49 protein-coding genes (1 of these 49 cut by a window edge) are annotated in these 54,981 nt (G+C 27.3%); 39 read left to right on the top strand and 10 right to left on the bottom strand.

Annotation, left to right across the window (positions count from 1 at the left end; genetic code table 11):
• Positions 1–195: 195 nt before the first annotated feature.
• Together HRT41_12700 and HRT41_12695 are read right to left on the bottom strand one after the other, a co-directional pair.
• Entirely contained in the window at positions 196–1,086 is an 891-nt protein-coding gene (locus tag HRT41_12700) for a hypothetical protein (GenBank protein NQY24884.1), read from the bottom strand.
• 92 nt (positions 1,087–1,178) lie between these two features.
• Complete coding sequence (locus HRT41_12695; protein NQY24883.1) at positions 1,179–1,556, bottom strand: DUF302 domain-containing protein; 378 nt, start codon at positions 1,554–1,556, stop codon at positions 1,179–1,181.
• A gap of 81 nt (positions 1,557–1,637) precedes the next feature.
• Here HRT41_12695 and HRT41_12690 point away from each other — a divergent pair, with 81 nt between their 5' ends.
• The 3 genes from HRT41_12690 to HRT41_12680 all read left to right on the top strand — a co-directional run bounded on the left by HRT41_12690 (position 1,638) and on the right by HRT41_12680 (position 6,792).
• Positions 1,638–2,576, top strand: coding sequence for a methyltransferase domain-containing protein (locus HRT41_12690; protein NQY24882.1), 939 nt, complete (start codon positions 1,638–1,640; stop codon positions 2,574–2,576).
• 290 nt (positions 2,577–2,866) lie between these two features.
• Positions 2,867–5,377: a cache domain-containing protein gene (locus tag HRT41_12685; GenBank protein ID NQY24881.1), complete on the top strand. Its 2,511-nt coding sequence runs from the start codon at positions 2,867–2,869 to the stop codon at positions 5,375–5,377.
• Between the two features lie 278 nt (positions 5,378–5,655).
• A complete protein-coding gene (locus HRT41_12680) occupies positions 5,656–6,792 on the top strand; it encodes an FAD-dependent monooxygenase (protein NQY24880.1) in 1,137 nt (378 codons plus the stop codon).
• 153 nt (positions 6,793–6,945) lie between these two features.
• On the opposite strand, the gene HRT41_12675 is transcribed toward HRT41_12680, so the two are convergent.
• Complete coding sequence (locus HRT41_12675) at positions 6,946–8,172, bottom strand: HAMP domain-containing histidine kinase (GenBank protein NQY24879.1); 1,227 nt, start codon at positions 8,170–8,172, stop codon at positions 6,946–6,948.
• A 504-nt stretch (positions 8,173–8,676) separates the two neighbouring features.
• Here HRT41_12675 and HRT41_12670 point away from each other — a divergent pair.
• The 7 genes from HRT41_12670 (at position 8,677) to HRT41_12640 (ending at position 14,515) form a co-directional block, all read left to right on the top strand.
• Positions 8,677–9,672 carry a GGDEF domain-containing protein gene (locus tag HRT41_12670; protein ID NQY24878.1) on the top strand — a complete coding sequence of 332 codons (996 nt, stop codon included), beginning with the start codon at positions 8,677–8,679 and terminating at the stop codon, positions 9,670–9,672.
• 406 nt (positions 9,673–10,078) lie between these two features.
• Complete coding sequence (locus tag HRT41_12665; protein NQY24877.1) at positions 10,079–10,501, top strand: disulfide bond formation protein B; 423 nt, start codon at positions 10,079–10,081, stop codon at positions 10,499–10,501.
• On the top strand, positions 10,502–11,149 hold the full coding sequence (locus HRT41_12660) for a thioredoxin domain-containing protein (protein ID NQY24876.1): 648 nt from the start codon (positions 10,502–10,504) through the stop codon (positions 11,147–11,149). It abuts the gene before it with no gap.
• A 2-nt stretch (positions 11,150–11,151) separates the two neighbouring features.
• Positions 11,152–11,718, top strand: a complete 567-nt coding sequence (locus HRT41_12655) for a TlpA family protein disulfide reductase (protein NQY24875.1) — start codon at positions 11,152–11,154, stop codon at positions 11,716–11,718.
• A 122-nt stretch (positions 11,719–11,840) separates the two neighbouring features.
• A complete protein-coding gene (locus HRT41_12650; GenBank protein NQY24874.1) occupies positions 11,841–13,856 on the top strand; it encodes a PAS domain-containing protein in 2,016 nt (671 codons plus the stop codon).
• Positions 13,857–13,866: 10 nt separating this feature from the next.
• Entirely contained in the window at positions 13,867–14,139 is a 273-nt protein-coding gene (locus HRT41_12645; protein ID NQY24873.1) for a hypothetical protein, read from the top strand.
• 1 nt (position 14,140) lies between these two features.
• Positions 14,141–14,515 carry a S24 family peptidase gene (locus HRT41_12640; protein ID NQY24872.1) on the top strand — a complete coding sequence of 125 codons (375 nt, stop codon included), beginning with the start codon at positions 14,141–14,143 and terminating at the stop codon, positions 14,513–14,515.
• On the opposite strand, the gene HRT41_12635 is transcribed toward HRT41_12640, so the two are convergent.
• Entirely contained in the window at positions 14,512–15,372 is an 861-nt protein-coding gene (locus HRT41_12635; protein NQY24871.1) for a GyrI-like domain-containing protein, read from the bottom strand. The two genes, HRT41_12640 and HRT41_12635, sit on opposite strands and share 4 nt — an antisense overlap.
• A 107-nt stretch (positions 15,373–15,479) precedes the next feature.
• Between HRT41_12635 and HRT41_12630 the strand changes: the two genes are divergently transcribed.
• From HRT41_12630 to HRT41_12595, 8 genes are all read left to right on the top strand, one after another.
• A complete protein-coding gene (locus tag HRT41_12630; GenBank protein ID NQY24870.1) occupies positions 15,480–16,562 on the top strand; it encodes a PLP-dependent aminotransferase family protein in 1,083 nt (360 codons plus the stop codon).
• A gap of 182 nt (positions 16,563–16,744) precedes the next feature.
• Positions 16,745–18,043 carry an NCS2 family permease gene (locus HRT41_12625; GenBank protein ID NQY24869.1) on the top strand — a complete coding sequence of 433 codons (1,299 nt, stop codon included), beginning with the start codon at positions 16,745–16,747 and terminating at the stop codon, positions 18,041–18,043.
• Positions 18,044–18,052: 9 nt separating this feature from the next.
• On the top strand, positions 18,053–18,499 hold the full coding sequence (locus tag HRT41_12620) for a phosphoribosyltransferase (GenBank protein NQY24868.1): 447 nt from the start codon (positions 18,053–18,055) through the stop codon (positions 18,497–18,499).
• Between the two features lie 64 nt (positions 18,500–18,563).
• Positions 18,564–20,768 carry an MBL fold metallo-hydrolase gene (locus HRT41_12615; protein ID NQY24867.1) on the top strand — a complete coding sequence of 735 codons (2,205 nt, stop codon included), beginning with the start codon at positions 18,564–18,566 and terminating at the stop codon, positions 20,766–20,768.
• A gap of 86 nt (positions 20,769–20,854) precedes the next feature.
• On the top strand, positions 20,855–21,166 hold the full coding sequence (locus HRT41_12610; protein ID NQY24866.1) for a hypothetical protein: 312 nt from the start codon (positions 20,855–20,857) through the stop codon (positions 21,164–21,166).
• Positions 21,167–21,271: 105 nt separating this feature from the next.
• Positions 21,272–21,631 carry a DUF423 domain-containing protein gene (locus HRT41_12605; GenBank protein NQY24865.1) on the top strand — a complete coding sequence of 120 codons (360 nt, stop codon included), beginning with the start codon at positions 21,272–21,274 and terminating at the stop codon, positions 21,629–21,631.
• Complete coding sequence (locus HRT41_12600; GenBank protein ID NQY24864.1) at positions 21,615–22,415, top strand: ion transporter; 801 nt, start codon at positions 21,615–21,617, stop codon at positions 22,413–22,415. Before HRT41_12605 ends, HRT41_12600 begins: the two co-directional genes overlap by 17 nt.
• Positions 22,412–23,170 carry a hypothetical protein gene (locus HRT41_12595; protein ID NQY24863.1) on the top strand — a complete coding sequence of 253 codons (759 nt, stop codon included), beginning with the start codon at positions 22,412–22,414 and terminating at the stop codon, positions 23,168–23,170. The genes HRT41_12600 and HRT41_12595 overlap by 4 nt, the downstream gene beginning before the upstream one ends.
• Here HRT41_12595 and hemN read toward each other — a convergent pair.
• Together hemN and upp are read right to left on the bottom strand one after the other, a co-directional pair.
• The gene (hemN, locus tag HRT41_12590; protein ID NQY24862.1) at positions 23,167–24,531 is read right to left on the bottom strand and encodes an oxygen-independent coproporphyrinogen III oxidase; all 1,365 of its coding nucleotides are present in this window, start codon (positions 24,529–24,531) and stop codon (positions 23,167–23,169) included. The two genes, HRT41_12595 and hemN, sit on opposite strands and share 4 nt — an antisense overlap.
• A gap of 149 nt (positions 24,532–24,680) precedes the next feature.
• On the bottom strand, positions 24,681–25,304 hold the full coding sequence (gene upp, locus HRT41_12585) for a uracil phosphoribosyltransferase (protein NQY24861.1): 624 nt from the start codon (positions 25,302–25,304) through the stop codon (positions 24,681–24,683).
• 140 nt (positions 25,305–25,444) lie between these two features.
• On the opposite strand from upp, the gene HRT41_12580 reads away from it, so the two are divergent.
• From HRT41_12580 to HRT41_12560, 5 genes are all read left to right on the top strand, one after another.
• On the top strand, positions 25,445–26,683 hold the full coding sequence (locus HRT41_12580; GenBank protein ID NQY24860.1) for a uracil-xanthine permease: 1,239 nt from the start codon (positions 25,445–25,447) through the stop codon (positions 26,681–26,683).
• A 538-nt stretch (positions 26,684–27,221) separates the two neighbouring features.
• A complete protein-coding gene (locus HRT41_12575; protein ID NQY24859.1) occupies positions 27,222–27,503 on the top strand; it encodes a hypothetical protein in 282 nt (93 codons plus the stop codon).
• A gap of 13 nt (positions 27,504–27,516) precedes the next feature.
• Entirely contained in the window at positions 27,517–27,891 is a 375-nt protein-coding gene (locus tag HRT41_12570) for a hypothetical protein (protein ID NQY24858.1), read from the top strand.
• A 969-nt stretch (positions 27,892–28,860) separates the two neighbouring features.
• Positions 28,861–34,116 (top strand): hypothetical protein, encoded by a 5,256-nt coding sequence (locus HRT41_12565; protein ID NQY24857.1) that lies wholly within the window; start codon positions 28,861–28,863, stop codon positions 34,114–34,116.
• Complete coding sequence (locus tag HRT41_12560) at positions 34,117–35,142, top strand: hypothetical protein (GenBank protein ID NQY24856.1); 1,026 nt, start codon at positions 34,117–34,119, stop codon at positions 35,140–35,142.
• A 298-nt stretch (positions 35,143–35,440) separates the two neighbouring features.
• Here HRT41_12560 and HRT41_12555 read toward each other — a convergent pair whose 3' ends face one another.
• The gene (locus HRT41_12555; protein ID NQY24855.1) at positions 35,441–36,616 is read right to left on the bottom strand and encodes a PLP-dependent transferase; all 1,176 of its coding nucleotides are present in this window, start codon (positions 36,614–36,616) and stop codon (positions 35,441–35,443) included.
• Positions 36,617–37,207: 591 nt separating this feature from the next.
• Between HRT41_12555 and HRT41_12550 the strand changes: the two genes are divergently transcribed.
• The 5 genes from HRT41_12550 (at position 37,208) to HRT41_12530 (ending at position 42,534) form a co-directional block, all read left to right on the top strand.
• On the top strand, positions 37,208–37,576 hold the full coding sequence (locus tag HRT41_12550) for a VOC family protein (protein NQY24854.1): 369 nt from the start codon (positions 37,208–37,210) through the stop codon (positions 37,574–37,576).
• Positions 37,577–37,706: 130 nt separating this feature from the next.
• Complete coding sequence (locus HRT41_12545) at positions 37,707–38,729, top strand: aminotransferase class I/II-fold pyridoxal phosphate-dependent enzyme (GenBank protein NQY24853.1); 1,023 nt, start codon at positions 37,707–37,709, stop codon at positions 38,727–38,729.
• Positions 38,730–39,520: 791 nt separating this feature from the next.
• Positions 39,521–40,849, top strand: a complete 1,329-nt coding sequence (locus HRT41_12540) for a DUF1800 domain-containing protein (GenBank protein ID NQY24852.1) — start codon at positions 39,521–39,523, stop codon at positions 40,847–40,849.
• Positions 40,850–40,853: 4 nt separating this feature from the next.
• Complete coding sequence (locus tag HRT41_12535) at positions 40,854–42,005, top strand: DUF1501 domain-containing protein (GenBank protein NQY24851.1); 1,152 nt, start codon at positions 40,854–40,856, stop codon at positions 42,003–42,005.
• 28 nt (positions 42,006–42,033) lie between these two features.
• A complete protein-coding gene (locus tag HRT41_12530; protein NQY24850.1) occupies positions 42,034–42,534 on the top strand; it encodes a YajQ family cyclic di-GMP-binding protein in 501 nt (166 codons plus the stop codon).
• Between the two features lie 21 nt (positions 42,535–42,555).
• Here HRT41_12530 and HRT41_12525 read toward each other — a convergent pair whose 3' ends face one another.
• Positions 42,556–43,095 (bottom strand): cytochrome P460 family protein, encoded by a 540-nt coding sequence (locus HRT41_12525; protein NQY24849.1) that lies wholly within the window; start codon positions 43,093–43,095, stop codon positions 42,556–42,558.
• Positions 43,096–43,265: 170 nt separating this feature from the next.
• Between HRT41_12525 and bluB the strand changes: the two genes are divergently transcribed.
• The 5 genes from bluB (at position 43,266) to mtnK (ending at position 47,593) form a co-directional block, all read left to right on the top strand.
• Entirely contained in the window at positions 43,266–43,946 is a 681-nt protein-coding gene (gene bluB, locus HRT41_12520; protein NQY24848.1) for a 5,6-dimethylbenzimidazole synthase, read from the top strand.
• A gap of 21 nt (positions 43,947–43,967) precedes the next feature.
• On the top strand, positions 43,968–44,624 hold the full coding sequence (locus HRT41_12515) for a response regulator transcription factor (protein NQY24847.1): 657 nt from the start codon (positions 43,968–43,970) through the stop codon (positions 44,622–44,624).
• Entirely contained in the window at positions 44,617–45,798 is a 1,182-nt protein-coding gene (locus HRT41_12510; protein NQY24846.1) for a HAMP domain-containing histidine kinase, read from the top strand. The genes HRT41_12515 and HRT41_12510 overlap by 8 nt, the downstream gene beginning before the upstream one ends.
• A 98-nt stretch (positions 45,799–45,896) precedes the next feature.
• Positions 45,897–46,307 carry a response regulator gene (locus HRT41_12505; protein NQY24845.1) on the top strand — a complete coding sequence of 137 codons (411 nt, stop codon included), beginning with the start codon at positions 45,897–45,899 and terminating at the stop codon, positions 46,305–46,307.
• 53 nt (positions 46,308–46,360) lie between these two features.
• Positions 46,361–47,593, top strand: coding sequence for an S-methyl-5-thioribose kinase (mtnK, locus tag HRT41_12500; GenBank protein ID NQY24844.1), 1,233 nt, complete (start codon positions 46,361–46,363; stop codon positions 47,591–47,593).
• Positions 47,594–47,621: 28 nt separating this feature from the next.
• Here the strand turns inward: mtnK and HRT41_12495 are convergent, their stop codons facing one another.
• A complete protein-coding gene (locus tag HRT41_12495; GenBank protein ID NQY24843.1) occupies positions 47,622–48,401 on the bottom strand; it encodes a glycosyltransferase family 2 protein in 780 nt (259 codons plus the stop codon).
• Between HRT41_12495 and arsS the strand changes: the two genes are divergently transcribed.
• From arsS to HRT41_12470, 5 genes are all read left to right on the top strand, one after another.
• The gene (gene arsS / locus HRT41_12490; GenBank protein ID NQY24842.1) at positions 48,381–50,393 is read left to right on the top strand and encodes an arsenosugar biosynthesis radical SAM protein ArsS; all 2,013 of its coding nucleotides are present in this window, start codon (positions 48,381–48,383) and stop codon (positions 50,391–50,393) included. The genes HRT41_12495 and arsS overlap by 21 nt on opposite strands.
• A gap of 36 nt (positions 50,394–50,429) precedes the next feature.
• Complete coding sequence (locus HRT41_12485) at positions 50,430–51,092, top strand: glycosyltransferase (GenBank protein NQY24841.1); 663 nt, start codon at positions 50,430–50,432, stop codon at positions 51,090–51,092.
• The gene (locus HRT41_12480; protein ID NQY24840.1) at positions 51,074–52,516 is read left to right on the top strand and encodes an NAD(P)/FAD-dependent oxidoreductase; all 1,443 of its coding nucleotides are present in this window, start codon (positions 51,074–51,076) and stop codon (positions 52,514–52,516) included. The genes HRT41_12485 and HRT41_12480 overlap by 19 nt, the downstream gene beginning before the upstream one ends.
• On the top strand, positions 52,506–53,180 hold the full coding sequence (locus HRT41_12475; protein NQY24839.1) for a TVP38/TMEM64 family protein: 675 nt from the start codon (positions 52,506–52,508) through the stop codon (positions 53,178–53,180). The genes HRT41_12480 and HRT41_12475 overlap by 11 nt, the downstream gene beginning before the upstream one ends.
• A gap of 90 nt (positions 53,181–53,270) precedes the next feature.
• A complete protein-coding gene (locus HRT41_12470; protein NQY24838.1) occupies positions 53,271–53,849 on the top strand; it encodes an NUDIX hydrolase in 579 nt (192 codons plus the stop codon).
• Positions 53,850–53,887: 38 nt separating this feature from the next.
• Here the strand turns inward: HRT41_12470 and HRT41_12465 are convergent, their stop codons facing one another.
• On the bottom strand, positions 53,888–54,766 hold the full coding sequence (locus tag HRT41_12465; GenBank protein ID NQY24837.1) for a LysR family transcriptional regulator: 879 nt from the start codon (positions 54,764–54,766) through the stop codon (positions 53,888–53,890).
• Positions 54,767–54,873: 107 nt separating this feature from the next.
• On the opposite strand from HRT41_12465, the gene HRT41_12460 reads away from it, so the two are divergent.
• On the top strand, positions 54,874–54,981 hold the start of the coding sequence (locus tag HRT41_12460; GenBank protein NQY24836.1) for a YeiH family putative sulfate export transporter. The gene runs 933 nt beyond the window's last position; only the first 108 of its 1,041 coding nucleotides appear in the window; the start codon lies at positions 54,874–54,876; its stop codon lies beyond the right edge, outside the window.

The following is a 54,981-nucleotide window of genomic DNA, read 5'->3' as shown; positions in this document are numbered from 1 at the left end:
GAATAGAGCAGCACGGTAGCTCGACGGGCTCATAACCCGTAGGTCACAGGTTCAAATCCTGTTTCCGCAACCAAAAAATTTAATCTCCAATATATTCAAAACACAATCAATTTAATACTAAATATATTTTTAAAAGATCTACTCTTAAACAATTAATATGTTTATAGCAAGCTATAAATGCTTACTATAAGATTTTTATTGATAATTAATGTATGTGGGTTGTATTTGTATTTTTCTGCTTCCTATAGCTTCTAAACCAAGGATTTGTTTGGGAGTCATTAAGGGTTTGATATCTGCATTATAAAAGATCTTAAAACCACTACTTGCAACTAAAGAAGATGTTTCATTGAATAAACCATTATAGATTTTAATTTTTGAACCAGCTTGTCCATGTCCATCAATATTATAAATCAAATTAATCTTTTCATAATTTTTAACAGAGTCTTTTTCTCTTAACATTCTTTTATGAAACATATGTACAATAAGATTTCTTTTTTCTTGTATATTGTTTTTTTCTAAATAATCATTCATAACTTCTTGTGCAGCATTTAAATCTTTTCCAAAAATATGACCAATATAACGTCCTGGCGGATAACGTCTGTGAGTAGGTATTTTAAATTCTGGATCAATAGCTAAATGTACATTATCATACTTAAGATATTTAAGAACAGGAAGTACCGCTTCTAAAGGTGTTTGTGTTCCCAGTTGTAAATCTATTATTACTGCAAAACCTTCTTCTTTTGCAGCTTTTATATACTTCATTACTGTTTTCTCACCCAAATTCAAGATATAATCATTATCATTTCCTGGATCTTTTGTTGCCAGTGCATAAATTAAATGAAAAGCCATTTTTACATTAATACTATTGTTTAATTCCTCTGAATAGTATTTTGACTTGTTTTTCATTTTAACAACCAGTTCTTTAATACTACTTTGCCCAAGTATTCCAAGGGATGCTGTATTTGGACGACCATAATAACCTACTAATACTTCCTTTTTTTCAAGAAGAGTATTGGTATTATTTGCTAAAACATTTGGTAAATATAGTGCACTTAAACCAAGTGCAATGCATAAGATTTTTTTCAAGTAAATAACTCCTTTGTAATTTTTTTATTATACTAAAGTAATGTTGATATCTCACAAAATAATTAAATTTTATTTCTATGTTTTATTATTCTTTATTTTGACAAAGATATGATTTCTAAAAGTATTTTTTCTATTTCAAGTGCTTTTTCTTTTAAGTCTTTATTTAATAAAGGAATTAATTCAGATATTTTTAACATAGATATTTTTGTCGTATTTTCATCTTTGTAAATGGATATTTTACAAGGAAGTATCATGGATAGTTCCATATCTTGATCTAAAATTTCTTTTGCATAGTCTGGATTACAAATATCCAATACCAAACATTCTTTTTTAAAATCTTTTCCTTTACTTATCAGCGTTTCTTTTATATTATGTATGTGCAATACCCCAAATTTAAACTGTTTTACTGTTTCTTGGATGCTTAACGATACTTCTTCTACACTTTTCTCTGATTGGCTTGTATATTTCATTTTATGTCCTAATATTGTAATGGTCTTATCTTATACTACTTTTCATGTTGAATGGCTATAATTTCAAAAACAAAGTATGAAATGAAAAAATTTACCAATGAAAGTATGCAAGATATACTTATTTATTTAAAAGCTAACAATACGAGTTCTATTGAAGTATTAAATCCAGACGCAGCGCTTGATGCTCATGCAGGACAAATAATTATTAAAGAAGGTATTACTTATGTGTATAGATCTTATAAAGCATGGAATGATCTAGCGGAAGTACTGTTTTGTAAACTTCTTACACCTAAAATCATAAGTACATCTACAATTCTTTTGTCTTTTCACAAATTAGATCTTGAACAGTCTTTTCACAATGACAAAAATCTTAAACTAGAGAAATATGGAGAGTCTTCTTCTTTTTCTTTAATTAATAAAAATGAAGAACCTTCTTATATTAATACTTATGTGGAAGCCCTAAAAAATGTAAAAGTACATACACGAAAAAATATTTTAAATCTTGGGGTAAACAGAGCAGATGAATTTGAAGTTATTTCTAAATTATTAAACAAAGAAGATTTTGATAAATTAAAATTAGTGGGAGTTGATTTTTGTCCAAGTGCAATAAAGATTGCAAAAGATAGATTCCCTTCTAATGCTGTTTTTCATACTCATGATATAAATGATTTAAAAAGCTTAAACTTAGAAAGAACAGACTTACTTATTAGTATTGGCACTTTACAAAGTTCAAGTTTAAACTTTAAATTACTTTTTATGTCTTTGGTTCAAGAATATTTAAATAAAGATGGGGCCATAATACTTGGTTTCCCTAATTGCAGGTGGATGGGTGGAGAAATGATTTTTGGTGCAAAAGCAAAAAACTATTCTTACAGTGAGATGTCGGTTTTACATAAAGATATCTATTTTTGTAAAAAGTACTTACAGCAAAAAAAATTTAGAGTAACACTAACAGGCAAGAACTATATATTTTTAACTGCTACTAAAATAATTAAAACTCAAAATACTTCTTTAATTTAATTATTATTTGATGTAATTAAATATTATTTATTTAAGTTTATTGTTTTATAAGTGGTAGGATTGTTGTTCTTTAAATGTGATTAATAACTTAAATAAATGTTAAAAGTCATTCTCAAGTACTATAATCTGCATCTTCTTGATTGTTAATACTTACTTTAAATGTCATTATTAAAATAAGTATTGATAATTTTTACTAAAAATAATTTTTAATTTTAAATTAACAAAAATAATGTTTTAATTGTAAACAAATAGTAAACCAGAATCAACAGTGGCTTACTAAAGGATCAAAAATGTTCAAATCTGTCTCAATTAAAGCAAAATTACTTATTATTGTAATTTCTTCCATTGTTGTTGTTTCAACTATTACAATTATTCAATCTGTTATTTCTTTGCAAAATACATCTGAAATTGTAATTAAACAATTTGAAGAAGAAGCCTACAAAACAAAAAAAGAAGAATTACAAAATTATGTGTCTTTAGTAATGAAAACAATTGAATCTTATGAAAAACGTACTTCTAAAGAAAAAGTAAAAGAAGAAGTAGAACTGTATTTAAAAGACCAAACAAAATTTCTGTTGTCAATTATGGAAGGTGAATACAAAAAATATCACGGAACCATGGATGATGAAGAATTAAAAGAGATTATTAAAAGTGCAGTTGAAGCAACAAGATATGGAAAATCTGGATATTTTTGGATTAATGATTTGGATGCAAAAATGGTTATGCATCCAATTAAACCTTCTTTAAATGGTAAAGATCTTTCTGCTTTTAAAGATAAGGGTGGAAAAAGAATTTTTTGGGAATTTGCTCAAATTGGAAAAAATAAAGGTGAAGGTTTTGTAGATTATTTATGGTCTAAACCTGGTTTTGATGAACCCCAAGAAAAAGTATCCTTTGTAAAACTGTTTAAACCTTATAATTGGGTAATTGGTACAGGTGAATATGTTGATAATGTAACAGAGCGTCTTCAAAAAGAAGCCTTAGTAGCAATATCGAATATGAAATATGGAAAAACAGGTTATTTTTGGATAAATGATTCTAATCATGTAATGATTATGCATGCTGTTAAACCTTCTTTAAATGGTAAAAACTTAAAAGACTTAAAAGATCCTAATGGAATATATTTATTTCAAGAAATTGTAATAGCAGCCAATGCTAAAGTAGAAGGTGGAGTAGTAGCTTATTCTTGGCAAAAACCAAAAGAAGAAGAAGCAACTAAAAAATTATCGTACGTTCAGAAATTTGAAAAATGGGATTGGATAGTTGGAACGGGTGCTTATATTGATGATATTGAAGACAGAGTTACATTAATGAAAGAAAAAACTTTTATGGCCATAAAAGATACAATAATTACCAATATTATCATTATCTTTTTTATTATGATATTACTTGCTTTTATTATGGCAATGATTTCTAACAAAGTAATTTTTCAACCTCTTCAAAGATTCCAAGAGGGTTTATTAAACTTTTTTAAATACATTAACAAAGAAAATAAAGAAGTTTCTCATTTAGATGACAGTTCAAATGATGAGATAGGAACTATGGCTAAGATAATTAATGAAAATGTTGTAAAAACAAAATCTTTGATGGAACAAGACGCAGCATTAATCAATGATGTTAAACGAGTAGTTCAAAAAGTTAAAGAAGGTCATTTAACGTATAAAGTTGAAAAATCAACACAAAATGAAGCTTTACAAGAGTTAAAAGTAATTTTTAATGAAATGCTTGAAAATGTTGAAGAAAATGTTGATGGAGATATTAACAAAATAACAAGTTTATTGGAAAAATATACAAAATTAGACTTTACTTCCACCATTGATAATCCAAGTGGAAAAGTATCTAAAGGTTTAAATGATTTGTCTATTATTATCAACAAATTATTATTAGACAGTTTAAAAAATGGTTCAACGCTGGAAGAAAATGCAAGCAGATTATCTGCTAATGTTACTTCTTTAAGTACAAGTTCTAATGCCCAAGCAGCTTCTTTAGAAGAAACAGCAGCAGCACTAGAAGAAATTACAAGTACTATTATTCATACTACAGATAACATATCAAAAATGGCAGAATATTCAAATGAATTAAAAGAGTCTATTGATTCTGGGCAAAAACTTGCAAGTTCTACGGTTGATTCTATGGATGAAATTAATTCTCAAACGCAAGCTATTGCAGATGCGATTACTGTTATTGATCAAATTGCATTTCAAACAAATATCTTGTCTTTAAATGCAGCTGTTGAAGCAGCAACAGCAGGAGAAGCTGGAAAAGGATTTGCAGTGGTTGCTCAAGAAGTAAGAAATCTTGCAAGCAGATCAGCAGAAGCAGCAAAAGAAATAAAAGATTTAGTAGAAGCAGCAACTGTTAAAACCAATCTTGGAAAACAAAGTGCTGATAAAATGATAGAGGGTTACAATATTTTAAATACAAATATCAAAAAAACAACAGAAACGATTAATGATATTGCTTTATCTTCTAAAGAACAACAAACAGGTATTGAACAAATAAACGATGCTATTACTAGACTTGATCAAGGTACACAAGAAAATGCAGCAGTTGCTAGTGAAACAGCTCTAATTGCAGAATCTACAAGTTTAATGGCTAAAGGTATTGTTGATCAAGCAAATGAAGCTGATTTTATTGGAAAAGGCAGTGTTGAAGTACATACCGAAACTCTTGCTCCTAAAAAAGTCATAGAAGAAAGTTTACCTGTTAAAAAATCTCCTAAACCTTACAGAGTAAAAAAAGCAGAACCAAGAATTATTAAAGAAGAAAAATCGGATGCAGATGAATGGGAAAGTTTTTAAACTTTCCTTTTTAGTATAACAAATCATATAGATTCTCATTAAACCGCTATATTCCACTCTTTATAAATATATGCTAAAACCTTCTTCTTTAGTTCTTTTTACTAAATGAAGTTCTGGTATTAGTTCTAATACTTGAAAATCTATTGTTTTATTCATAACGCTATGCCTTCTTTGTTAAGTACCTGTTCTGTATCTTTTATTATCGATTTCATTTTTGATGTCTTTTATAATATTTTTAGTTATAATTTTCAGCAATAATAAAACATGAAGGTCAATGTATGAATCAATACAAAATTTTAATTGTAGGTGCAGGAATTATAGGTACATCTTTAGACCATGCGCTTTCTAAGCAAGGTCATCTTACTACTATAATTGAAAAAGTAGAACAATACAGTATTGAAGGTGCAGGAATTTGTCTTCCTGGAAATGCAATGATTGAACTTAAAAAGTTAGGCTTTTCTAAAAAAATCATGGAGGCTGCCCATCAAGTTTTCGATATCGAGTATGCTTTAAAAGATGGAAAAACCTTAAGTAAAACGTCTCTTATTGAAAAACCTTTAAACCAAGCTCCCTTCGTTTCTTTAAGCAGAAATAAATTGCTTGAAATTATTAGAGAAGAATCGAATAGTCAGGTGAAATTTAATACCACAATTTTAACAATGAAAAATTCAAATAAAGGTGTGTCAGTTTTATTTTCTAATGGGGACACCGAATATTTTGATTTACTTATAGGTGCCGATGGAATTAACTCTCAAATACGAAGTTTAGAATTTACAAATACAACTATTTTAAAACCTGATATTACTAATTGGAGATTTACAGCAAGAATGAATACGACTGATAAACATCCTATTTATTATTTAGGAACAGATAATGCGTTTATGATTTATCCAATGGGAGATAATACAGTATATTGTTATGGTCAAACTACTGATAAAAATGGGTATTGGCATAAAAAAAATCCTCTGAATGCCTTATCTGAGATATTTAAAGATTATTGTGAACCAGTAAGTAAGGTCTTGAATCAACTTTCTGACTCATCTGAAATAATTACGGGAGAATTGAAATCTGTAAGTACTATTGAAGCAGTCAATAAACGAGTTCTTCTTCTTGGAGATGCTTTGCATGGATGCCCTCCTACGTTACAGCAAGGAGTTGCTTTGGGATTGGAAGATGTAAATTGTCTAATAAGTTTATTAAAAGAGAACTCTATTTGTGATACTTTAAGTAAGTTTGAAAAAATAAGAAAACCTCGTATTGAATGGGTTCTTAAAGAATCAAATCAAATTATAAAATTAGCATCAATGGGAAACTATTATTTAGGACGATTATTACGTAATTTTATTATCCGTAAAAAGGGTCCAGTAAATGTTTCTGGTTGGCGTAAATTAATGTCTGAAAAAGCGTATTCATAAAATTAAATTTATGAAAAATTAATAGTATATGTTCAATCTGGGGTAGTATAAAATAACTCCTATTCTAAAATATAAAATTATCTAGTAAATTATCATGAAATAGATACAAAATATTTATATGTTAAAAGATTTTAAATTTTATATAAAACCATTCTATTCGCAAGGGAATTCAATAATAAACTCGGCGCCATTTTTAAGATTGGGAGTACATTTTATTGTTCCATTAAGTTGTTTATTTATTAAGTTATAAATTAAATTTAATCCTAATCCTTTATTTACGCTTTTACAGTTAGTTGTAAAAAAAGGATCAAAGATTTTATCAATGTTGTCATTCTTAATTCCTTTTCCATCATCTTTGTAATTAAGTATTATGTTATTATTGACTTTTTTATAATTTATAATAATTTCTCCTTTTTGTTTGTCATCATAAGCATGCATAATGGAATTACTAATTAGACTTGTAATGACTTGTGAAAATACCCCAGGGTATGACTTTATTGTAATATTCTCACTTGAAGTTATCGTAATATTAATGTTTGTATTTTTCATAATAGAATTCGAACTAATTAATACTTTTTCTAAGTATTCATTAATATTAAATTCTTTTCTTTCTTCGTTCAGTTGATCCCGGCTTATTTCTTTAAAACTGTTTATTATTTTAACTGATTTATTTAAATTGCAATATAATAAATCACTAAGCTCAAGGGATGAATCCAAATAGTTTTGTAAATCCTCTTCCGACATATGTTCATGATTAAGTTTACTTTTTAAATTTGTTGTTAATTCTTTTAAATGTGTAATACTTGTTAGAGCAATTCCTATTGGAGTATTTATTTCATGAGAGACTCCTGCAAGTAAATTTTCAAGTGAAGCAATTTTTTCAGACTTAAATATTTTTTTATATAAAGAGATGTTTTTTAAGTCTTCTTCAATAATGTTTTTAAATGCATTTAACAAAGCTATTTGCTCTTCATTATACGTTCTCTCTATATTATCTAAAACACATATAGTTCCAAAAGGTTCACCTTGAGCTAAATTAATGGGAAGGCCCAGGTAACTAATCATATTTAATTTAATATCGGGATTATTCTTCCATCTCAGGTCAGTTAGCGCATTTTTTACATTAAGTATACTTTGTGTTTTAATAACATGCTCGCAATATAATCCAGAATTATAGAAAAAATCATTATCTCCTTTTTTATAAGGACTATTTTCATCCTCACTACTGATGAAAACTTCTATTTTATTTTTATTAAGCCTCATTATTAATGCAGAAGGTAAGTTTAACAAAGAGGATAACAAATTAATTGTTTTTTGCCATTTTTGTAATGTTTGTGATTCTATATCAAATACAGAATATATAGTGTCTTTATCAATCATTTTAATCTCCAGTTATTCAGTAAATCCTAAAAATACACTCTATAGTATTTGAATCTTTACAAAAGTAATATCTTAAAATTACTTAACTATCTGGTCCACATCTTAATAATTTATAACTTAAGATAAAATCATATAAATACCATTTTAACTATATATTAGCGTAAGTAAGTGCTACTTCTTTGTTATAAAAATAAATTAAACAATAATTTTAATTGCTCTTCGATAATTTTTGTTAGTACTAGAATTATTCAGGAAATTAAGGGATATAACTACACTCATCAGGACAAAAAAAATCTTGTTAAAAAATATGTACGTGTATTTTTTAAAAGTACAGAAGTCTCATTCATATAATAATTATATCTTCCTTTCTTAGCTTGTAAAAAATGTTTGCTAAGGAAATAGTTGTTTAAAATATAAAATTATTTGTTTGATTTAGTCTTATGTTATAATTTATAACAGTGAAAATGCCACTAAAGTAATAAATTCAAGAAAGAGAGGATGACTATGCAAAAACTTAAAGTTGATTCATACGAAGTTCTTAAATCAATGATGGAAATAACATCTCCTCATTTAGGGAAAAAGTTTCTTCAAATTATTTGTGAAGAACTCAAGAAATTATTTTGTGCAGATTTAGTCTTTATTACACATGCAGTGGAAATTAAGAATACAAAAAATGTCAAAGTCTTATATTCAACTTTAGAAAATTTTGTAGAAGAGTTTAACTTAGATGATACTCCCTGTCAATTGGTATATAATAATAATGTTGTATTAATAAAAGAAGATGTTTATTTAAATTTCAAGGCCAGTAAAAAAAGTAAAATGGAAAGTTTTTTGGGACTGCCTATTCATAATGATCAAGGTGAATGTTTTGGACACGTCGCTATATTATCTTATAACAAAAGAGATTATCATGAACAAATGATAGAAATTGCAAAAATATTTGTCTTAAGAATTGAGGCTGAAGCTAAACGAGAGATTTTAGAAGCAGAAAATGAAGAAATCAAAAAGAAACTCTATCTCCAAAGTATTAGAGATGATTTGACGAAATTATATAATAGAAGATACTTTACATTAAAAGGTGAAGAAGTTTTTATACAGGTCAAACGAAATGATCAAGTGGCCTCATTAATATTTTTGGATATAGATAATTTTAAAACAATTAATGATGCTTGTGGACATGAAGAAGGAGATTTTGTTTTAAAAACTTTAGCAATAGTATTTCAGCAAGTAAGTCGAACAGATGCAGATTATATTTTTAGAACGGGAGGCGAAGAGTTTGCAATAATCGTTATGAATATGAACCTGGATCAATTAATTTTTTACACTAAAAGTTTACAAAGTGAAGTAAAAAAACAATTTTTAAATAAAGAATACAAAGTGACCTTTTCTGTTGGTATTTCAAACTTTAATGACTTTACTTCTTGGCAAGAAGTGTATAAAAATGCAGATGATAAAATGTACAAAGCAAAGAAAGCAGGAAAAGACTGTTTTATATGTTAATTAACTTTTAATTCCAAATAAGTAGTTTGTGTATTTTCCTCCGCATTCATTAATATTTTCTTTTCATAATTTGCAGTTTGCTACAAACTTTTAATTTGACAGTATTTTTTTATATCTTCGAGTTCTTTTTTATAAAGGCTAATCATTTATTTATTTATTTATTTTGGAAAATTCTTTTACGTAGGGCGATTGTATTCCATTTTGTTATGAGAGGGTGTGTTGATTTTCTGTCACTATTGTATATATAAGTTAAAAAAAAAGATATAAAAAATTATATTCACTTTATAAAGAGGGAAGTTTAGGGTTTCATTTGTTTATTTTATTAATAGTTTGTTAACTTAAAATAGATAGAATTTTATATCTTAATTGAATAAAATTCTTATTTAAAAACTATTAAAGGAAAATCTTGAATCCTAAAATACTACCTTCAAATATTGTATTCTTTTGTTTTCTAATTGCATCCATAGCTACGCTTGGTTCTTTGTTCTTCTCTGAAGTAATGGAGTTTGTTCCTTGTTCTATGTGCTGGTATCAAAGAATCTTTATGTATCCCCTTGTGCTTATTTTTCTTATGGCTTTATTGTATCCAGATGATAAACTGTTTAAATATGCAATGCCTCTTGTATTAATTGGTTTATCTTTTAGTATTTACCATAACCTATTGATGTTTGGAATAATTCCTGAAAGTATTGTTCCTTGTGTACAAGGTGTTCCTTGTTCAACTGAGTATATTAACTGGTTTGGTTTTATAACTATTCCTTTTTTATCTCTTATTGCTTATGTTAGTATTTTTCTAGCGTTATATATTTCTAATAAAAAGGTTTCTTAAATGAAAAATAAAAAAATTGTATTTATCTCTTTAATTCTTTTACTGGCAGGTTTTTTTGCTGTAAGTTCGTTTTATAAACAAAGTAAAGTAGAAGAATTGTCTTCTATGTCAAGTGATGGAGCTCCTTTTATTAGAGATCATTCTCCTGTTTTTGGAAATAAAGATGCAAAAGTGACTGTTGTTGAGTGGTTAGACCCTGAATGTGGTTCATGTAGAGCTTTTCACCCTGCTGTTAAAAAAGTATTGAATGAATATAAAGATGAAATAAAATTGGTTATAAGATATGTTCCAAATCATAATAACTCAGAATTTATGATAAAAGTTTTAGGCGCTGCAAAACGTCAAAACTTATACAATGAAGTACTTGAAGTTATTTATTATTACCAACCAGTTTGGGCAGATTATAAAAATCCAAAACCAAAATTAATATGGTCTTATTTAGAAAACGTTAAGGGTTTAGATATTGCACAATTAAAAGAAGATTTTAAAGACCCTATTTTTATTGATCACTTAAATTTAGACAGAATTGACGGGCAAACTTTAAAAGTAAGAGCAACACCTGAGTTTTTTGTAAATGGAAAATTATTAGTAGATTTTTCTTATAAAGGTTTATTGAATCTGGTTGAATCTGAAATATATAAGAACTAATAATGAAAATTTTATTTGCATCTTTGCTGGCTTTACTGTTTTTAACATCTTGTAGTGATTCTAGTAATAATGAAGCTGCAGTTGAAGTGTCTTTTGATGAAAAAAAAGAAAAAAAGCGTGAAATAAAAAATGAAAAATTTACTTTACTTACGACTAAAGGTGAAAAAATTGATATTGAGATGTTAGGTAATTCTCTTATTTCAAAACAACTAAATGGGAAAGTAGTTCTAATTAATTTTTGGGCTACTTGGTGTCCTCCTTGTATAAAAGAAATGCCTTTGTTTAATGAAATGTATGAAAAATATGGAGATAAATTTGAGATAATTGGTGTCTTGTATGAAAGAAATAAAGATCCCAAAGAATTAGAAGCTTTTCTTACAAAACATAAAATTAAATTTCCAGTTACTGTTTCTTCTTCAAACTTTGATTTTGCCAAACGTATTGGAAATGTTCAAAGAATACCTGAATCTTTTTTGTATTCTAAAGATGGAATTTTTATTGAACGTTTTGTAGGTATTGTTGATGAAGTTGTTTTAAAATGGAATATTGAACAAAATAAGGATGAATAAGTAGTTTTTCCTTTATTTTGTTTCTTTCTTTTCCTTAATAAAATTATTTTTCCAAAAAAACTTTATATTTATCTTATCATCAATATTATATGTTAAAATTATTGATGATAAAGGTAAGGTAAATGATCAATAAAGAAATAATAATATCTTCACTCTTTGCTTTAACACTTTTTTCTCTTGGTTTATTTTTAATTAACAATAACAGTGAATACTGGGAAAAAAAGATCACTGTTTTATCTCAAAAAATTCTTCAAACACAAGTTCTTATTTTAGAAAAAGCAGTTAGCAGAAGTACTTCCAGTGCAATTATACTAGGTGCACATGTACATACTACAGATGGAAATATGGATGATTTTGAAGAATACTCTAAAATGATGTATGATTCATTAGGTGGAATTACAAATTTGCAATTAGCACCCAATGGAGTGGTTACAAAAATATATCCTCTTAAAGGAAGTGAAAAAGCAATTGGACACGATATCTTTAATTCTAATAATAGAAAAAAAGAAGCTTTTCTTGCTAAAAATTCAAAAGAACTTACACTTGCTGGCCCCTTTTCTTTAATCCAAGGAGGAGTAGCTATTATTGCAAGGTACCCCGTTTATTTAGATGTCAAAAAGAATTCACGTGGGGTAAAAAATCATAATAGTTATGGTGCTTTTTGGGGATTTACTTCTGTATTGATACTGTTAGATGAGTTGATAAAAAACACTGATTTAAATTCTTTAAAAGAAAAAAATTATGAATTTAGATTATGGCGTTTTCATCCAAATACTAAAGAAATCGATGTGTTTTTTGGTAAAAAAGTATTAGAAGGTAAACACATTTTATCTAAAGCAATAAAAGTGCCTAATGGTACATGGTATTTAGATATTGTTTATATGGGTTCTTCTATTTCGAACAGTCTTTTATTTTTCACATACTTTTTAAATGTTTTAATATCGTTGTTTTTGTCATATTCTTTGTATTTATTGCGTAAACAACCACAAAAATTAAGACTGTTAGTTGCAAAAAAAACCAAAGAATTAAATACTAAAAATAGAGAGCTTGAAAAAGAACATTTTAAATTAAAAAGATTGAGTAATGCGCTTACGTATAACAGTAATGCTATTTTTATAACAGATGCACAAGGACATTTTGAATACGTTAATGAATCCTTTGAAAAGACTACTGGTTATACACTTGATGCTATTTTAAGAGCCAAAAATTTTGTCTTTTCAAATAAACTTAAAAGAATTACTGCTATTAAAGATACCTGGACAGGAGAGGGCAGTTATTATAAACGAAATGGCGAAAAATTTTATGCACTTACGACTGTTTCAGCTATTAAAAACTCAAAAGATGAAATAACATCTTATGTGGGAGTGAGTCAAGATATCAGTGAAATAAAAAAACAAGATCAAAAAATAAAAGAAAAAGAAATGTTACTTATACAACAAAGTAAAATGGCTGTTATTGGGGAGATGTTTGAGAATATGGCACATCAGTGGAGACAGCCCTTATCTGTGATATCTATTTGTTCAAGTAATTTAAAACTTTTAAAAGAACTCGATACTTTGGATGACAAAGAGTTTTATAAAAGCTTAGATAATATTTTTAATAATGCTTTATATTTATCGGATACAATTGATGATTTTAGAAACTTTTTTAAAGAAGATAAAAATACAAAGAACTTTAAATTACAAGATGTGATTGAAAAAACAATGACACTTTTAGAAGCAGAGTTAAAAATATTAGATATTACTGTTATTAGCCAAGTTGATGATATTGATTTATATGGAATCCCAAATGAACTTATTCAAGTTTTTATGAATATTATTATAAATGCTAAAGAAGAGTTATTAAAAGTAGATTGCAAGAAGTATATTTTCATAGATGCGTATATTGAAAAAAACAATGTTATTATTGAAATTAAGGACAATGCAGGGGGTATTAAGAATGCTATTATTAATCACGTATTTGATTCGCATTTTACCTTCAACAAAAAAGAAGGTACGGGAATTGGTTTATATATGAGTAAGTTGATTGTTGAAGATAATATGAATGGAAAATTAAGTTTAGAAAATAAAAGCTTTACTTACCAAGAGAATGAATACAAAGGTGCAAACTTTAAAATTTCTATACCTCAAACACTATAAAGGAAAACATTTGGAGCAAATATTATTTATAATTGTATTTACAATGATTGGAATTTTTTTGTTTTATTTTACAAAAAAAAATACAAACATAAAACCAAGCCACATTAAAAAAGATGAACTGATATTCTCTTATGAAAAAAGAGTAAAAGATTTTATTTCTAAAAAACACTCAAAAGAAGAAAAAATACTTTTAATTAAAACAATACATAAAGAGTTGCATAATAATATTTTTTTTGATGATGAAGAAACAAAACAAATTATGCTAAGACTTACTTCTTTATAATATGGAAAACTTAATTACGCTGGAATATTATAATCAAAGCTTAAAACAAAAAGAAGTTTTACATTTTTCACCTTCTTTATTAAAAGGAAAACCACGCATTTCTTCTTTATTTGTAATTAAGCTTGATGGTGAATCTATGCAAGACTTGATACAAGATAAATCCTTGCTTGTAGCTTCTTTGGATGTGGATACTCTAAGTGATGGGTGTTTATATTTACTTGATTATGAGAATAGGCTTTGGCTTAAACAAGCAAAAAAAATCAAAAATACGTTTGTTTTTATAAGTATAAATAAAAAGTTTTCACATTTACTTTTTAAAGAAGAAGACATAAGAGTAGTTGCCAAAGTTTTAGCAAGTTTTACTTCTTATTCTTAGTAGATAACTTTTACTGGAAGATAAAATTCTAAATCAAACTCTTTTTCTTCTGAGGTAAAATGGTTTTTTTTGAAAATACTATAGGCTGGATTTGTTTTTGCTTCATATCCTGAGTCTGGTAACCAAAAATGATAAACATATCGTATAAAATTCAAGATGTCCCCATACACGCCCTTAAAGCTAAAAACAGCACATAAACTCTCTTCAATAACAAAAGTAGATAACATTGTATTTTCATTGGGTGATATTTCTATACATGCAACGTAAGAACAGTCTTTTAAGGGAATAATAGTTGGATTGTCATGGTAAATAGCTATTTGTCTTTGTTTTGTAATATTATTCTCATAAGCAATTGCATTTAATTTCTCCCACGTTTTAGAAATATTATTGTTATAACCCTTATGTCTAAGATAGGTACACAAAATGGAAGGTGTTATTTTGATTTTTACTTCCAGAGCATCAAACTTTTTATTGTTTTGGAATTTTTTTAATAATGAAGCTGAATATTCTTTATACTTTTCTTTTCTCCATTCTTTTGGAGAATAAAAAAACATTTTTTTAAAGGCTTTTATAAAAGAGGAATGGGAAGAATAACCGCATTCATTTGCTATTTCTAAAATACTAGAGTAATTATTTGTAATAAGTAAATTGGCAGCTTTTTGTAAGCGTATAGATCTTAATTCAAAAAAAATAGTATTTTTACTCTCTTCTTTGAAAATACGATGAAAATGATATTTTGATAAAGAAGAGAGTTTTGCTAACTCTTCTAAAGAAATATCCAAAGAAATATTCTTATATATATAATAATACGTATTATTGACAATTTTTTGCCGGTATTGTTTTGTTTCTTTTTTCATAAAAAAGTATAGCATAAATAGCAATATGGAACAATTATTTAAGTAATAAGAGTAAAGAATATTTTTTTATTTTTCATTATACTTATGAAAAGAAAAAGGATAAGAAAATGCAAAGGTCATATATAAGAGAAATACTAGATTGTATTAATAAAGATACAATCTCATTTGCAGGGGGTTTACCTTCAAGTAATAATTTTCCCCTAAAAGAAATTCAAGAAGCAAGCAAAGAAGTATTAAAAAATGAAGAAGTTTTACAATATATGGGTTCAAGCGGATTATTAGGCTTAAGAGAACAAATAGCTTTATGGTATACAAATATTTTGGGTTTTAAAACAAAAGCCAGTGAAATTTTAATTACAACAGGAAGTCAACAGGCTTTTGATATGATTGGAAAAACATGCATAAAAGAAGAAGTTATTGTACAAGAACCGTCTTATATTGGTGCTTTAAATGCTTATAAATTATTGGGTTTAAAATTAAAAGGATTTAAAAATATATCTTCTTTGAAAAATGTACTAAAAGAAAATAATGCTTTGTATTTAATGAGTACCTTACAAAATCCCAATACGACTTCGTATAATCAAAAACAAAAAGATGAGTGTTTATTACACTTAAAAGAATCAAAATCACTTTTAATAGAAGATGACGCGTATATGTTCTTACGTTTTGATGGAAAAATCAATACCCCTATTTCTTCTTTTTATGAAAAGTCTTTTCATTTAGGGAGTTTTTCAAAAATTATAGCCCCTGGACTTAGAGTAGGGTGGATACGCGCAAATGAAAGTTTATTAGATAAGGTTATTATTGTTAAAGAAGCGCTGGATTTACATACTTCTTCTTTATCTCAGTACATTATTTCTTCCTATTTAGAAAACAATGATATTTTTGCTCACTTAGAAAAAACAAAAAAAGACTATAAAAACAAAATGGAATTTATGGCTTTGTGTTTAAATAAATATATACCAAGTTTTCATTTTACTAAACCTGATGGGGGTATGTTTATATATGGTAGTTTTGAAGAAGATTCTTATCTTATTGCAAAAAAAGCTTTAGAAAAAAATATAGCTATTGTACCAGCGAGTGTTTTTTATTATGATAATAGGCAAAGCAAAGAAGCACGTTTTAATTTCTCAAATGCAAGTATAGAGGAGATTGAAAAAGGCATAAAAATCATTGCAAGTTTGTTATAGAATCTAATTAATTGCTCACAAATAACTAGCAAAGAAGTTTATTTGAGAAGTAAAGTAAAATTATTATTCAAAATTCTTAATAATTTTAACTTTTAATTACCTTGTTATTTTGATTTAGATATAATCCAAGCTTTCTTAAAATAAAAATATGCATTTCGCATACAAACAAAAGGGTGTCTTATATGAGTCTTTTTAAACTTAACACACACGGTACGAACGTGAAAACAGAGTTTACAGCCGGTTTTACCACATTTTTAACCATGATGTACATTGTTCCTGTAAATGGATTTATTCTTTCCGATGCAGGTTTACCTATGGGTGCAGTTATTACTGCAACAGCAATTATTACTATTCTTGCAACATTATTTTCAGGTCTTTGGTCTAATACACCCGTTGCAATGAGTGTTGGTATGGGTCTTAATGCTTACTTTACTTATGGTTTGGTTCTTGGAATGAAAATTCCTTGGGAAACTGCTTTAGGAATTGTATTTATTTCGGGTGCATTGTTTACCATCTTGTCCTTTACTAACTTTAGAGTTTGGATAATGACTTCTATTCCTATGGATTTAAGACGAGCAATTTCTGCTGGTATTGGTACGTTTATAGCTTTTATTGGGTTAAAGAACATGGGTATGATTGTTGATAATCCTGTTACTTTAGTACAATTAGGTGATTTTTCGGACTCAAATGTATTATTAGGTGCTCTTGGTTTGGTTTTGGCATTTTCTTTTTATGCTTATAAATTAAAAGGTGCGTTTATTTTCTCAATAGGAATTACTTCTGTTGTTGCTTGGACTCTTGGTTTATCTGCTGTACCAACTGAGTTCTTTGCTCTTCCTGCTTCAATAGCTCCTATTGCTATGAAACTGGATATTGTGAGTGCGTTTACTTTGGCTTTATTCCCTGTTATTATTACTTTTTTAATTACAGATATGTTTGATACTTTAGGTACTCTAACTGGTATTGGAACAAGAGCTAACTTATTTCAAGAAAATGACAAAAATGATAAATCATTACAAAAAACGCTAGAAGCAGATGCATTTGCAACTGTTGGTGGAAGTTTATTGGGTGTTTCAACAACTACGTCATTTATTGAAAGTGCTTCTGGTGTAGAAGCTGGTGGACGAACAGGTTTAACAGCTGTTTTTACTGCAATGTTTTTTGTAGCTACTTTATTTATGTTGCCTTTATTTAAAGCAATTCCTGGAAATGCAATTTTCCCTGTACTTGTAGTTGTTGGAGTTCTTATGTTTACAGAACTTGGAAAAATTAATTTTGAAAAAGCTGGTTTTGCTACAGGTGCAGCTGCTTTTTTTATTGTTTTATTAATGCCTCTTACTTTTTCAATTACTAATGGAATTGCGGCTGGTTTTATGGTTTATACGATTATTAAAGTTGCTAGAAAAGAATTCAGCGATTTAAATATTGGAATTTTAGCAATTACAGCGATTTCTTGTTTAGTTTTCGTACTACAAGGATAAGAAGTGGAAATAGAAAAATATTATTATTCATACGATGAATTTAGAGAAGACACTCAAATCTTAGCAGATAAATGTAGAACGTTTAATCCTGATGTAATTTTAGGAGTAGCAAGAGGTGGTTTAACCTTATGTCATCTTATAGCTCAAGCCTATGATATAAGACATGCTTTTAGTATTAATTCAATTCATTATAATGGAACACAAAAACTAGATACTTTTGAAATCTTTAATATCCCAGATATGAGCAAGAGTAAAAGAGTATTAATTGTTGATGATATTGTAGATTCAGGTGAAACAATGAGAGAAATAATTAAAGTTCTTTGCCATAAATTCCCTGATACTGAATTTAAGTTAGCGACTATATTCTACAAACCAAGTGCCGTTATACAGCCTGACTTTGCTGTTAAAGAAGCTACAAAATGGATTGACTTTTTCTGGGAAGTTGATATAAAATAATTTTATTGATTTTATTTTAATTTTTATGTATACTAATCAATAAATCTCTTTATTGGTTAGGTACATGAAATATATACAAAAAACGGAAGTTAGTTTAGGTATCTTTTTTATTGAAATAAAAGAAGCCAAGTTAAAAATTCTTTGTAGCTCTCCTGAAGATGTTGTTAAACATCTTATTTCAAAAAAACACATATCAAAAACAGAGCATGGCGGCGTTATTTATGAGACGGGCCCCAATGCGATTTTACTAAATGACTTAAATGTTCAAAACCTATCTTTTACGAATCTTTGTGAATTTCCTGTACTTCAAATGTTATACAGACAAGGTATGATAATCCCCAATCATCCCAATAATGACGGTCATAAACCCATGTTAATCGGATCTACTTTGCAAGTTGATGCTCAATGTGAGTATATTTTCAAAGGAAATTATGGCTTAAGAACTATAGAAGAAATAGAGTCCTGTGGTTTAAGTAAAAAAGAAGCCAGTGACCTTATGAAAATAAAGATCAAATTTGCTTTTGGAAAAATCAAAGAAACAAACGAACTTATTGAAAAAAAATACTTAAATGACAATATAAGAATTGAAATTAAAAATGAAGTGTATATGAAAAGAATTTCATTTAATATTTTTGAAATAAGCTATAAAGATGAACATGTAATTGTTGATTTAAATTTAGAAGCATTAGCTGAATATAAGTCTCCTTATAATTTGGGTTTTTATGATATTAAAAAAGATTATTTTTCTGTAATTCATTCAGGACAAGGAGATGGCTGGGCGCTTAATTCTCCTTCCATGTCTTCTGTTATAACCTACCAAGGAAAAATATATCTAATTGATGCGGGACCTAATATTAAAGTGATTTTAAATGCTCTTGGAATAGGTTTAAATGATATAGAAGGTATTTTTCATACCCATGCCCATGATGATCATTTTGCAGGTCTTACCACACTTTTACAAACAGATCATAAAATAAAGTACTATTCTACAAAACTGGTGCGCCTTAGTGTATTTGAAAAACTGTCTTCTTTATTGTCTATAGAAAAAAGTCAATTTGAGAACTACTTTGATTTCCATGATTTAGACTTTAATACCTGGAATGATATTGAAGGTTTAGAAGTAAAAGCTGTTTTATCTCCTCATCCAATAGAAACAAATATTTTATTTTTTAGAACTTTTTTTGAAGTTGATTATGTATCTTATGCCCATTTAGCTGATATTTCTTCTTTTAAAGTCTTGGATTCAATGTTAGGGGAAAATGGTGTTAGTGTTTCTTATATTCAAAAAGTCAAAGATGCCTATTTAACAAAAGTTAATTTAAAAAAGCTAGATATTGGTGGAGGTATGATTCATGGAGATGCAAAAGATTTTGAAAATGATCAATCTTCTAACATTATTTTAGCGCATACAGAAAAACAAGAATATTCTCAAATTCAAAAAGTAATTGGCTCAGAAGCTTCTTTTGGTTCCGTAGATGTATTGGTTTCTTCTAATAAAGATTATTTAAGAAGAGATGCTTTCTCTTATGTAAGAGATGCTTTTGATGAAGTTTCTATTCATGAAATTGAGCGTTTATTAAATTGTGATATTGTTACTTTTAATCCAGGCACCATTATGTTAAAAGAAAAATCTGAACTGAAAGAGGTATTCTTAATTTTATCAGGAACAGTTGAAAAAATTTCTATGTTTGAACAAGTTTCCAAATATATTTATTCTGGCTCTTTTATTGGAGATGATATTGCTTTAATAGATGATTTACCAGAAAATACGTATAGAACAGATTCTTATGTAAAAGCTTTGGTAATTCCAAAATCTGTGTATATGTATTTTATTAAAAACAATTCTTTAGAAGAATCTTTAGAAGATAAAATTACAAAACATGACTTATTAAACCGATTTGATATTTTTTCTGAATCCTTGTCGTATCAAGTACAAAGTAAAATTGTTAAAAGTTTTACTGTTCTAGGATTTTTAAAAGGTGAGAAAATTACGAATACAAACGATTGTTTAAATCTTGTTATAAAAGGAAGTGTTAAAAAATGTTTGGAAAAAAACAAAGAAAAATATGAAACAAATATAATTCATGAAAATGACTTTTTTAATGAAGAGAATATTTTAGAAGAAAATGCTTTATTGTATGAATACAGTGCACATACAGATGTCGAAGTTTATTCTATTCCTAAGGATATTATCTTAAATATCCCTATTGTTTATTGGAATTTATATAACAGATATCAAAAATATGTAGGAAATAGTTATAATATATAGCTAAAAGCTATATATTATTATTTTTTTATATCTTTTTTATTGCAAATTGATTATAATAAGAAAAATATATAAATAATGGATGAAAAATGACTTTTATTGATTTTAAAAAACTACTCTTAGATGCGGAATTAAGTATTCCTAAATTCACTGACGTAATCAAAGTAAGTGAGAAAAATATACAAGCGTATAAAAAGAAAAAAGAAGTGCCCAATGCTATTGCTTCTATTGCAGCATGTTTTGCTTATATGAATAAAGAAAATATTGATTACAAAAGTTTAATTAATGAACTAAATCTTGTAAAAAAAGAAAAAAAAGGTTCAGGTTTCTCTTCAAAAAAGAAAGAGAAAAAAGAAAAGAAAGAAAAAAATCTTCCAGAAGAAAATAAAATATCCTCATAAATCATTAATTGTTTTTAGCTATAATCCCTTTAATATTAATTATATTAAAGGACTAATTTGAAAATTACGAATACTACAAAGTTTATACTTCTACTAGCAAGTTTTATGATGGCAATAAATATTATTCTAGGTGCTTTTGGTGCACATGCGGTAAAAGATATTTTAAATGAATATTATTTAGCTATTTATCATACTGCTGTATCGTATACTTTTTATAATATATTGGGTTTATTTGCTCTAGCGTTTATCTCAATTCTACTTCCTAATTCTAAAAAAATCAAAATAAGTGCGTATTTTATTTTTATTGGAACCCTTGTTTTTGCTGCTTCTTTATATGCTTTGGTTTTTTTAGAAAAAGCAATTTTAGGTGCAATTACTCCTATTGGAGGAGCTTTAATGATTATTGGTTGGTTTATTTTATTTTATGCCATTTTAAAGGACTTAAAACTTGAGCCCATTAAATAGAATAATTAAAATTAGGGACTCAAGGGCCTTTTCTAATCTAACAACCATTATCATTCTATTATATGCTTGTGTTCTTGGTTTTAAAACCCTTGGTGATGTTGAGAGCTCTTATTCATTATTCTTAGTGTTTGCAGATTATTTTGTTACTATTTATTTTGTTTTAGAATTGGCAATTAAGATGGTATCTGAAAAGAAGTTCTCAAACTTTTTTAAATCAGGTTGGAATCTATTTGATTTTACTATTGTTTTTATAACCTTATTACCACTTCAAGGTTCTGATTTTGCAGCAATTGCAAGATTAATGAGGGTCTTTAGAGTATTAAGAGTATTTACCTCACGTCCAGAACTTAAAAAAATAATTGATATGTTAATTAAAGCAATTCCTTCTATTATTGATATTGTTATTTTAATGTTTATCATATTTTATATTTATGCCATTATTGGAAATTTCTATTTTGAAGCTTTGCCTTCTGGTTTATGGAGTGATTTTTTAGTATCTATGCTAACGCTGTTTAGAGTACTTACTTTTGAAGACTGGACAGATGTAATGTATGAAGCTATGGAAGTACATCCTTGGGCTTGGATTTATTTTGTTTCTTTTATTATAATTGCTGCTTTTGTATTTTTTAATCTTTTTGTTGCTGTTATTATTGGCGAAATGCAGAAACTCCAAGATGCAGAATTAAAAGAAGAACTTCATGAAGATTCAAAAAAACTGGATATTTTAATTACAGAAATGCAGGCATTGAGGCAAGAAATAAAAGAACTAAAAGAGAATAAGTGAAAAACTTTTCTATTCTAGGCTGTGGTTGGTTAGGTCTTGCTTTAGCTAATAGTATCAAAAAAGATTATCATTTAAAATGCAGCGTTAGCTCTTCTTTTAGTTTTGAAAAACTAAAAGAAGAAGGTTTTGATGCGTATTTACTTAACGATAAGAATTTATCTTCTTTGGATGATTTTTTAGCTTGTGATATTTTATTTATAAATATTCCCCCTTCTAAAGCTGAAAACTATTTACTTTTATTAGAAAAAATTTATAAACAAATTCCTAAAAAAACTAAAGTGATTTTCATTTCTACTACTTCTGTTTATCCGAAAAAAGAAGGGGAATATAAAGAAGATTTTACTCTTTTATTTGATAGCTCTAATCTTGCATTATGTGCAGAAAAACAAGTCGCTAAGAGAACAGATCTTATTTTTAGATGCGCTGGGTTGATGGGCTACAATAGAATCGCAGGAAAATATTTTAGCAATAAAACCCTTACTTGTGCCAAGGAAAAAGTAAATTATGTACACAGAGACGATGTAATAGGTGCTATCAAATATGCACTTAAGAATGATTTAGAAGGTATTTATAATCTTTGTTCACCTCTTCATTTATGTAAAAAAGAAATATACGATTATAATGCTAAAAAATATGACTTTTTAAGCGTACATTTTTCAACTAAGAAAGACTATAAAAATCGAATAATAAGTAGTGATAAACTTAGAAAAGAAGGTTTTTCTTATCTTTATTCATCCCCCAAAGACTATATTTAAATAGTCATTGAAAAAAGTTTTGTTTGTGGTTTAGCATGTATTAGATGTTTATCAAAAGCCATACAAATATTTCTTATAAAAGGTCTTGCATTAGAAGGAATACTTAAACCATCTTCATTTATATCTACAAGACCATCATTTTGCATTTCCTCCAATAAAGCTAAGGATTCTGCCAAACTTTTTATATAACTTTCTTCATTGTTCCAAGTGGTTTTAAAACTGCACATAATATTTAAAATATGTTGCCTAATGGATAAATCTTCTTTACTTAATAAATGCCCTTTAAAAATAGGTAAAATACCATCATTAACTAAAGATGTATACTCTTTTATATCTTTTGCATTTTGTGCAAAACCATACCAAGAATCACTAATAGAAGACATACCTAAGCCCACCATTAAAAGTGTTTTATTAGCCGTATATCCCATAAAGTTACGGTGTAGAGTATTTTCTTGTGTTGCTTTATATAAAGAGTCTGTTTTTAAAGAAAAATGATCCATTCCAATTTCGTTGTATCCCATTTGCGCAAAAAGTTCTTTTCCTATTTCATAAAGTTCTCTTTTTATTTCATCTTTTGGTAAATCTTTTTCATCATAACCACGTTGACCAAGACCTTTAATCCAAGGTACATGGGCATAAGAATAAAATGAAATTCGATCAGGTTGTAATTCTTTTGTTTTATTTATAGTATGAATCACATTTTCTTTTGTTTGAAAAGGTAAACCAAAAATCAAATCATGGCTAATAGATTTATAACCAATTTCTCTTGCCCAAAGCGTAACTTGTTCTACTTGTTTAAAACTTTGATTTCTATGAATAGCTTTTTGTACTTTTTCATTATAATCTTGAACCCCAAAACTAACTCTTGAGAAACCCAAATCAAAAAGCGTTTGTAATTGTTCTTTTGTGGTATTCCCTGGATGTCCTTCAAAAGAAAATTCATGATTTTCATGTTTACAGGAAAGTTCTAAAATACCATCAATTAATATCTTTAAATTTTTTGAAGAAAAAAAAGTAGGCGTTCCTCCACCTAAATGCAGCTCTTTAATAATGGCTTTTTGGGGAAATAAAGCAACATACAAAGCCCATTCTTTTAGAAGTGTCTGAATATAGTCTTCTTCTTTTTCGTGTTTTTTAGTAATGATTTTATGACAGGCACAAAAAGTACATAAACTCTCACAAAAGGGCAGGTGAATGTATAAAGAAATTCCTTCTTTTTCATTGCTTTTTATAAAAGATTTTTGAAAAGAACTGGTCCAATCTTGTATAGAAATACCTTCTTTATCCCAAAAAGGAACAGTAGGGTAACTGGTATATCTAGGGCCTGGGATATTATATTTTTGAATGAGTTGTTTTTGCATGTTTAACCTAAGTGATTATTTTATGAAGTATAAAATAAAAGAAGATATTTTACCTTGATTTAAAACATGATTTTAGCTTATTTATTATAAAAATATAATAAATTAATATTAATTGTGTTAATTAATATTAATTTTATATTTTGAATTATTTAGTCGTTCGTATTAAACGCTCTATCCCCTGCATCCCCAAGACCAGGTCTGATATAGTTATTTTCATCTAAACGCTCATCAATTTGTGCAATATAAATATCTACATCAGGATGTGCTTCTTGCACTTTTTTGATGCCTTCAGGAGAACCAAGAACATTTAATGAAATAATTCTTTTTGGATTTTTCCCTTTTAAAAAATCAATTCCATCTATTAAAGAACCCCCAGTTGCAACCATTGGGTCAAGTAATAAAACAGTTCTTCCTTCTAGGTTTGGAATGTTTTCATAAAAAAGTTTTGATAAAGACGTTTCTTCATCTCTTTTCATCGCTAAAAATCCACTTCTTGCATAAGGAAGTGTTTTTAAAATACCAGTTAACATAGGTTCCCCAGCTCTTAAAATAGGAACTAAAACCAGCTTTTGTACTTCAATCATTTGTACATCTAATGAACCTTGCCAAGTATTGATATTTTGACTTACTGTTTCAAAGTCACATAATGCTTCTGCTGCAATTATTCTTGATATCTCTTCAATAGTCATTCTGAATTCATTAGAAGCAGTTCTTACATCTCTTAAACGGTTAACTAAGTGTTTTACAACAACGTTGGTACTCTCTTGATACATATTTATTCCTATTCTTCTTTTCTATCTTCAAAAGAAGATAAATTATTTAATTTTCGTATTATACAATATAAGCCATTAATGCTAAATACTTTTTGAGAAAAATTTGCTATAATTTGAAAACTCAATAAAAAAGGTATAGTATGGAAAAAACCGCCTACAATTTTAGATTAAAAGACAGCTTATTAGGTTTACAGTTTCTTTTTGTTGCATTTGGAGCGCTTGTATTAGTTCCAATTTTAACGGGACTTGATCCCAATGTTGCACTGTTTACAGCAGGACTTGGAACTTTGATTTTTCAAGTAGTAAATAGAAAAAACGTTCCCCCAATTTTTTTAGCATCTTCTTTTGCTTTTATTGCTCCTATTTCTTATGGAGTACAAAAGTGGGGTATTGCTGGAACAATGTCTGGACTTGTTGCTGCGGGAATATTTTACGTAGTACTTTCATTATTAATCAGATTAAGAGGAAGTGGTTTTATTCATAAATTATTACCTGCTATTGTTGTAGGGCCTGTAATTATGAGTATTGGTCTTATTTTAGCACCCGTAGCTGTTAATTTAGCAATGGGAAAATCAGGAGATGGGGCTTTTGTTTTAGTTCCACAAGATCAAGCTATGATTATTTCAATGTTGGCTTTATTTGTTACTATTTTTGTATCTTTAATGGCAAAAGGTGTACTTAAACTTATTCCAATTTTATTAGGAATTTTAGCTGGATATGCTGCTTCTTTATATTTTGGGTTGGTTGATTTTCAAACAGTAGCTGATGCACCTTGGTTTGCAATGCCTGCTTTTGTAGCACCTGAATTTAATTTAGAAGCTATTATTTTTATCTTACCTATTGCTATTGCACCTGCTATTGAGCATATTGGTGATATGTTGGCTATTTCAAATGTAACCAAAAAAGATTATTTAGAAAATCCAGGTTTAAAAAATACTCTTTTAGGAGATGGATTAGCAACATCAGCTGCTTCTTTATTAGGAGGTCCTCCAAATACTACGTATTCAGAAGTAACAGGAGCAGTTACACTAACAAAAGCGTTTAACCCAGCCATTATGACTTGGGCAGCACTAGCAGCTATTGTACTTGCATTTGTTGGTAAATTAGGAGGAATTTTAGCTACTATTCCAACACCAGTAATGGGTGGAATTATGCTTTTATTATTTGGTATGATTGCTAGTATTGGAATCTCTACTTTAGTGAAAGACAAACCTGATTTTTCTTGCCCAAGAAACATGGCGATTATCTCAATTATCCTAGTATTTTCAATTGGAGGAATGAATTTTAATTTCTTTGATATTGCATTTTCAGGAATTGGATTAGGTGCTATTATTGGTATCGTTCTAAACTTGGTTTTACCACAGCCAAAACCAGAATAAATAAAAAGAAAGATTTTCTTTCTTTTTATTCTTTTTATTTAAAACCATCTTCTTTTATTCATCCACTTTTTTTCTCATCCCTAATCCGCCATTTATATTTTCTAAATATATACTAAAGATAATCAAATCTAATGAATAACTATATTCACAAAAGTTCATAATTATAGAACTCATGAAAGCTAGCGCATTCGTTTTTTTTCTTCTTTTATTGGAAAGAAGAAACAAGAAAGCAACTGACGGTTGTTGAAGGCTTACAGCTTCCCTCACTTATTATTTTGTGTTTCTGCCTTGCAAAACTCTCTAAAACGTGCTAAAGAGCACGTTTCTTAACGTTCAGACAGTTTCAGGCTGTTTCGAAACAAAAAATAAACGCTCGGCTTCAACAAAGGCAGAAACACGCTCCACGTTTTATAATAATTGATTTCTTTTATAGATAGTTATATTATAAAAAATTGAGATTCATTTTTTTTGCTGTAAGTTTTTAATGGATTATTAATATAATAAAAGATATTATTATATTAATAATCTAAGGAGTTCTATGAAAACAGTAACCTTACATGCGCCTCCTTTTTTTTGGGGAGACGAAGTTAAAATAGAAGAATACTGTGGAAATGCTCTGAAAGTGAAATTATCATTTGATACAGATTCATCGACACCTGCTACATTTACCGTCCGTGTCCATTTACCAACTTCATTTATTCCTATTGAATTTGTAGCTCCAGCAAGTAAAATTATAGATATTCCAGAAGATTGTTTTCATTTACGGGTAAGTTTAAAAAGTCATTTCACAGGACAAATAGTCACTTGTCAAATAAGCTAAAAGAAAGGTTTTTATGAAAATATTATCTACATTACTTATTGTTAATATATATTTATTTTCTTCAACAAATACATTTTTTACTATTGAAAATAAGATAGCTTTAACTTGTGAAGATGCTGAGAAAATTACGTTAAAAGATAACTCAATAAAATTTACTTATAATAAAAAAGGTCGAAAAAAATTAAATGATATAACAGAACATATCAATTCTAGACTTGGATTAATAGTAGAAGATACTGTGATTTTCTTTGACATAAGAATAAGAGAGAACATGGCAGAAGATAATAAACATAATACTATAACTTTTTCTACTAAAAATAAAGATAGTGCAAAACTTTTTTTCAAAAGTTTTGGAAAATGTAAAAATGGTAAATTTGTTAACGAATAATATCATCTAGATACGAGTTTACCTAATTAACTAAATGCTTAAATGAGTAAACTGTTACTAGCATTCCCCAAAATAAACACTCGGCTTCAACAAAGTCAGAACTATTCTCCACGTTTTCCTGTAAAATATTTTCTCTTTTTCTTGAAGGTAAAAATATAAGAAATAAATAAATCAAAGAGAAAAACTACATTCTCAACAGCTCTTCCCCTGACTTTGAGAAAGCTAAATCTTTTATTTTTTAGCGGAGAAAGGTGAAAACTGTTTGAGCGTTAGAAATGTGCTCTTTACCACGTTTTAGTGAGTTTTTGAGCCTCGCTAACAAATAAAAATATTTAGGCACCCGAAGGGCTTTATCATCTCGTCAGTTGCTTCTTTTTGTTTCTTTTTCTGACAATTAAGAAAAAGAAAAAAGCGCAAAGGTTACTTGTAAGAGCTCTTTAAAAAAGTGGAGATTCATTCTCAGGGGTGTAAATTGAATTATTAGAAATAATAAAATTTGTTAAATCTGTGACGCAAACTGTGACAGGTTTTTTGTATACTTTAAAATAAATGAAAATTAATATATTTTCTTAAGAAAAATAATGTGGATTTACCAAATTTTTTTATAGTTAAAGATACAAGTTGTCCATATAACATCTATATCTAGAGGTAAAATTACATTTAAATTTTAAGATAAATAGTACTATAATTTATTTTAAATTATAAAGTACTGTTTTTAGGTACTTATTATGTTTATAAAAAGACATTTAAAGTGTCTTTTAATAATAGGTGTATGGAAAAAATGAACATAGTGTTCCATGAATAAATAGTTAGATTAAAGTTTACATAAAAATAGTGAATAATTAGAAGAAAGAGAAAATCAAATCAATCTTTCTAGAATGATTAAGAAAATAAATTATGCATATAATAATTTAAATAATTAGTAATATTAAAAACATATTAAAAATATTTAGATATAAAGAGAATAAAATGAAGCAAATAAATATTAATAACAAACTTTTAAATAATAGTGAGAATTTACAAATACAAAATTATCATAGAATAATTTCTAATATAGTAGATCAAATTTCAGATAAAGGGAATAATATCTTAAATATAGTTTTTGATAGTTCTAAAGAAAGCCCTATTGAATTTGTTCATCCTCTATTTATTATTTTACTATTAAATTTATATGATGATTTTGAAATAAACGAAAGATATAAAGAACAAAATATAAAGATAACAATTGATATAAAATCTTTAGAAGAAAAAGTTCAAAAATATATTTTAACTTATTTAACACAGTTTATTGATTGTGATATAGTGGAGATTGCGCAAATAGGCCTTCTATATACGGAAGCTCTTATATATGGACTTGAGCAAAGTAATAAATCAGGAAAAAGTAAAATACTTTTACATACAACTGTAAAAGGTAATAATGATAATAATAAAGATAATAATTTAACTCTCTTAAAAGAACAAGAATATAATTATTTACCAATTGTTAAAATCACTAATAATAATATAGATATTGACTTCATATCAAAAGATTATTGGATAACGAATAAAACTACGAATAAAAAGGAACTAGTAAATAACGAGAATAGAAAGCATTTTTATAAAAAACTTCAAAGAGAAACAAAAGAAAATGGTATTTATAAGGATAAGAATGATAAATTATTTACAGATATATTTGTAACATATTTAGCTATAACTGATAATAAAGATGATTCAATTAATGGATTTAAAGATATTTTGCTAGAAATGATAGATAATATACAAAAACATGCAAAGTATAATAATAAACTTGCAAATGGACATATCGCTTTTTATAAAAATTCTCATGATCAACAAAATGAATTCATAGTGTGTGATGATTATAGTGAAGGTTTTCTAGAAACTTATTTAAAAACTATGAAAGATGAAAAAGAAGAAGAAAATATATCAAATACTGAAGCAATTGAAGAGTATGACAGTATTATTAAAGATTTAGAGAATAACAAGAATATAGAAGTTTTAGAAAAAATATTTAGCTTAGATTATATTTTTGCAATTCATAAAAAAAGGATAAAAAAACATTTTGGATTCCCTCTTTTACTAAAACTATTAGCCCAATTAGATAAACATAAAAATCAAAATAAAACCAAATTAACTGTTTATGTACACAGAAAAATGAATACATATCATATAGTAGTTCAAAATGCAAAGGTATATGTTACAGAATTAAAGGGTATATGTATAAAAGGTACATATATTCATATATCTTTTCCTTTTGGTTCAAAAATTAAGAATGATATTTTTAAAAATGAAGTGTTAAATGTACATACTTACGATTATAGAACTCACTTTATTAATAAAGAAATAATTAAAAAGTCAATTAAAAGTTTTATACTAATAAACTATACACAACTTATAAATAAAGAGTTACCAAAAGAAATAGTGAAAGATAGAAAAGAAGAAATGTCTTTATATCTTAAATATGATAAAAGCAATATTATTAGTAATTTTTTAAGATCTATTTATTCTTATGCTTATATACATGAAACTTCTATCAAAGATATTGTGGTACTTGATTTTCCAATTAAAAAACAAATTAACTATTTAGAAATTTATAGGGATACCTCTTCTTTAAAGAAGATATCTAATATATTATTTTTAGATAATACTTTTCCTAGAGCTATGTTTATTGGAGGAAAATCTGAAAATCAAATGTGTTTAATTAACAATATGTTATGTGAAACATTCAATTATGATAAAACAAATTTTTTAAAAAATAATACTTCCTGTGATGAAAAAATTAATGTTAATACAAATTTATTTTATAAAGATAAAGATAAAGATTTGTTTATTCCTTTAGAATTATTTTTACCATATAAAAATAAAGAAAAAAACTATACAGGAATGATTGATAATTATCTTGAATTAAAATCAAATTATGAAAATATACATTTAGATACAAATAATAATTCTCATTTAAAAAAGTTTTATTATTTTAAGCATATTTTTGAAGATTCTACATGGGTTAATAGAATATCTTTTGATTTAGCATTAAGAATAGAAAATGATTTTAATATTGATAAAATTGTCTTTATTGGTATTGAAAGATATTCATCCTTAATCTTATCTATTGTTAAAACAATATTGAGCAAAGATATTTCTACTTTTATCATTGAAGATCTTAATAATAAAAATATTGAACAATATGAGAACTTTAAAATATCGAATGAGAATAAATCTTTTATTATATTTTCACCTGTTACCGTATATCCAGATAAAATAGAAAGATTTATAGAAAATGTAAATTCATATTTTTATTGTTTTCTTAAATTAAAATATGAATTTAAAAAAGAATTAAAATATGATTGGACTTCTCTCTTTGAAAAGAATATTAATAGTATTATAAGTAAGGCAGACAATTGTGACGATTGTAACGGAGGGATAGAAAAACCTTTATACAAAATAGATAAAGACAAGTATAACATACAGAATTTTTTTAAATATCAAGTAGAAGTAAAGAGAATAGAAAAGAAAAATGTTTCTTGGATTAATGCCATAGAGTTTGGGCACACTAAACGAGGTAGAAATCATTACTTATACTACATTAAAACAGTTCAATTCTTAAAAAATAATATAACTAAAATTAAATCTTATTTTAGTGAAAAATATATATCTAATAGTTATGATAAAAGTAAAATACCTGTTATTTTGTCTTCAAATCACGATTCTAATAGTGATTTTATATCAATAATTGATAATATCATATTTGAAAATAATGCCATTATTCATTCATTTAATTTATTTAATAAAGAACAAAATATACATTCTTTGGAAAAAATAAAAATAAAATATAACGCTAATCCTGAAAAGTATGAATTCTTTTTTATTGATGATGTAATATCTTCTGGCGCTACATTAGAATATTTTTACCATATTTTAAAATATATTTCAAAAGAAGATAAATTTAAATCTATTTTTTCATTGGTTGACAGAACAGATGAAAATGAAAAACTTTTTATTTTAAGTAAATACTATAATAATTATTTTGCATTTTTTGAACTTCATATAAAACCAATTAAGATAGGTTTTGAAGATTGTTATCTGTGTGAAAGAGAAAAAAACTTAAAAAACTTAATAGATAGTTCATCATTGGTATTTATTAAGAATAAGTTAGAAAAAAAAGCTGAAAACTTAGAATTGAAAATTTTTGAAGGAATTGAGTATAAAAGTATTGAACAGGTTGAAGATTTTAAAAACTATTTGAAAATGCATGCTGTTGAACATATTTATAAGAGAATATCTATTTTTACTGATATTGAGGATGAAATGAGTATATTCATTAATGATGTGGAAAAATATTTTGATGAATATTATTTAAATTCTTCAGGCTTAACTAAAGAAATAAAAAAGATTATTAAATTTGAAGCAAAAATTGCATTTATTAAAACATTATCATTTCCAAAAATATCATTTATTGAAAAAATTAGAGAACTTGTTCATTTCTATATAATAAAAGAATTAAAGAATTTTATAATTGAAGATATTTCAACTAGACCACATAAAGTCAAAACACCAACTATAAATTTAATAGTTGAAGAACAGGAAATAAATAATATTAGAAATAATTTTATTTGCATTGAAAATATTGTAAATTTTTATGAAATTAAAAGTAAAACAAATATAGATTATTTCAATTTTTTAATATCAACAGCTAGTTACCTAAATGTAAATTATATTATATCTCTTGAAATGATAACTTTTTATCATAAATTAACTAAAAGAATAAAATACAAAGTAAGCATATACTCTAAGTATAAAAGACTATTGACTATCTATCCAATTGCGGTAAAAGTAGTTACATCTTATAGTAAAGAAAAATCACTATATTTTAATATGTCATTAAGAGATTTTTTTAAAGATTATCCTCTACAATATAATGGATATTATTCACGTATATTTGGACTATTTGTTGAAAACACAAAATATTTAGAATCATATAAAAACAAGTTTTTGTCAAAGGAAATTAATTATAATAATGAACTAAATGATGTATTAATAATCTTAAGAAAAGAAATGTTAAATTTCTTAAAGGAAATTATTATTAATAAAAAAATAAGTTTTTTTATTGACACAAATCAGAATATATCTAATATAAATTTGGTAGATATTTTTAACAAATATGATGAAAATGAAGATGAAAATGTGAATTTAATATATAAGGGCGCAACAATTGATTCTGACAAATCTGAATACGATATTATATTAAAAGATAAAGGAGAAAATAAATATAATATTTGGTGCAATTTTCATAAAAACTCTAAAACATATATTAGGATTACACAAGATTATTGTCCTTTAGGCATAGTAGTAATAGAACACGATGATGATCTGAATAGTCATTTATTAATTTCACGTAAGTTATTGATGGTTCAAAATAATATAATAGATTTCTTTCATAAACATTTACTGTTAGCAAAAATTATTGAAAGCTATATTGAGGTAGAAAACAATAAACAAGAAAAAATATTAGCTCAAATGAAGTTAGTTGAAAGTGAAAAAGAGAAAAAAATACTTTCTTCATATCTTAGTAATTATAATCATAATATTGGAGGAATGCTTAATTTTAGAATAATGTTAACTCAAAAACTTAGCGATCATGATATCTTTCCAATTAGAAATAATAAAGAGATACTTAAAACTGAACTTCAAAGTTTATTAATAAATATTAATGAATTAAAAGATTACGCCTTTGGGTTACCATATATAGCTGAAGTAGCACAAATTGGATATAAAGATAACAAAATTGATTTTAGTAATTCAGAAGATTTTTTTATGATTGCAAGAGAAATGAGAGTAGATATTTTGAAGTTTTTAAACATTGCATATATTTCTGGAAATTCAAAAATTTCTAATGAAACAATTAACTATAAAATTATCATAAATGATATAGATTGTTATAAAATATCAGGGGCGTTAGTAGAAAATATAAGAAGTATTATTTTTGAGCTTTGTTACAATGCCGGAAAATATAATAATTTGCTAAATAATGAAACTTGCATAATTAGAATTTTCTTAGATCCAATTGATAATAGTATAAATATTTTAAATAACAGGAATAAAAAAGATTTTAATAAAAAAAATAAAATTGGATTAGAGTCTATAAATAAATATTTTAATAAAATAAAACATGAATTAGTATCTTATTCCAATATGGATAATGACTTTAAAATTATAATAAAAGGATTATAAATGTGTAGTGTGGAAAGTAATAATATTAAAATATTAATTGTTGATGATAATTTCAATAATATAGTTGAAATGAGGAAAGGATTAGAATACTTTGATATTGATCCTCTTAACATATATCCTGACAAGTCTAAATTACGATCTTTCAGTAATAAGATAAGAGAATATGCTACTAATAATCAATCTTCAAACATATTCAGAGAACTTAAAACAATAATAAAAGATAAAAAAATTGACCTATTATTTTTAGATTTAAATCTTACCTCTGATGAGAATCCAAAAGAGACGACAGGTGAAGAAATTATAGAATTATTTATGAATAGCAATGAACAATTTTTAATTAATATACCAATTATTATTGTTTCAATGTATTCAAAAGAAGAAATAAGAGAAGGTTCTCCTAAATTAGTTCCATTCTTACATATTAAAAAAGAAGATAATGGGTTTGATAGAGAAAGGTTTATTGAACATATAAAAAATTCAAAATTAGATGAATACTGGAAGCTTTTAATTCAAAACTATAGAAAAATAAGAGAGAGTATAAAATATAAACAAGATTTAGAATATATTAAATATAAGTTAGAAACTTTAAACTATGAAGATAAACTTAATCAAGTTATAGAAACTATGAATACAATTAATGAAAAATCACTAGAGGTTAATGAAAAGTTACAGACTATAGAATTATTTAGTAAATCAATAGTTAAAGTTCTCCCTGAATTAGCAAATAAAGCAAATATTAGTAAAGTAATTAATTCATTAAAGGAAGATGGTTTAAAAGATATATTAGGTGCAGAGTTCCCTGATGATCTAAGAAATTCTATTTATAAAAAGTTAAAAGGGATAGTAAATAAAAAAGGAGAAGATTCTGTGAAAGATTTATATGGGGAAATTAAAGATGTTGTTAAAGATTATATATCGGATGGAGCGAATATTGAAACAGGAGATAATATTGTTGAAAAAACTGGAAAATTGACTGGGTATTTATATGGGAAAACAGTTGAATTACTAACTACCGGTAAAGTATAGTAACTATAATAATAATTGACATCTCGAGGATATTAAGATCCTAAATAGAGCATATAAAAACAAAAATGTAAGGTTGATTATGTGCTTGAAAATTTATTTAAAATAAATAAATGGGGCAGGCACCATTAAATCAGAAAAATTAAAGGTGCCTGTCCTCTTTAAATTCCCTTTAAAAAAATCTGGTGACCGTATACCTAATTGACAAAGTGGTTAAATTAGGTATACGGTCACCCGAACTTCCCAATAAAAAATGGAAATTACACCCCAGGGGTAGGAAATCCACTTTTAAGATAAAAACTTAGGCTTCCTCTAATCCTGTTAAAAAATCACTTTTAATTAAAGTAAAGGCTTCTATTCCCAAAGATACTCTAATCAAGGTATCTTCTATTCCAAGCTCGAGTCGTTCTTCTTTAGTTAAATGGCGATGAGAAGAGATTGAAGGTACAACTACTAATGTTGAAACATCTCCTAATGTACTTCCATAAGGGATATCCTTTGCAGCATTAAGAAAGTTATTTACATTGTTATAGTCACCTTTTAATACAAAACTAACTATTGTGCCAAAATTACCTTTTAGCATTGTTTTTGCCAGTAAATGTTCAGGATGCGAGGCAAGGCCTGGATAATAGAGTTTGGAAATTTTTGGATGATCTTCAAGAAGAGCTGCCAGTTTAGCTGCATTTCTTTGTGCTTCTTTAAATCTTAAATCAAAAGTATGTAATCCTCTCTCAGCTAGCCAACAATTAAAAGGGTTAGAATTAAGTCCAAAATTTGCAATAAGCTCATCAATATCTTCAAGAAGTTTATCGTCATTTGAGCCAATATATCCTAAATTTAAATCACTATGTCCTGATAAAATTTTTGAAACAGAATGCATTACTAACGTAGCACCATGGTTTAAGGGTTTATATCCTGAAGGCGTTGTAAAAGTATTGTCTACCATTATTAAAGCAGATGATTCTTTCGCTACTTTTACCAATTCATCAAAATAGGTAATTCTAAGTAGAGGGTTTGATTCGATTTCTACTAAAATAATTTTGGTTGAGGGGGTAATGGCTTCAGCAAAAGTGCTAGGGTCAGAAGAATCAAAAAATTTAGTTTCAAAACCCATACGAGGAAGCATTTTTGTAAGCATTTTTAAAGATTGCCCATATAGCTGTTTTGAAGCAGCTATTGTATCCCCTTTTTTTAGTAAAGCTAAAAAGACACAAGACAATGCAGACATACCAGAAGCGGTAATAAACCCACCTTTGGCATCTTCCAACCAAGAAATCTTTTCTGCTAAAATTTTAGCATTAGGATTTGCATATCGGGCATAAGAAAAGCCTTCAATTTTTTTCTCGTTTAAAGCTTTTACTTGTTCAATATTTTCATAATGATACATTACAGATGCAGATAAAGGTGTACTAAGTGGAATACCTTCATTTTCTGGTATTTTGTTTCGCCTTACAATTGTGCCCTTGCTTTTCTTCATAATATTTACCTTATTTTATTATTTAGAGATACTCATAAATTAAAGTAAATCAATAATTTATTTATCTAAATTACAAATAAATTATAGGAAAATGAAACTTAAACTTATTGTATATATTCATAAAATCATGCTTAAATTTTATATTTTAAATCCGTTTATAATATAACTATTTTGTCGGAATTTTATGATAATTTAAATATAGGAAGATAAATATTTTTATTTTGAGCTTATTATTTTTTTGATTCTAGTAGTCTGAGAAAAGTAAGGGCAAAAGTTGCAGCCGCAGCCCTTACAGTTACACATAAATGTGCTCGAGCAGTATATCTAAAAAGATTAAATAAGTCTCTTTAATAAAGTAAATTCACAGCCCTAAGAATGAATCTCCACTTTTTTATAATATAACTACTCTTTAAAGAGCTCATACAATTAAGCTTTGCGTCTTTTGGTCTTAGAATTCTGTGACAGTATGCTTAATTGCTAAGTGCTTAAATATGTATACAGTCCTGCGAACTTCGTGCAATAATATTTTGTAGTTATATTTAATAAGGAGTAGAATATAATCTCTTATATGATTTTATTAAAGGAAATACGATGCCTAGTAAAAATATTAATAGTGTTATCTCTGTTCTCCCCGTAAAGAACTTCGAGCTTGCCCTTGAGTGGTATCAAAAGTTGTTTGAACGCGAGCCAGACCTTGTGCCTATGGAAGGTATTGCAGAATGGCAACTTCTAGAAAACGCGTGGATTCAAGTTTCAATCGATTTAGAGCGTGCAGGCAGTACAACAGTAGTTATTGGTGTAAATGACCTAGAAGCAAAGTGCAAAGTTTTCTTGGACGCTAATTTGCCCATTGGAAAAATTGTAGAGTACCCAGAAGTTATCAAAATGGCAGAAATAATTGACGAAGAAGGAAACAAAATTTCTTTTGTTCAGGACATTTCCAATAATTCAGGTAATTAACAAAGCAAATTTACACCCCTGAACATAAATCTCTACATTTCAAATATACAATATTTTTGTATTAAGATTAACATATGATTAATGTCCCTTCTGTATACTGAACTTTCAATAGAAAAATTAAGGAATAAAAATGCAAAAATACGGTTTTTTAGATGATTATAGTGAAGGATGTCATCCAAATATTCTTGCAGCACTTTCAAAAACAAATTTAATGCAACAAGCAGCCTATGGTTTTGATGAATATAGTATAGAAGCAAAACAACTAATAAAAAATAAAATGAATAATCAAGATTCAGAAGTTTTTTTTGTAACTGGAGGAACCCAAGCAAATATTATCATCACTTCCTCAATATTACATTCTCACGAAGCAATTATATCTGCGGATATAGGGCATATTTTAGGAAGAGAAGCGGGTGCAATTGAAGCAACAGGACACAAAATAATTTCAATGCCATCTGAAAATGGGAAACTTAATATTCATAAAATTCAATTAGCTTTAGATAATCACTCTTTTGTACCTCACATGGTTAAACCGAAGTTAGTTTATATCTCAAATGCAACAGAAATTGGGACTATTTATACAAAAAAAGAACTTGAAGAAATATCAAAATTTTGTAAAGAAAAAAAATTATATCTTTTCTTAGATGGGGCAAGATTAGGAGCATCTTTATGTTCAAAATATAATGATTTGACATTAGAAGATATTTCTAAGTTAACAGATGTTTTTACTATGGGTGCCACCAAAAATGGAGCATTATTTGGAGAAGCAATTATAATAAATAATTCATATCTAGCAGAAGATTTTAATATAAACATTAAACAAAAAGGTGCTTTACTAGCAAAAGGACGTACCCTTGGTATTCAGTTTTTAGAATTGTTTAAAGATGATTTATATTTTGAATTAGCAAAAAAAGCAAATGATTTAGCTCTTAATATTTCAAATGCTTTTGTTGCAAAAGGATATAGATTATTAGATAGCACGCAGACAAATCAAATCTTTTTGATTTTACCAAATAGTTTAATTGAAAAATTAGAAGAGAAGTTTTCTTTTTATATATGGGAAAAAGATGATGAAGAACATTCTGTTGTCCGTATGGTGACTTCTTGGATAAGTGATGAAAACAAAATCAATGAATTAATAGATTCTGTTTAAATATAACTACAATTATATTAAATAATTGTAGTTAAAAATTTACACCCCTGAGACAGAATCTCCACTTTCTTATAATATAACTATTGTTTTAAAGAGCTCATACAAAGTACCTTTGCGTTCTTTTACTTTTCTTTCTTGAAAGAAAAGTAACAAAAGAAGCAACTGACGAAATGATAAAGCCCTTCGGGTACCTAAATATTTTTATTTTATAACTAGCCTGCGGAACTCGTTAAAATGTGCTAAAGAGCACATTTCTGACGCTCACACAGTTTTCACCTTTTCCCGCTAAAAAATAAAAAGATTTAGCTTTATCAAAGTCAGGGGAAGAGCCTTATAAAAGATTATTTTATTTAATATTACTTCATATTCTTTTATCTAACTATCTATAAAAAAAGAAATTTATAATGTTACGTGGAGCGTGTTTCTGACTTTGTTGAAGCCGAGTGTTTATTTTGTATTTCGGAAAAAACTGAGGACTGTTTGACCGTTAATAAAGGTGCTTTAATGCACATTTTAGGGAGTTCCGCAAGTTAGAAATATAAAATGATAAGCGAGGGTAGCTCCGCCTTCAACAACCGTCAGTTGCTTTCTTGTTTCTTCTTTTCAAGAAAAGAAGAAAAAAAACGAATGCGCCAGCTTTTATGAGCTCTTAAAAATCATCCTTTTATAAGTATCGCCCCTGTGAATCAATCTCCACTTCTCGAAGATACAATACTTCTTTTATTCCTACGATTAACATTAAGTTAATATAGACATCTTATAATTTTCATATATAGATATTAAGGTCAACAATGAAATTATTGTTTTTACTAATAAGTTTTATTTCTCTTTCTTTCGCATTAAGTGTGGATGAGAGTAAACACTTATTAAATCGTACTTCTTTTTCTTATACCCAAGCAGACTTAAAATTGTTTCAAGGTTTTAGTAAAAAAGAAGCGATTTCTTTTTTGATACATTCTGCTAAAGATACTAAGACTTTGGCTATACCACAAGATTTAAAAGAAATTTCTTTGCCTCTTAAGAATAGAAAGTCTCTTTCACGCGAAGAAAAAAAAGTATTAAGAAAAGCGCGTGTGAAAAAAATGAAAGAACTTCAAATGTGGTGGTATGAAATGATGCTTCAACCCCAACATTCATTTAGAGAAAAAATGACACTGTTTTGGCACAATCATTTTGTTAGCTCTTATAAAGTAGTTAAGAACCCTTATTTTATGTACAAACAAAATCAACTTTTTAGAGAAAATGCCCTTGGTAATTTTGATACTTTTTTACATAAAAGCTCAAAAGATTTGGCCATGCTTATTTATTTGGACAACAACTCGAATAAAAAATCCCATCCCAATGAAAACTATGCCAGAGAGCTCTTAGAGCTTTTTACTTTAGGGGAGGGATATTACTCTGAAATGGATATAAAAGATGCAGCAAGAGCATTTACTGGCCTAAGAGTTAATAGAAAAAAACAAATAACAGTAAAAATAAAAAAGTTCCATGATTTTGGATCCAAAACCTTTTTAAATCAAAGTGGAAACTTTGATGCAAAAGATATTATTGATATTATTTTAGAACAAGATCAGATGGGAATATTTATTGTTTCTAAGTTGTATAAAGAGTTTATAAGCGAAGATATTAATAAAACGTTCGTTAAAGCTTTGGCTAAAGACTTTAAAGAATCTTCTTATGATATATCTTTATTAATGGAGAGTTTATTATTAAGTGATGATTTTTGGAATATGAACAATAAGAGTATCAAAAGCCCAAGTGAATTAATGATTGGGCTTATTAAGAACTTAGATATTACTGTAAGTACAAAAGAACTTCGTTTTTTAATCAAATTTGGAAAAAGTCTGGGACAAGAATTATTTAACCCCCCTAATGTTAAAGGATGGGCAGGTAATAAAGCATGGATTGATAGTTCTTCTTTTGTTTTAAGACAGAACTTTATTAAAAAAGTTCTCAATAGAAAACTAAAACCTAAAAAACTAAAAGAATTAGCTATTAATAATTATGAAGAATTCCAGGCATATTTTTATCCTATAAAAAGTAAAGAAGAATATGTTTTTAAAAACAATAAAAAATATTTCTCTCTTCTTTTAACAAAATCTATTTATCAATTAAGGTAAAAGCATGAAAAGAAGAAACTTTATTAAAAGCTCAATCTTAGCAGCCCTTGTATTATCTCTGCCTACTTCTTTTATGGCAAGTCCTAACAAGAAAAAAACTTTAGTTCTTTTAGAGCTTAATGGGGGAGCTGATTATTTAAATATAATCATTCCTTATAAAGAAAAGAACTATTATGATTTAAGACCCACTCTTGCATTAAAAGAAAGTGAGTATTTAAAACTTACTGAAACGTTAGCTATTAATAAAGACTTGGATTTTCTTCATTCTTTGTACCAAAACAATGATATGGCAATAATCAATGGTTTAGGATATAAAGATCCAAACTTATCTCATTTTAGAGCTATTGAGATTGTAGAAACAGGAAGTAATAGTAATGAGTATTTAGAGGAAGGGTGGTTAAGTGATGTTTTAGAAAAAGAAGAATTATCTAAACAAAAACCAGTACATGCAATTGTATTTGGAAAAAGAAAAAAAGGCCATCTCTTTTCTAAAAACTTAGATGTATTACAAATGAAGAACATAAGTGCTTTTTTAAAAGAAGGCTCAAAACTTAACTTTGATATTCCTTCTAGTACGCAAGATGCTACCTTGGGGTTTTTATACAAACAAAAAAAAACAATTGAGCGTTCTTTGTTTAGTGTTAATAAGTATGCCAAAGATGTAAGTGTTACTATTGAGTTTGAAAACAGTGATATCTCAAATTCTTTTAAAGAAGCAGTGAAAATTATAAAATCTCCTATGGATATATCTGTGATTAAACTCTCACAAAAAAGTTATGATACCCATGCCAATCAAAAAGAAAATTTATCTCTTTTGTTAAAAGAATTAAATGCAGGCATTAAGAGTTTTGTTAACGAGCTTAAAACTGAAAATATTTTTGATGAGGTATTATTTCTTACTTACAGTGAGTTTGGACGACGTGTCAAAGAAAATGGAAGTAAAGGCAGCGATCATGGAACAGCTACTTTTTCTTTTGTAATAGGAGGAGGGGTTAAGGGAGGTTTGTATGGAGAGTATCCTTCTTTAACAAACTTAAAAAAGAATAACTTGATTTATACAACAGAGTTCAAATCTTTTTACAATACGCTCTTAAGTAAATGGTTTTTACATAAAAAGAATCGTTTTAATGCTTATGACATAATAACTTTCATATAATCTAAGAAAATAATATACAGGATAGATTATGGCAACAAAAGAACACCAATTTGATGTTACAGCAAAATTAGATTTTCAAGAACTAAAAAATGCTATTGTACAAGCACAAAAAGAAGCAAACACCAGATATGACTTTAAAGGTGGAAGTAAAGATATCGAATTTAGTGAGAGTGCTAAAACAATTACTCTTATTTCCTCAAGTGATAATAAAGTAGATGCTTTATATGATATCTTATTATCTAAGTTAAATAAAAGAGGAATTCCTATTAATTCTTTAGATGAGCCAAAAAAAGAAGACAGCTCAGGGGCTAATAGAAAGTATACTTATCCTTTAATTGATTCTATTCAAAAAGATGAAGCAAAAATCATACAAACAGAAATTAAAAAATTAAAATTAAAAGTAAAATCAGTTAATCAAGGGGACGAAATAAGAGTTACTGGTAAAAATATTGATGATTTACAAACTGTAATGACTCATTTAAGAACCTTGGACTTAAAATCGCCATTAAGTTTTGAAAACTTCAGATAAAACAAAATGAAATAGCTAAAACTATTTCATTTTTTTCATCATTTTTTTGTCTTTCATCATTTCCATTTCTTTAACTAAAGTAATATCTGCATTTGCCATTTTATTGTGTGCAAATACTAAATCATTTCCAGAAGCACTGTTATGACAACCAATACAACCACCTACTTTTCCAGCAAGGGCGTCTTTTTTAGGACTTTGGTGTAAGGTTCCATCTGCTTTATATTTAACCCAAAACCAATCGTTATTTTTAGGATCATAACCGTCTTTTTTAATCATAACCGTTACTGCTTTTAAATATTTAGCTCGGTTTTGTTCTACTTTTTCAATAGTGATATCTTTTCCACCATAGTTTCTTTTAATAATGACTCTTTTTCCATCAATAGTACTTTCAAGCACTTCTCTTACCGGACCATGAGGAGGGCCTCCTAAATACAAGGTTGCTGGAATTTTATTTAACTTGGCTTTTTCTAATTGCATCCATAACATTTGTGAATATTTCACATCTTTATCACTTCCAAATGGCTTATCACTCATAGAAGCTGCAAAAGAAAGTGAGCTCATACAGGCAACTAATACTAAGGTTTTTAAAAAACTGTTTTTCATTATGTATCCTTTTATATCCAAATTATAGGAGAGTTTTGTTAAGCCTTTGTGTACATTTTTTTAACACTTTGATACTTTGTCTTTAAATTTTTTCTGCTACAATCTTAAACAATTAAAGGAAGATGTTTATGGAAATTACTCAAGAAGAAAGAGATGCTGTTTACAAAACTATTTATACAAGAAGAGATACTAGGTCAGAATTCTTAGATGAAGAAATTGATGATGAAGTTATAAAAAGACTTTTAGATGCAGCCCATCATGCTCCTAGTGTGGGTTTTATGCAACCTTGGGATTTTATTGTTATTAAAGATAAAAAAATACGCCAAGATATAAAAGATGGTTTTGAGACTGCTAATAAAGAAGCTTCTTTATTGTTTAAAGGTGAAAAACAAAAACAATATAAAAAACTAAAACTAGAAGGTATTACTGATGCACCTATAGGAATTTGTATTACTTGTGATCGTTCGCGCTCTGGGGATGTAGTACTTGGGCGAACTACAAATAAAGAAATGGATTTGTACTCCTGTGTTTGTGCCGTTCAAACCTTGTGGTTAGCTGCTAGGGCTGAGAATTTAGGTTTGGGATGGGTAAGTATTATTCATAATGAAACCTTAAAAGATATACTTGAGATTCCTTCTGATATTGATGTTATTGCTTATTTATGTATTGGAAAAGTAAGTTATTTTCATGACAATCCGGAATTAGAAGAAAAAGGTTGGTTAAAAAGAATGCCTTTAGAAGAAGTAGTACATTATGATAAATGGAGCAATAAAAACAATACACGCCCAATAAACAAAAAACAAGTATAATACAATAAATAAAGGTGGGATATGAAAGTATTATTACTTGAAGACGATTTAGCTCTTAGCGATATTCTTTATGATCATTTAGAACACAATGGTTTTGATGTTTCTTTAGCAACATCAGGCGATGAAGCGCTGGAATTTTTTGTAGATGAAGTATTTGATTTTGCAATTATGGATATTAATACTCCCAATATGACAGGACTTGAAGTTCTTAAAATCATAAGAAACGATTACAAACTAAAAACACCTGTAATAATGATAACTGCGTATCAAGATACCAAACATTTAAAAGATGCTTTTGAAAATGAAGTCGATGATTATATAAAAAAACCCTTTGATTTAGAAGAATTTGATCAAAGAATAAACAGAATTTGCAGACATTTTGCTTTAAACCAAAACAATAGCTTGGATTTAGGTGGTATTATATTTAATCCAAATGAATGTGAATTAATCATCAAAAACAAAAAAATCTCTCTTGCAAAAAAAGAGAGAGATATTTTACGTTATTTTGTAACCCATAAAAGTAGGGTGATTTCTTCTGAAGAGTTATTGCAAAATATTTGGAAGTATGACGAACAGCCTACTGATGCTACCATTAGAGTGTATATTAAAAACTTAAGAGAATTATTAGGAAAAGAGAGAATTACAACTATTAGAGCACTAGGATATAAGTTTGAATAAGGACGAAAAAAAAGCACTTATTAGTTTTTTATTAATTTATGTAAGTTCAACAGTGCTTTTTATTGGAATAATGCTGTATTCATATTATATCAATGAAGTAAAAAATTTGGACAAACAATGCAATATGATAATGAGTACTGCTGCAAGTAAAATCAAAACAGATATTTTAAAATCCCATATGGATCATATTGCTTATGTTCCTTCAAAAGTTAAAAACAGAAGTATTAATTATGGTTTATTTGATAAAAATCAAAATATTATTTTCTCAAACCTAGAGTCAAATGAGATAGATTTCACAAAAATAGTACATTATAATGGAGAGTATAATTTTCATATTTCTACTTTTGAAGATAAATATGAGAATAAAATTAATATTAAATATATTGTTATTGAAACCCAACAAGGTTATTCAGATAAATGGAATTTAAAAATACTTACCTTAAGTATTTTGATTTTTTCTGCTGTTTTTATTTTAATAATTGGCTATTTTTTATCCAAACTTTTATTAAAACCGGTACGTGAAAAGATTTTACATATGGACAATTTTATTAAAGATTCTGCCCATGAGTTAAATACTCCAATTGCTGTATTATTAACGTCTGCCTCTACCTTGAAACAAGGAAGAAATACTGAAAAAATGCTTCAATATATGATTTCTTCTGCTAAACAAATATCTCATATTTACAATGATATACATTTTTCTGCTTTTAATGAAATTGATGAAGATTTGAATCAAGACTTTGATTTGTCTTTAATGATTAAAGAATCGGTGGGTTATTTTAATGATATTGCGCTTACTAAGTTAATAATAATTGAAGTAGAAGCCCAAGAAACAGTTATTTTTATGGATAAAAATAAAACGCAAAGAATAATAAACAACCTTTTATCCAATGCCATTAAATATTCGAAAAAAGATTCAAAAATTTTGGTTAAACTTAAAAAAAATATTTTAACTGTTGAAGATTTTGGTATAGGTATTTCAAAAGAAGATCAAAAAAGTATTTTTAAGAGATATAAAAGAGGAAATAACATAGAAGGTGGTTTTGGAATTGGGCTTGATATTGTTTGTAGGGTGATTCATGAATATAATTTATCGTTAAATCTTGAGTCAGAACCTAAGGTCGGTTCTACGTTTATTGTGGATTTTTCAAATGCAAAACAAATAAACAATTAGTATAAAACTAAAATCTAAGTTTCAAGTATTTTTTTCTAAAGATATGTTACACTTTATTAAGAAGTATTTTAAATTTATCTAAATAAAAAGAAGTTTTAATGAATGATTTAAAAGAAAATATGAAATATCTTAAAGATATTTCGATTTTATATGTTGAAGATAATGAAGACATACGAAATGAAATTACCTACACCCTTGAAAGTAAAGTAAAAAAACTTTTTGTTGCCTGTGACGGAAAAGAAGGTTTGTCTTTATTTAGAAGTTCTACTCCTGATTTAATAATCACGGATATCTCAATGCCACACATGGATGGCATAGAAATGTCTCAATGTATAAGAGAAGAAAATACTAATGTTCCTATTGTTATTATTAGCGCATATAACGACAGTACTTACCAACTTAATGCTAAAAAAGCAGAAGTAAGTGAATTTTTAACTAAACCACTTGATTTAATAAAACTTTACATTACTATAGGCAAATTAGCAAAAAATATAATTCTTAAAAATTAAAACCTTATAGTCTAAAAAAACCTAAATAAAACACATTCATCAAAGGAAAATATTTGAAATATAAGATATTGAATAAAAAGAATATAGAAGAATATTTAATGAGTATAAAGAATATAAAAGAATACTTTGCTGGTGATGATCTTTTTATTGATGAAATTGGTAATGGAAATTTAAATTACGTTTTTATTATAAAAAGCCTTAAAGATAATAATAAAGCACTTATTTTAAAACAAGCGGTTCCTTATTTACGATGTTTGGGAGAAGATTTTCTTTTAGGGCGAGAAAGAATGACTTATGAAATAAGAGCATTAAAACAATTTAGAAATAATACTCCTTTACATATTCCTTTTTTATACGATTGTAATGAAAATATGTCTACTGTTATTATGCAGTATTTAGAGGATCATATTGATTTAAGAGAAGGGTTGATTCAAAAAAACACCTATCCAAATTTTTCAGAGCATATTTCAAGTTATTTGGCAAATAATTTATTTAAAACATCTTCTTTATATTTAAGTTCAAAGGAAAAAAGAAACTTACTTGGACAATTTAATGGAAATGCAGAACTGTGTAAATTAAGTGAAGATTTTATTTTTACTTTTGCTTTTATGGAACATGAAACAAATGATAGGTTGTCTAAAAATAGCGATGATTTTAAGGCGTTAATAGAAGATACTGTTTTTAAAAAAGAAGTTCTTGCTTTAAAATATAAATTTATGACTCAAAATGATGCTTTGCTTCATGGAGATTTTCATACTGGTTCTATTATGATTAATGAGAAAGAAACCTTTGTAATTGATCCTGAATTCTCTTTTATAGGGCCCTTTGGTTTTGATATTGGTGCTTTATTTGCAAATCTTTGTACTTCTTATGTATCGCATGTAATACAAAAAGCTTCTCCTTCTTATTTGGAGTATTTATTACAAAACCTTAGTGAGTTGTTAGAAAAATTTGAAGAAAAATTTCTAAACTTATGGATAAAACAAGAAGAATCTGCATTACTTAGAAAAGGTTTTATTAGAAATGAAGAGATGCTTTCTTACAAAAAAGAGTTTGTATTAGGAATCCTTCGTGATTCTATTGGTTTTGCAGGATGTAAAATAGCAAGAAGAATATTTGGAGCTTCTGGTGTGCTTGAAATCAGAAATATAAAAGATGAAGTGCTTAAAAAAGAAGTTATGCACATATGTTTAAATATCGCAAAACGTTTTGTAAAAGAAAATAAAAAACTAAGTTCAATACAAGATGTGTTTGCGATAATAAAAGAAGAAATAAAACCTTCTTAATCTTAATAAAGAGCTATTCTTTTAGCTCTTAAGTATAATATTTCACAAGGTTTTTTGGTTTTACTCCTATAAAATATAGGCTAATTAAAAGCCAATTTCTAAGTGTCGTATAAAATAAACCTTTGTTTTCCCATTTTCTTGGAGATGTACGAACTTTTTCTTTTAAAATCTTAATTTTGTATCTTTTTTTCTTTAGTTTTTGCATCAAATTAACATCTTCCATTAAAGGAATTTCTTCATAAAATCCTATATTTTCAAAAATATCTTTTTTAATAAAAATGGCTTGATCTCCATAAGGCAAAGACGTTAAACGAGAACGAATAGAAGCTATTTTAGAAATTAATTTTAAGGCTTTTTTTGAAGAGTCAAAAGACAAATCAAAAGCACCTGCAACAATATCATTGTTTAAACTCTCCCTAATTAAGTTAAGTGCATTTTTAGGTAAAATGGTATCTGCATGCAAAAAAAGTAAAATCGAACCACTAGCAAGGTGAGCTGCTTTGTTCATTTGTTTGGCTCGTCCTTTTTCCGACGTGATTTTTATGATATTTTCAAGGTGTATCTCTTTTATTGTAGAGTCTTTATGCCCATCAACTACAATAATTTCATCATTTTTTAAAGAATTATTTTCCAATAAAGCCTGTAAAAACAAATTAATTTTCTTTTCTTTATAAACGGGAATAATAATTGAAATTTTGATGCTTAATCCTTTATTGTATATACTTAATAAACGAAAACTACATAGTACTTTACTATTATATCTAATGTAAAATATAAGGAAGAATTCATGAGTAATTTCTGGGAAAATAGAGTGTTATTAAAAAACAAGTTTGATTTAATTCAAATTAATATTGGAGATTTGTGTAATCTTAGTTGTAAACACTGCCATGTAGGAGCAAGTCCTAAGGGTGTGAAAAATATGAACAAAGATACTGCTCTTAAAATTATTGATAAGATTTTATCAATGAAGATACAAACGATTGAATTTACAGGTGGAACACCTGAAATGAATGATAACTTTTTACTTTTTTTAGAAAAACTCTTTGAAGGGGGAAAAACCTTAGTTGTTAGAACCTCTTTAACCGTCTTAGAAGATGAAAAATATTCACATTTTATTGATATATATATAAAATACAAAGTAAAAGTAATTGCTTCTTTGCCTTCTGTGTTTGAAGAAACGACTAGTAAACAAAGAGGAAAAGGGGTATATGATTCTACTATTGAGTTATTACGACGTTTTAATACTATGGGTTATGGAAAAGGAGATTTAAATCTTGACCTAGTTTATAATCCTGTAGGCACTTTTCTTCCAGCAGCGCAGAGTCAATTAGAGCTTGAATATAAAACTATTTTAAAAGAAAAGTTTGATGTTTCTTTTAATTCATTGGCCACTATTGTAAACATGCCAATCAAACGCTTTAAATTTGATTTAAACAAACATAAGGTGCTTGATGAGTATATGAATACTTTAAGAAGTAAATACAATGAAAACACCTTAGATAATATTATGTGCAGAAATATTCTCTCAATTGATTATGAAGGTTATGTATACGACTGTGATTTTAATCTGTCTTTGGAGATGAGAATCAAAGCGTATGAGAATACGTATTTTTGGGATATTGATTTTTCTAATTTTAAGCCTGAAATTTCTTTTGATTCTCATTGTTATGCCTGTACGGTTAATTCTGGCTCTTCTTGTAGTGGAGAAGTACTAAAAGAAAAAGCAGTAAATACAAAAGAAGAAGAGATGGATTACCAAGAAAATGCAAAAGAATATTATGGAGAAATTTTGTCTTCTTCCTCGGATTTAAAAACATCGGCTTGTTGTACTATTGATATGATTCCTAAAAGAATAAAAGATACCTTGCCTTATATAATGGATGAGATTAAAGACAAATATTATGGCTGTGGTTCACCTATGCCAGAAGTATTACAAGGCGCAAAGATTCTTGATTTAGGATGTGGTAGTGGGCGTGATGTATATATTTTATCAAAATTGACAGGGCAAGAAGGTTTTGTTTATGGAATTGATATGACAAAAAATCAAATTGATGTTGCAAAAAAATATCAAAACGAACAAACAAGACGTTTTGAATATAAAAAAAACAATACCTCTTTTATTCATGATTATATAGAAAATATAGACAAACATTTTAAAGAAAACTCTTTAGATATTGTGACATCCAATTGTGTTATAAATTTATTAAAAGATAAAAAAGAAATCTTAAAAAAAGTACATACACTTTTAAAAGAAGGTGGAGAATTTTATTTCTCAGATGTATATTCAAACAGACGCTTAGGGCAAGAACTTAAAACAAATAAACTGTTACATGGGGAGTGTTTAGGAGGCGCTTTGTATGTGAATGATTTTATTACTTATGCAATAGAAGCTGGTTTTGTTGAACCACGCTTGGTTTCTTCAAAAGAAATCGAAATCTTAGATCCCAATATTAAAGAACTTCTTGGGAATATTAAGTTTTATTCATTAACGTATAGACTTTGGAAAATAAAAAACCTAGATTCTGTTTGTGAAGATTATGGACAAAGTATTATTTATAAAGGTGGAATTGAATATTGTAAAGCAGAGTTTTTATTGGATGCAAATCATCTTTTTGAAATTAACAGACCTGAGCATGTATGTAAAAATACAGCGGATATGTTAATGAAAACAAGATATAAAAAGTATTTTGAACTACAAGGTAATAGTAATACCCATTTTGGAGAATTTAAAGCCTGTGCTACACTTGCTAGTATGGCTAAAAATGAAGAAAAAGAAAATGGGGTAGTAGCATGTTGTTAAACCTAACTACATTATTAACTGGTTTTGAAGATTTTTATGAATAAAAACCTACTTATTATTTTTGTAAAAGAACCTAAAAAGGGTTTTGTTAAAACAAGACTGGCAAATAAGCTTGGAGATGAATTTGTTTTAGAGTTATATAAATGTTTTGTAAAAGATTTGCTTGTGAATGTAGAATCAAAAAACTATGATATTAAAATGTATGTAACAGGTTCAAAAGAAAAAACACAAAAAATATTTAACTTTTCTTGTGTTTTTTCACAAGTTGATGGTAATTTAGGGCTTAAAATGAAAACAGCTTTCATGAATGAATTTGAATTTTATGAAAAAGTAGTTTTAATCGGAAGTGATACGCCTCATATTAGACATTCTTTTATAAATGAAGCTTTTTTAAAATTAAATACAAAAGAAATTGTATTAGGCCCTGCTGATGATGGAGGATATTATTTAATTGCTTTTAATAAAACAAGCTTTAATAAAAATGTCTTTGAAAATATTTCTTGGAGCAGCCCTATGGTTTTTACCCAAACCTTACAAAAACTAAATGTTAAAAAATTAGCTTTGCTTGAAAATTTAAATGATATTGATGACAGTGAAGATTTACAAAGATTTTATGATGAGTTTAAACACAATGATTTTATGCTTGATCACACATTACACTATTTAAAGGAAAGTACTTCATGGAAAAATTTGACGTAATTATTATTGGAGGAGGTCCTGCTGGTCTTGTTTCTTCTAAATTGTTAAAAGCTTTTGGAAAAAAAGTTGCTATTGTAGAAGAAGCTTTATTAGGAGGGGATTGTACACACAGTGGATGTATTCCTTCAAAAGCTTTATTAAAATGTGCCAATGTTGCTTATGAAACAAAACATATTTCAAAATATGGCCTTGCTTCAAATGACGTAAAAATAGATACAAAAAATGTACTAGCTCATGTACGTTCAATCGTAGCAGAAATTTATTCTCATGAAACACCTGAAATTTTTGAGAAAGAAGGTATTTCTATTATACAAGGAAGAGCCCATTTCATTAGTGAGAATGAAATTAAGGTCAATGATAAAATCTATTGCGCAAACAAATACATTATTGCAACAGGTTCAAGTGCTATTATTCCTACAATAAAAGGAATAAAAACTGTTCCTTATTTAACTAATGCAAATATGTTTTTACAAGAAAAGATTCCAGAATCTTTGATTATTGTAGGAACTGGTGCTATTGGTATTGAAATGGCCAGTGCTTTTAATCGTTTGGGATCAAAGATAAGTTTATTTTCTAGGTCAAGTGGAATACTAAAAACGTATGATGAAGAACTAAGTGGTATTTTACTTAAAGAGCTTATAAAAGAAGGTATTTCTTTTTTTTCAAATAGCAAATTATTAGAAGTTCAAAAAACATCAAATGGTATTTCTTTAGATTATGAAAGAAAAGAAAAATGTGGAAATATCCAAGCCCAAAAAATTCTTTTTGCAATAGGAAGAAAAGCCAATAGCAATATTAATTTAGAAAAAGCAAAAGTGACATGCAATGAAAATGGAATAATAGTAAATGAATATTTACAAAGTGCGAATAAGAATATTTATGCCATTGGAGATGTGAGTTCTGCTTATAAATATACGCATATAGCAGAACAAGAAGCAATTAAAGCAGCCTCAAATATTGTTTTACCTATTAAACAAAAAATATCATATGAACATATTGGTTCTTGTATTTATGCCCAACCAGAACTTGCACATATTGGATTAAATAAAAAAGAAATAGAAAATAAATATAAAAAGAATGAATACAGCATTTATAGTTTTGAATATAAAAACTCTGATAGGGGATATACGGATGTAAACAAAGTGGGTATGATAAAAGTATCTGTTTTAAACAATGGCAAAATTCTTGCTGCTAGTATTTTAGGCTCGCGAGCAGGGGAGTTAATACATCAATTACAAATAGCAAAAACATTTGATATTTCTTTTGATAAATTATCCAAAATGATATACTTATATCCTACGTATGCAGATATTATAAAACAACCAGCAAAAAAGTTTTATATCAACAAACTCTTAAACAACAAAGCTTTATTATTGTTAAAAAAGATTTTAAGTGTATTTAAAAGTAAAAACAATGAAAACTAGATTATTTTTTGTAGCAGTATTTATACTTTTTGTTTTTGCAATTAAATATTTTGAGCTGGACAGTTTTTTTTCTTTTGAAAATCTTAAAAATCAAAAAGATTCTTTATCTGCTTTTGTACAAAACAATTATCTCTTAAGTGTTTTATTGTTTATTTCTTTATATATTTCTGCAGTAGCTTTTTTATTACCTATTGCTACACTCTTAACCTTAAGTGGAGGCTTTTTATTTGGAAGTGTATATGGATTATTGTTTGTAAATATAGGAGCTACTCTTGGAGCTATAGCAGCTTTTAGTTTTGCACGTTATATTTTAGGGGCAAAACTACAAAAGAAGTATGAAGTAGCTTTAAAAACCTTTAATAAAGAACTTGAAACAAATAAGTACCAGTATTTGTTTTCTTTGCGTTTTTTGCCTATTTTCCCTTTCTTTTTAGTAAACTTTTTATGTGGTATTACCAAACTTGATCTTAAATCTTTTGTTATTACTACGTCTTTAGGAATAATTCCTGGTTCATTTGTTTATACTTATGCAGGAAGTCAATTATCAAGTATTAATGCCCTAAGCGATATTTTCACTCAAAATATATTGTTTGCTTTTTTACTTTTGGGCTTATTATCTTTATTGCCTATATTTATTAAAAAAATAAAAGCAATGCTAAAATAAAGTTAATTTACAAAGGGACTAAAGTAAAGATTTTTTTTTAGATAAGCCTTAGGCAAATATAAATATACTTGTACAGCTAAAAGGTATACTATGAAAAATCAAATTAAAAACTTTAAAAAACAAGATCTTAAAAATACAAATTATGTAAAACCCGTACAACTGACTTATACCTTAAATGGAATCGATAAAATATGGGAAGCCGTAGAGAGTTTTTCTTCTGTTTCTGTGCTTTTATATCATGAAGAAAAAAATGCATTTTTACTCGTAAAACAGTTTAGAGCACCTGTTTATTTAAATGATAAAAGCAAAGAATTTACCTATGAATTATGTGCAGGACTAGTAGATAAAGACAAGGCTTTAAATGTAATTGCAAAAGAAGAAATAGATGAAGAATGTGGTTACGATGTTCCTTTAGAAAAAATAGAAAAAATATCTTCTTTTTTTACAAACGTTGGAATAAGTGGAGGCCTTCAAACACTGTTTTATGCAAAAATCAATAATGCTATGAAAATACACGAAGGGGGCGGTATTAATGATGAACAAATTGAATCGTTTTATTTACCCATTGCTGAGTATGAAGAATTTATGTATGATGAGAGTAAAGCTAAAACCCCTGGTTTGATGTTTTCTTTTTTATGGTTTCTTCAAAAAAAACAAAAGAGTCTCTAAAACGTTTATTAAAAATAAAATAGAGACTAACTCACATATTAAAGCTGTTTAAATCGTTTTTTGACAAAGAGTTTAAAAGAGTTAAACAGTTTACTTTTGTATTTTTGTTTGTGATAAATGCAATAAAAATTTCTTTTAATGCTAATGTTTTTTAATTTTATTTCTTTTAAATGTTTTGTTTTTAATTCTTTTTGAACGGCTACTTTTGAAATACAAGTAATGATTTCTTTGTTATTTACCAATAACATTTTAATCTCTTCAAAATCAGAATATTCCATGAAAATATCAAGAGAATCACTTATTTCATCAATTTCTTTTAAAAAAACATCTCTTGTTCCTGAACCTTTTTCTCTTAAAATCCATTTTTTGTTTAATAGTTGATCCAAATATAATTCATTGGGCAGGGATTCATCACAAGATACTACAATTAAATCATCTTGTCCCAATACTTCTTTTATAATATCTTCCTCCTTGGATATTATTTCAATAAACCCAAGGTCGAGTTTTCCCTCTTTTACCATCTGAATAATACGAGTAGAGTTTGTAATTTGTTTTTGAATAGAAATATTTTGATGCATAGAAAGATAATCAAATACAATTTGTGGAAGAATGAAATTTCCTATGGTTTTACTAGCAGCAATATTAAGTATTCCTGAAATTTTGACTTCTTTAAAGTTCTTTTGGGCATCTTTTAAAGACAGAAAATGTTGATGTGTTTTCTCTTTAAAGATTCTTCCTCTCTCATTTAATACGAGTTTTTTCCCTAATCTATCAAATAAAGGTTCCTCTAGTTTTTTCTCTAAAGATTTTATTGCTAAAGAAATAGCAGATTGACTCATTCCTAATTTTCTTGAAAGTCCAGATACATGAGTGTTTTCACATAATAGGTAGAATAATTCCAGTTCTTTTAAGGTCATTTTATTCCTTATTGATTTTATATATCATTATATTAAATTTAATATATTTTACTTATTAAATGATTTGTTATAGAATTGTAAATATTAATAAGGCAAAAGGATAAACTATGGAAAAAAGTGGAATCTTAAAAAAACAGGTTCTTCCCAAAATATTTTATGGAATAATCTTGGTGGCTTCTTTTGCTATTGTTTCTACTGTACTTTCAAAAATTCCT

It is taken from the genome of Campylobacteraceae bacterium (assembly GCA_013215945.1).
Classification (GTDB): Bacteria; Campylobacterota; Campylobacteria; order Campylobacterales; family Arcobacteraceae; genus NORP36.
The sequence above is the reverse complement of the archived record's forward strand: the minus strand, read 5'-3'. Positions and strand labels throughout refer to the sequence as shown.

What these genes read in the sequence shown, in the direction of transcription:
- HRT41_12525 (NQY24849.1), bottom strand. Translation starts at nt 43,095, where the DNA reads ATGAGCTCACTTTCTTTTGCAGCTTCTATGAGTGATAAGCCATTTGGA.
- HRT41_12610 (NQY24866.1), top strand. Translation starts at nt 20,855, where the DNA reads ATGACTTTTATTGATTTTAAAAAACTACTCTTAGATGCGGAATTAAGT.
- upp (NQY24861.1), bottom strand. Translation starts at nt 25,304, where the DNA reads ATGTATCAAGAGAGTACCAACGTTGTTGTAAAACACTTAGTTAACCGT.
- HRT41_12515 (NQY24847.1), top strand. Translation starts at nt 43,968, where the DNA reads ATGAAAGTATTATTACTTGAAGACGATTTAGCTCTTAGCGATATTCTT.
- HRT41_12560 (NQY24856.1), top strand. Translation starts at nt 34,117, where the DNA reads ATGTGTAGTGTGGAAAGTAATAATATTAAAATATTAATTGTTGATGAT.
- HRT41_12635 (NQY24871.1), bottom strand. Translation starts at nt 15,372, where the DNA reads ATGAAAAAAGAAACAAAACAATACCGGCAAAAAATTGTCAATAATACG.
- HRT41_12640 (NQY24872.1), top strand. Translation starts at nt 14,141, where the DNA reads ATGGAAAACTTAATTACGCTGGAATATTATAATCAAAGCTTAAAACAA.
- HRT41_12575 (NQY24859.1), top strand. Translation starts at nt 27,222, where the DNA reads ATGAAAACAGTAACCTTACATGCGCCTCCTTTTTTTTGGGGAGACGAA.
- HRT41_12675 (NQY24879.1), bottom strand. Translation starts at nt 8,172, where the DNA reads ATGATTGATAAAGACACTATATATTCTGTATTTGATATAGAATCACAA.
- HRT41_12650 (NQY24874.1), top strand. Translation starts at nt 11,841, where the DNA reads ATGATCAATAAAGAAATAATAATATCTTCACTCTTTGCTTTAACACTT.
- HRT41_12670 (NQY24878.1), top strand. Translation starts at nt 8,677, where the DNA reads ATGCAAAAACTTAAAGTTGATTCATACGAAGTTCTTAAATCAATGATG.
- HRT41_12530 (NQY24850.1), top strand. Translation starts at nt 42,034, where the DNA reads ATGGCAACAAAAGAACACCAATTTGATGTTACAGCAAAATTAGATTTT.
- HRT41_12505 (NQY24845.1), top strand. Translation starts at nt 45,897, where the DNA reads ATGAATGATTTAAAAGAAAATATGAAATATCTTAAAGATATTTCGATT.
- HRT41_12545 (NQY24853.1), top strand. Translation starts at nt 37,707, where the DNA reads ATGCAAAAATACGGTTTTTTAGATGATTATAGTGAAGGATGTCATCCA.
- HRT41_12605 (NQY24865.1), top strand. Translation starts at nt 21,272, where the DNA reads ATGATGGCAATAAATATTATTCTAGGTGCTTTTGGTGCACATGCGGTA.
- HRT41_12580 (NQY24860.1), top strand. Translation starts at nt 25,445, where the DNA reads ATGGAAAAAACCGCCTACAATTTTAGATTAAAAGACAGCTTATTAGGT.
- HRT41_12485 (NQY24841.1), top strand. Translation starts at nt 50,430, where the DNA reads ATGAATAAAAACCTACTTATTATTTTTGTAAAAGAACCTAAAAAGGGT.
- HRT41_12690 (NQY24882.1), top strand. Translation starts at nt 1,638, where the DNA reads ATGAAAAAATTTACCAATGAAAGTATGCAAGATATACTTATTTATTTA.
- HRT41_12465 (NQY24837.1), bottom strand. Translation starts at nt 54,766, where the DNA reads ATGACCTTAAAAGAACTGGAATTATTCTACCTATTATGTGAAAACACT.
- HRT41_12615 (NQY24867.1), top strand. Translation starts at nt 18,564, where the DNA reads ATGAAATATATACAAAAAACGGAAGTTAGTTTAGGTATCTTTTTTATT.
- HRT41_12565 (NQY24857.1), top strand. Translation starts at nt 28,861, where the DNA reads ATGAAGCAAATAAATATTAATAACAAACTTTTAAATAATAGTGAGAAT.
- HRT41_12535 (NQY24851.1), top strand. Translation starts at nt 40,854, where the DNA reads ATGAAAAGAAGAAACTTTATTAAAAGCTCAATCTTAGCAGCCCTTGTA.
- hemN (NQY24862.1), bottom strand. Translation starts at nt 24,531, where the DNA reads ATGCAAAAACAACTCATTCAAAAATATAATATCCCAGGCCCTAGATAT.
- HRT41_12540 (NQY24852.1), top strand. Translation starts at nt 39,521, where the DNA reads ATGAAATTATTGTTTTTACTAATAAGTTTTATTTCTCTTTCTTTCGCA.
- HRT41_12655 (NQY24875.1), top strand. Translation starts at nt 11,152, where the DNA reads ATGAAAATTTTATTTGCATCTTTGCTGGCTTTACTGTTTTTAACATCT.
- HRT41_12630 (NQY24870.1), top strand. Translation starts at nt 15,480, where the DNA reads ATGCAAAGGTCATATATAAGAGAAATACTAGATTGTATTAATAAAGAT.
- bluB (NQY24848.1), top strand. Translation starts at nt 43,266, where the DNA reads ATGGAAATTACTCAAGAAGAAAGAGATGCTGTTTACAAAACTATTTAT.
- HRT41_12695 (NQY24883.1), bottom strand. Translation starts at nt 1,556, where the DNA reads ATGAAATATACAAGCCAATCAGAGAAAAGTGTAGAAGAAGTATCGTTA.
- arsS (NQY24842.1), top strand. Translation starts at nt 48,381, where the DNA reads ATGAGTAATTTCTGGGAAAATAGAGTGTTATTAAAAAACAAGTTTGAT.
- HRT41_12660 (NQY24876.1), top strand. Translation starts at nt 10,502, where the DNA reads ATGAAAAATAAAAAAATTGTATTTATCTCTTTAATTCTTTTACTGGCA.
- HRT41_12470 (NQY24838.1), top strand. Translation starts at nt 53,271, where the DNA reads ATGAAAAATCAAATTAAAAACTTTAAAAAACAAGATCTTAAAAATACA.
- HRT41_12550 (NQY24854.1), top strand. Translation starts at nt 37,208, where the DNA reads ATGCCTAGTAAAAATATTAATAGTGTTATCTCTGTTCTCCCCGTAAAG.
- HRT41_12625 (NQY24869.1), top strand. Translation starts at nt 16,745, where the DNA reads ATGAGTCTTTTTAAACTTAACACACACGGTACGAACGTGAAAACAGAG.
- HRT41_12685 (NQY24881.1), top strand. Translation starts at nt 2,867, where the DNA reads ATGTTCAAATCTGTCTCAATTAAAGCAAAATTACTTATTATTGTAATT.
- HRT41_12555 (NQY24855.1), bottom strand. Translation starts at nt 36,616, where the DNA reads ATGAAGAAAAGCAAGGGCACAATTGTAAGGCGAAACAAAATACCAGAA.
- HRT41_12570 (NQY24858.1), top strand. Translation starts at nt 27,517, where the DNA reads ATGAAAATATTATCTACATTACTTATTGTTAATATATATTTATTTTCT.
- HRT41_12680 (NQY24880.1), top strand. Translation starts at nt 5,656, where the DNA reads ATGAATCAATACAAAATTTTAATTGTAGGTGCAGGAATTATAGGTACA.
- HRT41_12475 (NQY24839.1), top strand. Translation starts at nt 52,506, where the DNA reads ATGAAAACTAGATTATTTTTTGTAGCAGTATTTATACTTTTTGTTTTT.
- HRT41_12480 (NQY24840.1), top strand. Translation starts at nt 51,074, where the DNA reads ATGGAAAAATTTGACGTAATTATTATTGGAGGAGGTCCTGCTGGTCTT.